The sequence below is a fragment of the Phreatobacter sp. genome, from assembly GCF_022843985.1.
Lineage (GTDB): Bacteria > Pseudomonadota > Alphaproteobacteria > Rhizobiales > Phreatobacteraceae > Phreatobacter.
This window is the reverse complement of sequence record NZ_JALHMP010000006.1, coordinates 111,244-166,248: the sequence shown is the minus strand read 5'-3', so window position 1 is coordinate 166,248 and position 55,005 is coordinate 111,244. Positions and strand designations below refer to the sequence as shown.

Genomic DNA, 55,005 nt, shown 5'->3' with positions numbered 1-55,005 from the left:
GGATCACGTCGATCCCGTTCACCCGCGTGGCGAGTTTGGCGTCGACGTCGAAGCCGTTGTGGGACAGCAGGACCACGACATCGGCGCCTTCGGCGCGCGCTTCGTCGACCTGTTTCTGGATATCCTCCTCGCGCAGGCCGAACTCCCATTTCGGGATCATCCAGCGGGGATTGGCGATCGGCGTGCGCGGAAAGGCCTGACCTATGACGGCGATCTTCGCGCCGCCCTTCTCGAAGGTCTTGCGCGGCTCGAACACCGCTTCCTGCCATTCGTTGTCGCGCACGTTCTGCGCCAGGAAGGCCGCCTTCGACTTTTCCGCGAGTTCCTTGACGCGGTCCTCGCCATAGGTGAACTCCCAGTGCGAGGTCATGGCCTCGACGCCGAGGGCGTTCATCACCTGGACCATGTCGTCGCCTCGGGTCTGCAGCGCTGTCCATGACCCCTGCCACGTGTCGCCGCCGTCGAGCAGGAGGACCTTGTCTGCCCCGCGCTCGGCCCGTATGGCCGAGATCAGCCGCGACACCCGGTCCATGCCTCCCATCCGGCCGTATGTGCGGGCCAGTGCGGTGAAGTCGTCAGAGGTGAGGGCATGGGCTTCGGCCGTTCCGCCGGCGATCTTGAAGAAGTCGCGGAAGGCCTGGTCGGTGAGGTGCGGCGGCTTGCCCTTGGCGGGGCCGACTCCGAGGTTGATCGACGGCTCGCGGAAATAGAGCGGCACCAGCTGGGCGTGGATATCGGTCACATGAAGGATCGTCACCTGACCGAGAGGCTCGAACCGGAGAATGTCCTGCTCCGACAGGCGCTGCTGGGCCGCGGCGCGACCGAGCGGGCCGAGACCCGAAGCCACCGCCAGGGCATGGGCAGCCGCCGTCGCATGCAGGAAGTGCCTGCGCGAGATCATGGGAATGTCCTGTCGCTTGAAGGAGGCTGCGCGGGCGCCGGCGGCGCCCGGCCCTTGCCTCAGCTCACGGTGATGCGGCTGGTCGCCGTATATTCCGAGCCGTCATCGTCCTTCCAGACCATCTTCAGCTCGCCGTTTTCCGACGGCCTGAAGAAGAAGGACTGGTAGGGATTGGCGGAGATCGCGGCATGCCAGTCGGCCTCGAAGACCGGCTTGCCGTTGAACGTCGCCGTGAAACGATTGATGATCTTGCGCGGGATCGGCTTGCCGTCCTGGCCGCGGCGCTGGCCGCTCTCCATCTCGTGAGAAATGAGCGTCTTCACCTCGACGGCATCGCCGGCCTTGATGTTGCCGGGCACGCGAACGCGGGGGGTGGGTCTCGTTGCCATGGTTCTATCCTCCCTCAGCCGCCGCAACCGCCGATGGTGACCTTCACCTCGGCCTTGGTGGTGAACAGCGATCCGTCCGACATCTCGGCGACCGCGACAATGTTCTGCGTCTGCGCCAGGCGCATGCGGGTGGAGGCCGAAGCCCGTCCCGAAAGCGGCGAGAAGCGGAAGGTGAAGACGCCGGGCAGGGGGTTGCCGTCAGCATAGACGTGCACGGCCTTGACGTAGTTCTGCTCGGTCATCGGGCTTTCGACGTCGACCGTGATGGGAACCACGAGGCCGTTCTCGGCGATCTGGGGAACGTCAAGCTTGACCCGGCCATCGGCGATGGTCTTGCCGTCATAGAGCTTCTTGATTTCCGCCTCGACCGCCTTGGCATCGGCCTTCGACAAGCGCGGCGCGATGACGGATGCTGCGGCGGCAAGGGCTGCCATATGCAGCACGCTGCGTCTCGTCCGATAGACGACTGGACCCGCCATGGGGACCTCCTTCGTGGTTTCCAACCTGCGCCGGCTCTCTTGCGGAACCGCTCGATCTTCTTCTTGACGCCGCAGGTCGCACCTGCAAGCTTCGACATATAGGAATATAGTTTTTCGTGAATGTAAAGCGCGAAAGACGAAGCCTTACGGATCGCCCCGCCAGAGGGCGGCCAGGGACGAAGCCGAAGGAGACAATCATGAATCGAATGGGGAGGTTAATCGCCCTTGTCGTGGCGGCTGCCACCTGCGCCGGTCTCATGGGAGCCATGGCGCAGACGCAGGACGAGAGCGAGCGGGAAATCGAACGCTACCGGGCCATGATCAACGATCCGATGGCCAATCCCGGATATCTGGCAGTGGACCGCGGCGAAGTTCTGTGGGCACAGGCGCGCGGCACCAAGGCGGTGTCACTGGAGGCCTGCGACCTTGGCGAGGGGCCCGGCAAGCTCGAGGGGGCCTATGCCAAGCTGCCGCGCTACTTTGCCGATGCGGATCGGGTCATGGACCTCGAACAACGGCTCTTATGGTGCATGGAGAAAATCCAGGGTCTCGACACGGCCGACGTAATTCGTCGCCGCTTTTCCGGTCCGGGACGGGCCTCCGACATGGAGGATCTGGTCGCTTTCATCGCCAACAAGTCAAATGGCACGCCGATCCAGCCGCAGAATGCCCATCCGCGTGAGCGGGAGATGACGGCGATGGGAGAGGCGCTGTTCTACCGGCGCGCCGGCGTCCTGGACTTCTCCTGCGCCACCTGCCACGCCGAGCCGGGCAAGCGGATCCGCCTGCAAGGCTTGCCGGATTTCTCGACGCCCGGCAAACAGGCACAGGAGACGATGGGGTCCTGGCCGACCTATCGCGTCTCGCAGAGCGCGCTCAGGACCATGCAGCACCGTCTTTGGGACTGCTTCCGCCAGCAGCGCTGGCCGGAGCCGGCCTATGCCTCGGACGGCCTGACGGCTCTCCAGATGTTCCTCAATGTCCAGGCGGCGGGCGGTGAGATCACCGTTCCCTCCATCAAGCGCTGATAGGAGGCCCCCAATGGTCTCGTTCTCATCGAAACTGATCCGCACACTGCTCGTTTGCGGTATCGCCCTGACCGTCACATCGGTCGACGCGCAGGATCGTCCGCCGGTCGATCCGGCCAAGGTCGATGCGCTGATCGACGGCATGTTCACCCGCGTCTCGCCGGAATGGCGGGCTCGGGCCGTGCTCGACGACACCCAGCGCACCTGCACCGACCGTCGCAACCAGGTTTCCGGCGCCGAGGCAGAGGCCATCCAGGCGCGCGAGCGCGCGAGCGTCGTGCTGCCGCCGGACGGCAACTTCCTCGGTGACTGGCGGAAGGGCTTCCAGGTCGCGAACAATGGCCGAGGCTTCCAGTTCTCCGATCCGGCAGGGACGGTTGCCGGTGGCAATTGCTATGCCTGCCACCAGATGAGCCCCAAGGAGGTCAGCTTCGGGACGCTCGGGCCCAGCCTCGCCGGTTACGGACGCGAGCGGAACTATGACCCGGAACTGATCCGCGACGCCTATATCAAGATCTTCAACGCCCAGGCGGCGGTGGCCTGTTCGAACATGCCCCGGTTCGGCTCTTCGAAGGTGTTGACCATCGAGCAGATTAAGGACGTCCTGGCCTATCTGTTCGACCGGCAGTCGCCGGTAAACCAGCCCTGATCGAGACCCGCTCATGCGCCTGTTCCACTGGCTCATCCTGTTGGCATCGCTTGCGGTCGGAACGGCTGCAAGTCCCGCTCGGTCGCTCGAACTGCTGATGTTCGAGCGGGCGGGATGCCCCTGGTGTGTCCGCTGGAACCGGGAGGTTGCTCCCGCCTATGAAGCGTCGGAAGAGGGGCGTCTGGCTCCTCTCCGCCGCATCAACATGGACCGGGGGCAGCCCGAGGGATTGGCACTCAAGTTGCCTGTCCACTACTCGCCCACTTTCGTCCTCATGCACGAGGGCCGCGAGATCGGGCGCTTGATCGGCTATATTGACGCGTCGACGTTCTGGGGCTTGTTGACCAAAATGGTTCGTGATCATCGCGAACGGGCCGGGTCCGCGGCGCCGTCGATGCCGGCGCAGGGAAGGCCAGGATGAACGAGACGATCGTCCCGAAATCGATCGAAGACGCATTGCGCGACGGCGAGGAATACTCCGTCGAACTCGAACAGCTCATGCGGAACGCGCGTGACGCCAGCGATTTTCTCAAGGCGCTCGCGCATGAGAGCCGGCTGCTGCTGCTTTGCCTGATCGCCGAGAAGGAACGCTCTGTCGGCGAACTTGAGACGATTCTGTCGCTGCGCCAGCCAACGGTGTCGCAGCAACTGGCCCGGTTGCGCTTCGACGGTTTCGTGACGACGCGGCGCGAGGGCACCTCAGTCTATTACAGCCTCGCCAATGAAAATGTTCGGCAGGTGATCCGCGTCGTCTACGATATCTTCTGCAACAGCGGCGCGAAGGCTGCGTTGTGCCGACCCGGAACACCGGGCGCACCCTAACGACAAGGGCGCCGTCGCCACGCGCCCGTGGGAGGATGGATGCAAGGACTTGCGGCCATCACCGTGGGGCTGACCGGTCTCGCCGTCGGCCTCGCCTGCGGCTTCACCGTCCAGCGGGCGAAACTCTGCACATTCGGAGCGGTCGAGGACGGGCTGGTTGGCGGCAACTGGCGGCGGCTGCGGGCTTTCGGTCTGTCACTCGCGCTCGCGATCCTTGGCGTGCAGGCGCTGGTCCTTGTTCTCGGCTTCGACCCGGGAACCACCACCTATGTACCCGCCCGCCTCGCGCTCGCCGGTACGCTGGCCGGCGCGATCCTGTTCGGGCTCGGCATGGCGCTGGTTGGCACCTGCGCCTTCGGCTCGCTGGTGCGCCTTGGGACGGGTGACCTGCGCAGCCTGGTGACACTGCTGATCTTCGCGGTCCTCGCCTATGCCGTGCTGCGCGGCATCCTCGCCGGCCTGCGCATCGGTACCATCGAGTCGGTGGCCATCTCCCTGCCTACGGGTGCAATCGGCTCCTATCCCGCACTCATCGATGGCTGGATCGGCCCGCCTGCGGGCCAGTTCCTCGGACCGCTGATCGTGATTGTCCTCATCGCAGCGGCGCTGGCCGACGCGCGCCTGCGCCGGTCGCCCCGCCTCCTCACCGCGTCCGTCACCCTCGGCCTCGGCGTCGTTGTCGGCTGGGCGGTGACCGGTCCCCTGGCCGACCCCTTCGCCGAGCAGATCCGGGTGCAGAGCCTGACATTCGTGGCGCCAGTGGCGCGCGCCCTGTTTGCCCTCGCTACAGGGGAGGGCCTCCTCCTCGACTTCGGCGTCATGAGCGTCTTCGGAGTCATCGTCGGCTCGGCGGCAGCGGCGATCCTGGCCCGCGAGTTCCGCTGGGAGGCTTTCGATGACCAGCGGGAAATGCGCCGTCACCTGACAGGTGCCGTTTGCATGGGCCTAGGCGGCGTGCTCGCCGGCGGCTGCACGATCGGCCAGGGCCTCACCGCCGGCTCGTTGCTGGCGGTTTCCTGGCCGGTGGCGGTGATCGGCATGGTTCTCGGCGCGCGGATCGGCATCGCAATCCTGCTCGAAGGATCGATGCTGGAATGGCTGAGGGCCCTCCTGCGCCGGTCCGACCGTCGCCGGTCCGCCGCCGAGTGATGCTCAGGCCGCGGGGATGAAGCGGTAGGCGGCGCCGCTCTGCTCGACCCGGCCGAGCCCGCCGCGCGGCAGATGGTAGGCCGCGAGCGGCAGTTTGTCCGACACGAGCTTGCCGAGGAGGCGGCGGCGGCTGGCTGCGGCTGTCGGTCCGTCCTGGTCGAAACCGGCCGTCCAGTCCGGCCGCGCGAAGGACAGGACAGGATGGGTGAGGGCATCGCCGACCACGACGAAGGGCTCTCCGCCGACCCTGACCTCGAAAGAGACATGGCCGGGCGTGTGCCCGGCTGTGTCGATCGCCGCGATGCCCGGAACGGGTTCGTCACCCGGCCGGAAGCGCTTGAGCTGCGGCTCGAGAGCCTTCAACACCCGCTGCGCACCGGCGGCGAAGGCGTGGCGATCCTCGGGCAGCCGCGAGAAGACCCCCGGATCGAACCAGAAGTCCCATTCCGCCTGGGCCAGATGGTAGACGGCATTGGGACAGGCCGGCGTGTCGAAATCGTCGAGTGCTCCCCAGAGATGGTCGGGATGGGCATGCGTGAACAGCACATGTTTGACCTTCGCGGGGTCGATGCCGGCGCTTTCCATCGAGTCGGGCAGTCGGCCGGTCGTCGGCAGGAAGTTCCGGCCGGCCCCCGAATCGAACATGACGAGATCCTCGCCATACGCGACAACCGGGACATTGAGCCCGTTGGTCACCTCGTCGGTGGGCAGGCCGGCCGCGGTCAGCAGGCTCGACACCTCGTCGCGCGGCGCGTCTCGTGCCAGGAGGCTTCCGGGGAGGGTGATGCTGCCGTCTGTGAGGATCGACAGTTCGGCACGCCCCATCCGAGCCTTGGCGATCTGTGCGTGGCCCGGCCGGGACGCAGCGATCAGCCCGGCCGTCGCGCCGAGCAGGGTTCGTCTTGTGAGCCGCATGTCCGTCCTCCCGTGTTCTTTGCCACAGGGTAGCGGATCACAGATGCATTCGCATATCGAAATATATGGGGGCTCGCGGGCGCAGGGTCGGATGGCGAGCCGGGCAGCAGCGGCCAAAGCCGCCGCATCTCGCGCACCATCCGAATGTCGCGATCCACCCTGGCGATCAGGGCTGAGCCCGTGGTCGCCAATGGCGACCACGCCGCGCTACATCACAGGGCGAGGCCAAGGCCGATCAGGTGGTCGGCACCGGCGCGCACCCGGGCCTTGTCGCGCACTTCGAGAATCAGCCGGGGATTGCTGGTGAGCCTTGCCAGTGTCCGGAACAGTTGCGGCCAGACGATCGTGCCCTCGCCGGGATTCCAGTGGCGGTCGGCATAGCCGTCCGAATCCTGCAGATGGACGTGGTTGAGCATGTCGCCGGCGGCGCTGACATAATAGTCGACGGGCGGTGCCCCGTTGCTCGTATGGGCGTAGTTGGCGTGGCCGGTGTCGATCGAGACGCGGACGGCGGGGCTGTCGAAGGAGCGGGCAAGGGCGACCCGGTCGGCGGGATCGCAGTCCTCGATGTTCTCGATGACCAGCACGACACCCATGTCCGCGGCACGGCGCACGGCTGCCGCAAGCGTGTCGTGGGTCCGCTCGACGACCTGCAGGCGGGCGCCCGGATTGTAGTCGAGATTGTTGTGGTCCCAGGTCGTGTAGGGCGAGTGGATGACCATCTGCGTCGCGCCGAGTGCCGCGCAGACGTCGAGGCCCTGGTCCATACGCCGGGCGACGAGCCGGCGCACGTCGGGATCGAGGCTGGCGATGCTGAAGCCCCAGAACGGCCCGTGGATGCCGAGGCGGCCCGTATGGCCGTCGAGCTCCTTCCGGATCGCCTCGGCGAGCGGTTTCCAGTCGCCGTTCAGCACCTCTGCCCAGAAAAAGTCCTGCAGTTCGAGGTCGCGCTGGCTTTCGATGATCCAGGAGCGGTGCTGGCGCAGGCCTTCGAGAGGCAGGGCGACGCCGAGAACGGGAAGAGACATGGCAGGGATCCGGTGGGAAGCGGCCGTCGGGCCGGGGACGCAAGTGGTCATGTCCCGCCTGCACGACAGGGCGATGACGGGACGTCACCGCTGCTTACGGCCGTGCCCTGCTGATGGCAATCCTGGGCCGGCTAAAAGATACTGTAGCCGCCGTCGATGACCAGGGTCTGGCCGGTCATATAGGCGGAGGAACGACTCATCAGAAAGACCGCCATACCGCCGAAATCGGCCGGTGTGCCGAAACGGCGAACGGGAATGCGCGGCGCGACGGCCTTGACGAATTTCTCGTCAGCCAAGGCTTTCGCCGTCATGTCGGTCTCGATCCAGCCCGGCAGGATGGTGTTAGCGGTAATGCCGTGGCGCGCCAGTTCCACGGCGATGGCGCGAACGAAGGCGTTCAGGGCCCCCTTCGACGCTCCGTAATGCTCGTTGTAGGCGGCACCTTCGATGGAAGCGACCGAGGAGGTCGCGACGAGACGGCCGAAGGGATCCCCCGCCTTGGCGCGCTCGACCATGTGGCGGGCGGCAAGCTGGAAACAATGGGCGACGCCCTCGACATTGGCAGTCATGACGGTCCGCCAGTCCCCCATGTCGCGGTCGATGAAGGGGCCCTTGGTCGGGCCGGTGATGCCGGCATTGGCGAAGAGGCCGTCGACCCGACCGAATTCCGCGAGGGTTGCGGCGAAGGCCTCTTCCACCGCCGACCTGTCGGCAACGTCGCAGATTCTGGCGGAGACCAGACCGCCCGTCGCCTTCAGGCGGGTGACTGCCGCCGCGTTCTTGTCGGCGTTGCGTCCCCAGATGGAAACCGCGCAGCCGGAGCCGGCCAGTGCCTCGGCCATGCCCAGCCCGATGCCGCCATTGCCGCCGGTGACGATGGCGACGCGGCCTGAGAGATCGAAAAGGGCAGCCATGGGTGCTTCCTCCCGGACCGTGAACCGTCCCCATCGGGCGCGCCTGCCGGAGGGCCCGTCAATTCGGCCGAGCGGAAGAGGCCCGTTGCCTCGTCACCGCGCCGCGAAGGCCGCGGGATCGCGGCGGCGCATGAACCAGAGGACCGCCGTCGCGGCGGCCACCATCCAGACCTTCCCGAGGACGAGGCCTGGCAGCAGGCTCACCGAGCCGAAGGCGAGCCAGAGGAAGAGCGTCGAGTCGATGACCGTGCCGACGAGGCTCGAGGCCCAGACGGCGGCGATGAGCCGCTTTCTGGCCAGCGGCGTGTAGATCGCGGTATCGGCGAGTTCGGAGAACAGAAAGGCGGCGGCCGAGGCGAGGGCGAGGGCCGGCGACGCCACCGTCCAGGACAGGGCGGCGCCGGCGACGATGCCGCCGAGCGACCAGAGGAGGCCGAGCCGGCGCTGGACGAGATCGCGCAGCACCAATGCCAAGCCGATCATCAACACGCCGCTGGGCGCCATCAGGCCGAAGCCGACGGGGATGAGGCAGGGGCCGTTGGGAACGCAGACGGTGCCAACGTTGCCGATGAGCCAGTTGGCCGCCGGAATCGTGGCGATGAAAGCAGGGAGGGCGAGATAACCGAGCATGACCGTAGGCAATCTGGTGGGGAAAGGCGCCTCCTTAACGCCGCGCCGGCCAAAGGTCACCCCTTCATCTGCCGCAGCACGCGGCTTTGCGCCGCGGGACAGTGACCGCACGCGGCAAATGGCCTAAACGGACGCCATGAGCGTTTCGACACCTTCCGTCGCCGCCGCCGAGGCCCGCCGCGGGCTGCGCCGCCGGCTGGACGATTTCGCGGCCACGCTGACCAGCGCGATCCAGCGCCTGTTCCGCCCGGTCCGTCCGCATGCCTCGCCGTCCCTGCGGGTCTTCCAGAGCGGTGCCGAAAGGTTCTGCGCGGGATTGGTTGCCTTGGCCTTGATCCTCGCCGGCATGGCCTATCTCGACCCGGTATTCCAGGGCGTTCGCGCCTATACGTCCGGCGCCGCCGCCGGGGTCTGGGAGGTCGTCACCGATATGGGGAAGTCCAGCTGGGTGCTGATCCCCAGCGGTGTGCTGGTCCTCGTGATCTTCGCCGCCGTCACGCCGGTGCGAGGCTTCGCCGACAAGGTCATGCTCGCCCTGGCGGCGCGCCTCGCCTTCGTCTTCATCGCCGTCGGCGGTTCGGGTCTCATCATCACCATCGTGAAGCGCATCATTGCCCGCGGGCGGCCGCGCTATTTCGAGGAATTCGGCGCGCTGCACTTCCAGTTCCCGAGCTGGCAGTCGTCCTTCGCGAGCTTTCCGTCAGGCCATTCGCAGACGGCCTTCGCCATCGCGCTCGCCTTCGCGGCGCTGTTTCCGCGCTGGCGCAACGGATTCATCGCCGCGGCGGTCATCATCGCCTTCAGCCGTGTGGCAGTGGACGCCCATTATTTCACCGACATCGTCGTCGGCTCGCTGTGGGGCGCGTGGTTCACGGTGATGACGCGCGAGTGGTTCGCGCGACGCGCGCTGGTGTTCACGCCGGGGCCCGAGCGCAGGCCCTTCCCGATGCCGGCCCGGCGGGTCCGGCAGGCGCTTGGCCGGATCGCCAGGCGCCTGCGCGGCTGACGTCAGCCGACCGCCTTGATCCGTTCGAATCCGGCTGCGAGATCGGCCTGAAGGTCGGCGACATCCTCGAGGCCGATCTGGAAGCGCAACGCCGGTCCGCCGGGGTTCCAGGTGGTTGCCGTCCGGTAGGGGGCGCAGTCGAACGGCACGACCAGGCTCTCGTAGCCGCCCCAGGAATAGCCCATGCCGAACAGTTCAAGGCCGTCGAGGAAGGCGCCGAGCTGCTGCTCGGAGAGCGGATGCAGGATGACCGAGAAGAGCCCCGAGGCGCCCTTGAAGTCGCGTTTCCAGATGGCGTGGCCGGGATGGGAGGGGAAGGCGGGATGCAGCACCGTCTTGACCTCGGGACGCTCCGCCAGCCAGGTGGCCATGGCCATGCCCTGGCGGTTGGCCTCGTCGAGGCGCAGCTTCATGGTGCGCAGGCCGCGCAGGGCGAGGAAACAGTCCTCCGGTCCGGCCCCGATGGCGGTGAGGTCGAAGGTCTCCTTCAGGGCCGGCCAGGCGCGCTCATTGGCCGTTACCAGGCCCATGAGAATATCGGAGTGACCGCCGAGATATTTCGTCCCCGCCTCGATGGCGATGTCGACGCCGCGCTCGTGCGGCGGAAAATAGAGCGGCGTCGCCCAGGTATTGTCCATGACGACGAGGGCGTCCTTCGCATGGGCGACCGCGGCGATGGCGGGAATGTCCTGCATCTCGAAGGACTGCGACCCCGGCGCCTCGGTGAAGACGACAGTGGTGTTCGGCCGCATCAGCGCGCCGATGCCGCCACCGATCAGCGGGTCATAGTAGGTGGTCTCGACGCCGAAGCGTTTCAGCACGCCCTCGGCATATTGCCGGGTCGGGCGGTAGACGGAGTCGGTGACCAGCATGTGGTCGCCCGCCTTCAGGCAGGATTGCAGCGCGACGGCGATGGCGGCGAGGCCTGAGGGGACCAGCACGGTTCCGGCGGCCCCGGACAGGTCGGTCCAGGCCTCCTCGAGAGCGCGAGTCGTCGGTGTCCCTTTGGTGCCATACACATATTTCTGGCGCCGCGACTTCAGCTCTTCGTAAGTGGGGTAGAGGACCGTCGAGCCGCGATAAATCGGCGTGTTGACGAAGCCGAATTGCTCGGCCGGCTTGCGACCGCCCAGCACGAGCCGCGTGCGCTCCGCCAGGCGCTTGGGATCGGAAGGGCCAGCCATATCTGCCTCGAATTGTTGGGAAAGTGGGCGTTTTGAAAGAGTCTGTCCCGGAGTTGGGAGCGGCATTTCCACGGCGAAATGGGCGTCCGTCAAGCCCTTGACCCCGCCCACGAGATGGCCTGTGATGCAGAAATGCGGTGTCTTCGGGGTCAACGTCCCCGACGACGGTGCCTTTTGGGTGCCCGCAAAGGACAACAAATCGACCACATTCAGAGTGGGAAAGGCTGCCACCATGAAACGTATCGTCTCCACCCTTGCGCTTGGAGCAGCACTGGGCTTCAGCGCCACGGCCGCCCTGGCCCAGGCGCCCTCGACGCTTCGCAACATCCAGAACAAGGGCTTCGTGCAGTGCGGCGTCAGCCAGGGCCTCGCCGGTTTCTCCCAGCCAGACAGCGCCGGCAACTGGACCGGGCTCGACGTCGATTTCTGCCGTGCCCTCGCCGCGGCCATCTTCAACGATCCCTCGAAGGTTCGCTTCTCGCCGCTCTCGGCCAAAGACCGCTTCACCGCCCTTCAGTCGGGCGAAGTGGATGTTCTCTCGCGCAACTCGACCTGGACGATCCAGCGAGACACGTCGCTCGGATTGAACTTTGCCGGCATCAACTATTACGACGGCCAAGGCTTCCTGGTCCGCAAGTCGCTCAACGTGAAGAGCGCCCGCGAACTCTCCGGCGCCTCGGTCTGCGTGCAGACCGGCACCACCACGGAACTGAACGTCGCCGACTTCTTCCGCGCTAACAATCTGAAGTACGAGCCGGTGGTCTTCGCCACCGCAGACGAGACGATCAAGGCCTACGATTCCGGACGTTGCGACGTCTTCACGACCGATGCGTCGGGCCTCTATGCCGAGCGCGTCAAGCTCGCTAAGCCGGATGACCACGTGGTCCTGCCCGAGATCATCTCGAAAGAGCCGCTGGGTCCGGTGGTCCGCCACGGCGATGATCAGTGGTTCGACCTCGTGAAGTGGACCCATTTCGCCATGATCACGGCGGAGGAACTCAACATCACCAAGGCCAATCTCGATCAGATGTTGCAGTCGACCAATCCCGAGATCCGCCGCGTACTTGGCGTCGAGGGCAATTTTGGCGAGGCTCTTGGCCTCAGCCGTGACTGGGTCGTCCGCATCGTGCGTCATGTCGGCAACTATGCCGAGATTTTCGACCGCAATGTCGGCCCCTCGACCCGCCTCGGCATCTCGCGCGGCCTCAACGCCCTGTGGACCAAAGGGGGCCTCCAGTACGCGCCGCCTATCCGCTGAGCGCGCTTAAAAAAACGGCGCCTAGCGACTAGACACGATCATCGTCCCGGGTCCACGATCCGGGACGGTCCTCCGGCGAAGACAACCGCTTTCCACTGAGAAGGCACTCGCCGGGCCAGAGCAGGGGATGGCGAACATGACGGACGGCACATTGCCGGCTCGCGCGACCGATGCGCCCAAAGTGGCGTTTTTCAACGATCCCAAGACGCGAAGCCTGATCTTCCAGGGGCTCGCGCTCGCTCTGCTGGTCTTCGTCATTTTCACCGCGGTCACCAATGCCGTGACCAACCTGCGCAACCAGAATATTGCCGGCGGTTTCGGCTTTCTCGATCAGACCGCCGGTTTCGGTATCTCGCAGACGCCGATCCCCTGGTCGGAATCGATGTCTTACGGGCGGGCCTTCCTGATCGGCCTGCTGAACACGCTCCTGGTGGCGATCGTCGGCATCTTCTTTGCGACCCTGCTCGGCTTCGTCGTCGGCGTCGCCCGGCTTTCGCCGAACTGGGTGATCTCGAAGATCGCCTATTGGTATGTCGAGGTGATCCGCAACCTGCCGCTGCTGTTCCAGATTCTGTTCTGGTACCTTGCGGTGCTTGCCTCGATGCCGACACCGCGCAATTCGCACTCGCTTTTCGGCCTGTTTTTCGCCAACCAGCGCGGCATTACCGTGCCACGCCCGATCTTCGAAACCGGTTCCGGCTCTATCGGGATCGCCCTCGTCATCGGCATTGTCGCGGCTTTCGCGGTGCGGTCCTGGGCCTTCAAGCGGCAGGCGGCTACGGGGCAGCAATTCCCGGTCGCGGCGAGCATGGCTGGTCTGATCCTCGGATTGCCGATCCTCGCCTATGTCGTCGCCGGCATGCCGGTATCCTTCGACTATGCCCAACAGGGACGCTTCAATCTGACCGGCGGCATGACGCTGATCCCGGAATTCGTCGCCCTGACGCTGGCGCTGGTGGCCTATACCGCCGCCTTCATCGGCGAGATCGTGCGCGCCGGAATCCAGGCGGTGAGCTATGGCCAGACCGAAGCTGGCCGCTCGCTGGGCCTTCCCGAGGGCCGCATCCTCAATCTCGTCGTCGTGCCGCAGGCGCTGCGGGTGATCATTCCCCCGCTCACCAGCCAATATCTGAACCTTGCAAAGAACTCGTCGCTGGCCGTCGGCATCGGCTATCCCGACATGGTTTCCGTCGGCGGCACGATCCTCAACCAGACCGGTCAGGCGATCGAGATCATCGCCATGTGGATGGGCTGCTACCTGACGATCTCGATCGTCACCTCCATCTTCATGAACTGGTACAACCAGCGCATCGCGCTGGTGGAACGGTGAGGGCGCAGCCATGACCACGTCCTTCACGCGCTCCGACCTGCTTCTGCCGCTGCCGCCGCCGGCGAGCCTCGTCGGTCCCTGGGGTTGGGCGCGCGCCAACCTGTTCTCCAGCCCGTTGCAGGCCCTGCTGACACTGGTCGGCGGCTATATCGCGGTTTTGGCGATCTGGACCTTCGTCGATTTCACCGTTATCCGCGCCGTCTGGACCGGTGCCGACCGCGATGCGTGTCTGGACGACAAGGTCGGGCGTTCCGTCGGCGCCTGCTGGCCCTTCGTCTGGGCCAAATTCGGCCAGTTCATGTACGGGTTTTACCCCGTGGAGGAGCGCTGGCGGGTCAATCTGACCTACGGCGCTGCGATCGCCCTGCTGGTTCCGCTGCTCATCCCGTCGGTACCGCAGAAGCCGCTGAACGCCGTCCTCTTCTTTGGCGCCTTCCCGATCCTGGCGTTCAACCTCCTTTATGGTGGTTCCATCATCAATCCTTGGCTCAGCGTCGGCGGCTGGCTGGCAATCCTTGGCGGCCTTGCGCTCGTCGCCGGCTATCTGATGAGCCGTGTCGAGGGCCCCCCCAATGTCGTGTTCCTTCAATGGGGCGGTGCTGCGATCGCCGTCGGCACCCTCCTTCTGCTGCTGGTGCGCACCGGCCTTTTCGCAGATCCCGCGCTCCCGATCGTCGAGACGCGGCAATGGGGCGGGCTGCTTGTCACCCTGGTGGTGGCGACCACTGGCATCGTCGCCGCACTGCCGATCGGCGTCGCCCTGGCGCTCGGCCGACGCTCGAAGATGCCGATCATTCGCTTGCTGTCGGTGGCGGTGATCGAACTGGTGCGCGGCGTGCCGCTGATCACAGTGCTGTTCTTCGCCACCTATATGCTGCCGCTCTTCCTGGAGCGCTCGCCCGACGCCATGGTACGCGTGCTGGTCGGCGTCTCGGTCTTCTCCGGGGCCTATATGGCCGAGACCATCCGCGGTGGCCTGCAGGCCATTCCGAAGGGCCAGTTCGAGGGGGCCATGGCCCTCGGGCTGAACTATCCGCGCATGATGAGCCTGATCGTCATGCCACAGGCGCTGAAGCTGGTGATCCCGGGGATCGTCAACGCCTTCATCGGCCTGTTCAAGGACACCACGCTGGTGTCCATCGTGGCGATCTTCGACCTGCTCGGCGGCATCAGGGCCGGCTTCACCGACCCGCAATGGGCCAGCCCTGTGACACTTTATACCGGCTTCGCTTTCGCGGGGATCATCTACTTTGCTTTCTGCTATTTCATGTCCCGCTACTCGATCTTCGTCGAGAACCGCCTCAACACCGGACGCCGCCGCTAAGAACGGCCCACCGTCAAACTGGATCCTAGGAGTTCTGAATGGCCAGTGCTTCCGTCGCGAAGATGCCGACCACGACCAACGAAATCGCCGTCTCCATTACCGGTATGCACAAGTGGTACGGCGAGTTCCACGTCCTGAAGGACATCAACCTCACCGTGCAGCGCGGTGAGCGCATCGTCATCTGCGGGCCCTCGGGCTCGGGCAAGTCGACCATGATCCGGTGCATCAACCGGCTGGAGGAACACCAGCAGGGCACCATTGTCGTTGACGGTATCGAATTGACCAACGACCTGAAGAAGATCGACGAGATCCGCCGCGAGGTCGGCATGGTGTTCCAGCACTTCAACCTCTTTCCGCACCTGACCATCCTCGAGAACTGCACGCTGGCGCCGATCTGGGTCAAGAAGATGCCCAAGAAGGATGCCGAGGAAGTGGCCATGCACTATCTCAAGCGCGTGCGCATTCCCGAGCAGGCGCTGAAATATCCCGGCCAGCTTTCGGGTGGCCAGCAGCAGCGCGTTGCCATCGCCCGCGCGCTCTGCATGAGCCCGAAGATCATGCTGTTCGACGAGCCGACCTCCGCCCTTGACCCGGAAATGGTCAAGGAGGTGCTGGACACGATGGTAGGCCTCGCCGAGGAGGGCATGACCATGCTCTGCGTCACCCACGAAATGGGTTTTGCCCGGCAGGTCGCGAACCGGGTGATCTTCATGGATTACGGGCAGATCATCGAGATGAACGAGCCGGCGCCGTTCTTCTCCAACCCGCAGCATGAACGCACCAAGCTCTTCCTCAGCCAGATCCTGCACTGAGGTGAAGGTATGACCCGATGGAGAAGGGCGCCATACGGCGCCCTTTTTTCGCGGGGTGTCGATTGCAGAAGTGGCTGGCCGGGTCAGGCCGGCCCGGTCGCCACCGGGCAGTCGTCGCGGGCGCCCCATTCGGCCCAGGAGCCGTCATAGAGCCCCGCCGGCTGCTTGCCGACCGCATCGATCGCCAGCCAGAGGATGGCTGCCGAGACGCCCGAACCGCAGGTGGTGATGACGGGCCGATCGAGATCGACCCCGTTCTGCGCGAAGACCTCGCGGATGCGCTCCTGCGAAACGAGGCGGCCGTTTTCGAGGAGGCCGGCGAAAGGCACGTTGAGGCTGCCCGGCATGTGGCCGGACTTCAGGCCGGCGCGCGGCTCCGGCGTCTCGCCGCGGAAGCGGTCGGCCGGGCGAGCGTCCACCACCTGGACCTTGCCGCTCGCCAGCGCCTTCTTGACGTCGCCGAGATCGGCGACGGCGCCGTGGTTCTGCCGGGCGGTGAGGTGGCGCGCCTCGCGTGGGCGGGCCGGTCCAGCTTCCAGGGCCCGGCCCTCCGCAACCCATTTCGGCAGGCCGCCGTCGAGAATGAAAACCCGCTCCACGCCGAAATTGCGGAACATCCACCAGACCCGCGGGGCGGAGAACAGGCCAAGACCGTCATAGATCAGCACAGATTTGCCGTCACCGATGCCGAGCTTGCGGCAGGCTGCGGAGAAGACCGTAGCCGGGGGCATCATGTGCGGCAGATCCGACTCGGCGTTCTTCACCGCGTCGATATCGAAACGCTGGGCGCCCGGAATATGCCCCGCCAGGAACTCTGCCTCCGCGTCGCGCTTCATGGTCGAGAGATAGTAGGACGCGTCGAGGATCACGAGGTCGGGAAAGTCGATATGGTTGGCGAGCCAATCGGTGGATCGCAGCCAGGACGAAGGAAGGGTGCTCACAGGGGTCGTCTCCTCATGCGAACACGACGCGCACGCGCCGGTTCAGCTTGCCCTTTTTTTCGATGGCCGAAACCGCCATCCGCCCGATCTCGCCAGTGCGGCGCACATGGGTGCCGCCGCAGGGCTGGAGATCGAGGCCGGCGATCTCGACCAGCCGCACCTTGCCAGAGCCCATCGGGGGCTTCACGGCCATGGTCTTGACCAGCCCGGAATTGGCTTCGAGTTCGGCATCGGTGATCCACCGGTCGGTCACGGCGGCATCCTGTCCGATCAGTTCGTTGAGCTTCTCAGTCAGGGTGTCGCGGTCGAGCCCGGATTCGGGGATGTCGAAATCGAGCCGGCTCTCTTCGGCGCCGATCGATCCGCCCGTTACCGGATAGGGCAGAACGACCGAGAGGAGATGCAGGCCCGTATGCATCCGCATGCGGGCGTGGCGCGTCGGCCAGTCGATCCGCGCCACGAGGCGCGTTCCCACGGCCGGAGGTGTCGCTCCGGGTGCGATGACGTGGATGATATCGCCCTTGGTGTCGCCGTAGACGGTTGTGGTGACGTCCAGCGCCGTCCCCGCGACCAGCAGCGAGCCATTGTCGCCAGGCTGGCCGCCGCCGGTCGGATAGAAGACGGTGCGGTCGAGTTCGACACCGAAGGCGCCGTTCTTTTCGGTGATGGCGGTGACTACCGCCTCGCACTCGGCGATGTAGGCATCGTCACGAAAAAGGAACTCAGTGGGCATCAGGTCACCGGCAGGAGGTCGACGAGGGGCAGGGCCGGCTGTTCGAGCAGCGCGGGAACGGCGAGCCCCTTGCTGCGCAGGAAGGTGGGGTCGTAGATCTTCGACGCATAGCGGAAGCCATAGTCGCAGAGAATGGTCACAATCGTGTGGCCGGGACCCATGTGGCGGGCAAGACGGATGGCCCCGGCCACATTGACGCCCGAGGAGGGGCCGACGCACAGGCCCTCGTGCTCGAGCAGGTCGAACATGACGGGGATCGCTTCGGTGTCGGGGATCTGGAAAGCGACGTCCACGGGAGCCCCGGCAATATTGGCCGTCACGCGGCCCTGGCCGATCCCCTCGCTGATGGAGGAGCCGCTGGATTTCAGTTCGCCGCTGGTGAACCAGGAGTACATCGCCGCGCCCATCGGATCGGCGCAGCCGATCGTCACGGCCGATGATCGGTCCTTCAGGGCCATGGCAGTGCCGGCGAGCGTACCGCCCGATCCGATGGCGCAGATGAAGCCGTCGATCCGGCCCCCCGTATCGCGCCAGATTTCCGGCCCGGTGGTTTCGACATGGGCCAGGCGGTTCGCGACATTGTCGAACTGGTTGGCCCAGAAGGCGCCGTCGGCATTCTCCCGCGCCAGCCGTTCGGCGACCCGTGCCGAAACCTTCACGAAATTGTTCGGATCGGCATAGGGCACCGCGGGGACCTCGATGAGACGCGCGCCAAGCTGGCGCAGGGTGTCCTTCTTCTCCTTCGACTGGGTCTCCGGAATAACGATGACACAGGCGAGCCCCAGGGCCCGGCCAACCATGGCGAGGCCGATGCCGGTATTGCCCGCCGTCCCTTCGACGATGGTGCCGCCAGAGCGTACCAAGCCCTTGTTCATGGCGTCGCGAACGAGATAGAGCGCCGCCCGATCCTTGACGGACTGTCCGGGGTTCATGAACTCGGCCTTGCCGAGGATGGTGCAGCCAGTCGCCTCGCTCGCCCGCGCGAGGCGGATGAGCGGCGTGTTGCCGATAGCGTCGACGACATTGGCTGCAAAGGACATGCGCAGGCTCCGCTCCCGGCGGGGACGCTATCCGAGCGCCGCCTGCCGCTCAACCCCGCGCCTGGTCGCCCGGGCGCCGGCCAGGCTCAGTCGCGGCGATAGACCATCTGCTTGACGTCGATGCCGCCGGTCCGGAAACCGGCCTCGCAATAGCAGAGGTAATAGAGCCACATCCGGCGAAAGCGCTCGTCGAAACCGAGCGGAACGAGGCCCGTCCACGCCGTGGTGAAGCTGCCGGCCCAGGCGTTGAGGGTGCGGGCGTAGTCCTGTCCGAAGCCCAGTTCGCTTTCGATTTTCAGGCCGCTCCGCCGGGGCAGGTCGCGCATGTGGGTCGGCGTCGGCAGCATGCCGCCCGGAAAGATATAGGCCCGGATGAAGTCGATCTCGCGGACATAGTCGCTGAAATAGGCCTCGTCGATGGTAATCACCTGCAGCCCGGCGCGGCCACCCGGCCGCAGGCAGCCCGCGACCTTGTCGAAATAGGTCTGCCAGTATTCCTTGCCGACCGCCTCGAACATCTCGATCGAGGCGACGGCATCGTAGCGACCGCGCTCGTCGCGGTAATCCTGCAGCTTGATGGTAACGCGGTCGGCGAGGCCGGCTTCCGCCATCCGCCGCGTCGCATGCGTGAACTGCTCCTCCGACAGGGTTAGGCCAGTGACATGCGCGCCAAACTCGCGGGCTGCGACCTCGGCAAACCCGCCCCAGCCACAGCCGATTTCGAGGACGTGATCGCCTGGCTTGAGCACGAGGTCGCGCGCAAGACGGCGATATTTGGCGAGTTGGGCCTCGTGCAGCGTCTCGTCGCCGCGTTCGAAAAGCGCCGATGAATAGGTCAGGGAGGGGTCAAGCCATTCCCGGTAGAAGGCATTGCCGAGGTCGTAATGGGCCGCAATGTTGCGCTTGGCCTGGGTGCGGGTGTTGCGGTTGCGCCAGTGCCGGTAGCGCTGGAGCACACGCGCGACCGGATTGAAGCGGGTGAGGTTGCGGACCGCCTCCATGTTGAAGGCGAAGAAGTGAAGGAATCCCGAGAGGTCAGGCGTGTCCCACTCGCCGCGGATATAGGCCTCGGCGAAGCCGACATCCCCGTCCAGGATGAGCCGGCGCGCGAATTTCAGGTCGTGCACGACCATCTCGGCGCTCGGTCCGGCGTCCGCGCCGCGGAAGAGCAGCCGCCGCCCGTCTGGCAGGCGCAGCGTCAGCTGGCCGTAGCGAATCTTCAGGGGATAGCCGAGAGCCAGGCGCATCAGCGAGGGCAAACCCGCCGTGGCGCGGCGCAGGCTCTCCTTGGTAACCTCGATGGTTTCGGCGAAACGGGCGGAGGGCCGGCTGGTCATGCTCATCGGGACGACGCTCTTCCGTTCATTCGGAATGTTTCGAGGGCGCAGGACACCGGCGATCTCGCGGACCGTTCCACACCAAGCGGACAAGCCGCTTGGTCGATCCGCACGGGAGGTCGATCTCTGGCGTCATTGCTAGACTAGGCAATTTCTTCAATCCTTCAATGCCGCTGGGGTTCCCATGTCGGGAATGCGGAAGGGGCAGGGGGAAAGTCCAGGACAAGGCGCTCATGCGGCGGAGGGGTCGCGGATTTCGGCCAGGGCATCGAGGGCCCGCCGGCGCGCCGCGTCGTGATCAACCACCGGGTGCGGATAGGTTTCGCCGAGGCGGATCCCGGCCTTTGCGAGGACGGGCTCAGGCGCCTCCCAAGGTGCATGGATCGCATCCTTCGGCAATGCGGCGAGTTCGGGCACCCAGCGCCGGACGTAGTTGCCGTGCGGATCGAATTTCTGACCCTGAAGCATCGGGTTGAAGATGCGGAAATAGGGCGCCGCGTCGGCGCCCGAACCGGCGACCCATTGCCAGCTCGCGGGATTGTTGGCGACGTCGGCGTCGACCAAAGTGTCCCAGAACCAGCGTTCGCCGGCGCGCCAGTCGATGAGCAGGTGCTTTACCAGAAAAGAGGCGACGACCATGCGGACCCGGTTGTGCATCCAGCCGGTCTGCCAGAGCTGGCGCATGCCGGCATCGACCAAAGGGTAGCCGGTGCGGCCGCGCCGCCAGGCCGCCAGAGCCGCCGCGTCGTCCCGCCACGGAAACCCGTCGAAACGTGGCTGGAAATTGGTCTCGGCGAGGTCCGGAAAGTGGAAGAGAAGATGATAGGCGAATTCCCGCCAGCCAATCTCCGCGAGGAATTTCGTCAGGTCCCGGCTGCCGTCGAGGCCTGCCGCCATATGGGCCTGGCGCCAGATCTGCACCGGGGAGATCTCGCCGAAGCGCAGATGCGGTGACAGCCGCGAGGTGGACGGCCGGTCCGGTCGGTCACGGGCCTCGGCATAGCCCCCGAGCGCCCCAACAAGGAAGGCGGCGAGGGCGGTCTGGGCGCCGGCCTCGCCGGGCGTCCAGGCCTCGGGAAAGCCGCTGGCCCAGTTGGGCTTCGTCGGCTCCAGGTCCCAGGATGCCAGATCTTCGCTCGCCAGGCCGCCGTTGAACGGAGCGAGGGCGGTCGGCCTGCGCAAGGGCTCACGGATGTCGCCCAGGCGTTGATGCGCACGCCAGAAGGGCGAGAACACCTTCATCGGATCTCCCGCGCCGGATTTTACCTCCCAGGGCTCGCGCAGAAGATTTCCCGGCAGGCTCGCCACCGCGATGCCGCGCGCGGCGAGTTCCGCCTTCAGCGCCGTGTCGACGGCGATGCCGCCGGCATCGTAGCGCCGGTTCCAAAACACCGTCCTTGCGCCGCTGGCCGCGATCACGGCGGCCATGACCTCCGAAGCGGCTCCCGATCGCAGAATGAGGCGCTGGCCCATGCTCCGCAGGGCTTCGTCGAGGGCGCGCAGGCTGCCGGCCAGCCACCAGCGTGCGGCGGCCCCGAGGGGGCGCTGCCGTTGGCCAGGATCCTCGCGGATGTAGAGACAGATCACCGGTGCGCCTGAAGCCGCCGCCCGCGCGAGCGCCGGATGGTCCGCCAGACGGAGGTCATCCCGAAACCAGACGATGGCAGGAGCTTGCGACATGAACGCCTTACGGGTGCCCGGCGCAGCCGGTTCACCAGCGGGATGGTGAATTCGTCAGGGTCTCAGATCCGCGAACTCGTCCGGTAAAACGGCTCGTGGCGTGCGGGATCGATATAGTCGGCATAGAAGCGCCTCACATGGGGCAGCAGCGCCTTGGAGAGCACCCGGCGCTCGACCTCGTCGTCGGCCAGCGCCTTGGCGAGATCGTCGTGCAGAGCCTTCAAGGCCGCATCGCGGTCGACGCGGGTGAAGCGGCCATCGGTATAGATGATCTCGCCGTCGCACATGACCGTCCGTATTGCCGCGGGCTTGGCACGCTGGACCAGCGCGTCGATGACCGGCGTTTCCGCATCGAGATAGGGGTAGGCGACAGCATTCCAGTCGTAGAGGACGAGATCTGCGGCCTTGCCGACCTCGAGCGCGCCGATGGTGGCGCCATAGGGCGTCGTGGCGGCACCGCCTGTCGTGGCCATGCGCAGGACCTGCGGGACGGTCGGCACCTCGGTCTCGTCCATGCCGGGCACCCGGTGGGTCCGCAGAACCATGCGCAGTTCCTGCAGCATGTCGCGGTCGTCGTTGATGCCTGCTTCGTCGATGCCGATGGCGGTACGGATGCCGCGCGCCTCGAACGCGTTGAGTGCTGCGACGCCTGACCGCAGGCGGAAATTCGACGAGCAGTTATGGCAAATGCAGGCGCCGGCCGCGGCGACGCGGTCGAGATCGCTTTCGCTGAGCCACACGCCATGGCCGATGGTCAGGCGCTCGTTGACGAGGCCAAACCGGTCGATGTGTTCGAGGGCCGTGCCGCCGCTCCGGCGGCGCGCATATTCCTTCTGATAGGCGGTCTCGACCAGATGCATGTGCAGCGGGGCTGCATGTTTAGCCCCCATGTCGGCCAGCGCCGCGAGGGCCCTGTCCGAGCACCAGTGCAGATTGGCGGGGGCAAGCTGGATGCGGACGCGGCGCTTGCCGGCGTGGCGGGCGAGCAACGTCTCGAACAGCCCCATGACCTCGTCGAGGCTGGTGCGGAACCGGTCGAAATAGCGCTTCATCGGATCGCGCAGGGGCGCCGGCAGGGAGGCGACAAGCTCATCGTCGGCCCGGTAAACGAGCCGGTTCTGGTCTCGCACCGAATAGCAGTAGGACAGGCGCATGCCGATGTCCTCATAGGCACGGATCACCTCAGAGCACTTGGCGTCGACCTCGGGGAGGGTGCCCGGCAAGAGGCTCTGGATGTGCTGAACAGTGGTGACGCCCGAGCCGACCATCTCGAAAGCGGAATAGAGCGTGTCGAGGTAGAGATCGAGATTGCGGATCACCATCCGCGTGATGAACCACAGTTCCAGCGGCATATCGGGCGAGCCGAGCTGGACCGGAGTGAGACCGACATGGTGATGGGCGTTGACGAAGCCTGGCAGCATGACCTCCGTCCCGGTGCCAACCACCGCGACGGTGGGATGGCGGGCCTGAAGCGCGTCGAACCGGTCCACGGCGACAATGACGCCGTCCTCCTGGAGCACGGCGCCGTCGTCCATCCCATGGCAGGCGAAGCGGTGGGCGACACCCGTGATCAGGCTGCGGCTGCGGATGATGGATGTGGTCATGGTGATTCCTGTCGCACACGGGCGGCGGCAGGCGACCATCCCCGATCGCGCCGCGCAAGACTGCCGCTGCGGCCGTAAGTCTCACCACACGCCGGACGGGGCCTTGGCCGGACACAAAAAACCTCCGGGGCGCATGGGCGCTCCGGAGGTTTTTGAATTGGCTCCCCGGGCCGGATTCGAACCAGCGACCAACCGGTTAACAGCCGGTTGCTCTACCACTGAGCTACCGAGGATCACGTGCTCGTCGTGAGAGCGGCGCGAATAACACAGGTGCTTCGTCATTGCCAAGGGCCAATCGTCGCCGGGTATCATTTTGATCGGCCTTGCCATTGATCCGCCGGCTTGCCGGGGCCATCACTGCCGAGATGGAAACCGTCACCACGCCCGATCGCCAAACCATCCGTCCCGATGCAGCCCGTCCGCCGGTCTCGGCCGTGGTCTTTGGTCGGCGCTTCCGGTTGCCGCGCACGCGTCTGCGACGGCAGGTACTCGGCTGGTCTTTCATCGCCGGCGGGATGTTCAGTTTCCTTCCCATCCTCGGCGCCTGGATGTTCCCCGTCGGTTTCGTGATTCTCTCCGTCGACAGCGCCCGCATGCGCCGCTCGCGGCGACGGCTGACAATCAAAATCGGTCGCCGCTGGCCGCGGGTGAACGCGGCGTTGCGTCCCGCAAAGAGCTGAGTGGACGTGACGAGAAGGGGGTGGAGGCCTCGCCCGGAATCGAACCGGGGTGCAAGGATTTGCAGTCCTCTGCGTAACCACTCCGCCACGAGGCCATCCCGTCATCACCGGCCAAGCCGATGCGGAGTAGTTTCGCTCTAGCATGGGGGCAGGGGGCTCGCAACAACCCAGGGCCGAAGTCAGGCGCCTTGCGTTTCTGGCTGTACCACCGGTAAACACGACCCGACGAGACGGCCTGCCGGCATCGTGGCGGTGTGGCGATCGAGGGATTGAGCCCATGATGGATTTTGCCAGGGCGCGCCGCACCATGGTCGACACCCAGATCCGGGTCAATGATGTGACAGACAGCCGCATCGTCGATGCGCTGATGGCCGTTCCGCGGGAGAACTTCGTCCCCGACGCGCTGCGCCCGCTCGCCTATCTGGACGACGACCTCGCCGTGAAGGGCGAGACTGGAAGCCGCACGGCGCGCTATCTGGTGGAGCCGATGGTTCTGGCGCGCATGATCCAGGCGGCAGAGATCGGTCCGGCCGACAGGGTCCTCGATGTGGGCGCAGCCACCGGCTATTCCAGCGCAGTCCTGGGGCGGATCGCCGGTTCGGTCGTCGCGCTGGAGGAGGACGGCGACCTGGTTGCGCAGGCCCGCCAGGCGCTTGGCGGCGAATCGCAGGTCGTGGTCGTCGAGGCAGGGCTCGGTGCGGGGGCGCCGGATCGCGCCCCGTTCGACGTCATTCTCCTGCAGGGTGCCGCCGAACTGGTCCCGCAGAGCCTCCTCGCGCAACTGGCCGAGGGCGGTCGCCTCGTGGCGATCGTTGGCACGGGACGGGCTGCGAAATGCTTGGTTCATGTCAGGATCGGGCAGGAGTTCAGCATCAGGCCGGCTTTTGACGCCGCGATTCCCCTGCTGCCGGGCTTTGCGGCGCCGCGCGGTTTCGTCTTCTGACATCGCGACAGGTGTTGCCGACTTGTCCCACCGGGACAGTGAAGCGTGGACTAGACCGCCTGAAGGGGTTTCCTCAGCCCGCGGTTTTCATTAACCCTTGGGTCCATAGCCCGGAGGTCATGGCGGATCGCTCCGGGTTGGCGCCAAATAGCAGGTGTTGTCCATGACCGGAGCCACGATGTTTCGTGCGCGCTCCGCGACGGTAGTGTCCGTTGCGCTCGCTTCCATTGTCTTTGCCGCTCCGGCCGTACGGGCCCAGTCCATCGAGCACACGCTCGTCCAGGCCTATCGCAACAATCCCGACCTGAATGCTGCCCGTGCAGGCGTGAGGGTGGCGAATGAAGGCGTTCCCGCGGCGCTTTCGGGCTATCGCCCCTCCGTGAATGCGACGATCACCGCCGCCGGGCAGTATACCGAATCGAGCGTCGGCCCTTCGGCCTATCTCGGAACGGGTCCGGGGTCGGCGCGCACCGTCCGGTCACTGCCCCGGGCGGCGACTCTGTCGGTCACCCAGCCGCTGTTCGACGGGAACCGCACCACCAATTCGGTTCGACAGGCCGACCAGAACGTTCTGGCGGCGCGCGAAACCCTGCGGAACACCGAACAGACTGTCCTCCTCGCCTCGGCCACTGCCCATATGAACGTCCTGCGCGAGCAGGCGGTCCTCGACCTGCGGCGCCGCAATGTCGAGGTTCTGCGTGAACAGCTGCGCGCCACCCGTGACCGATTCAATGTCGGCGAAGTGACGCGCACCGACGTGGCGCTGGCGGAATCGGCGCTGCAGGCGGCTATTGCGGTTGCCACCGGCGCTGAAGCCGATCTCGCCAATGCGCGTTCCGTCTACATGCAGCAGGTGGGCGTCCAGCCGGCCCGTCTCACGCCGGCCCGTACGATCGAACGGCTGCTGCCGCGCAATCTCGATGCCGCCGTCATCGCCGGTCAGAGTGAGCATCCGGCCATTCGCGGCGCCCGCCACGGCGCGGATGCGCAGTTGCTGCAGGTCCGGATCGCCGAGTCGGCCCTCTACCCGACGCTCGGCCTGTCGGCGAGCCTGACCCGCGCCGCGGAGCAGTCCGCCTCCAGCGGCCAGTCGCTGTCGGCGGCCGTCGGCATGACTCTGACCATTCCGATCTTTGCGAATGGAGGCCGGGACTACGCGGCCATCCGGGCGGCCAAGGAGACCTATGGTCAGCGCCGCATCCAGATCGAGACGGCGGCGGCGAGCGTCCGGCAGGCTGTCACCCAGTCCTGGGCCGCGCTCGAAGCATCGCGCGCGCAGATCCAGGCGGCCGAGGTGCAGGTGCGGTCGCAGGACATCGCCGTCAATGGAATCCGCGAGGAATACAAGGTCGGCCAGCGCACCATCATCGACGTTCTGAACGCCACCCAGACCCTGACGGAAGCCCGTGTCGCGCTGGTCCGTGCCCAGCGTGACCGGGTCGTTCTGTCCTATTCGGTCCTTGCCGCCATGGGTCGGCTCAACGGCAGCCGGCTGGCGCTGCGCACCGAGATCTTCGATCCCACCACCCATTACAATCAGGTCCGCGACCAGTGGATCGGCGTTCGCACGCCGGACGGTCGCTGATCCGGCCTGTGGCCGCGCCGACTTTGGCTGTGGATCGGCGAGCCGCGCGTTGGCTACAGATGCTGCGGCGGTGCATAGTCGTCGGTGTTGATTCGGAAGCGATTCGGCCTTTGGGCCATTTTTTGCCCTTCGCTTCTGATGCGTGCGACGGTTGAGGTGGGCGGGGATGTCACAGGCGGCCAAGGCGAACGAACCGTCGATGGAGGAAATCCTGGCGTCGATCCGCCGGATCATCGCTGACGACGAGCCTGCCAAGGCGCCGGCTGCCAAGGCTGCGCCGCCACCCCCGCCCCCGGCGCCCGAACCGGCGGCCGAGGAAGCACCGAAGTCCCAGGACGACATCGACGCGCTGCTCGCCGGATTCGATGCCATGGACGAGGAGCCGGAACCCCCGCCGCCGCCTCCCCCGGCCCCGCCGAAGGCGGCGCCGCCGGAGCCCGACATTTTCGAGCTGAGCAAGGCTGACGCTGTTCCCGAGCGCATGGGCATCATCAAGCCGATCTCCCAGCGGGCCGACCTCGACTTCATCGATTCCCCGCCGGCCCCGGAGCGCTACGCTCCGCCGCCTCCCATGGCGGCATCGGCGCTGCTCTCGGCCGAGGCCAACGCCGCCGTCGGCGCCGCTTTCGGTTCCCTGGCGAGTTCCATGATGGTTGGTGGAAACCGCACCATCGAGGATCTGCTGCGTGACATGCTGCGCCCGATGCTGAAGACCTGGCTCGATGACAACCTGCCGCAACTCGTCGAAAGGCTGGTGCGGGCCGAGATCGAGCGCGTGTCGCGCGGTCCCGGTCGCTGACCGGGCTCAAGCCTTCTGCAAGGACTGCAGCCGCGCGCGGAAAACCAGCGCCATGACCGGCGTCAGCGCCGCCGCGATCAGGAAGATCGGCTCGGGGCCAAAACGGTCGAACATCACGCTGGTGCAGAGGACGCCGAGCGTCTGACCGGCGAAGAAGCAGAAGGCGAAGGTGGCGATGGACGCGCCGCGGGCGTCCGGATTGATCTGTGTCGCCATGATCTGCAGCGCGTTGTGAAACAGCGCGAAGGCGGCGCCGCACAGTACGATCGCCACACCCACGAGCCAGAGCCATGGCGAGAGCGCGATGACCACGAAGCTCAGGCTGAAAGCTCCACCCGCCAGGACGAGGAGGCTCGCCTGGGAGAACCGCGCCAGCAGCATCGGCGCAAAGGACGAATAGGCGACGGCGCCGACAGCCGACAGCGCCGTCATGATGCCGATGACCGTGAAGCTCACGTCGAACTTGTCGTGAAGATGGGCGCCGACGAAGGTGAAGGCACCGATATAGAGCACCGCTTCCACCGTCACCGTCGCCAGCACGAGCCGGCCGAGCGGGCTGCGGACGCTAGCGAGGATCTGGCGGAAGGAGCCGGCGAGGCCGCCGCTGGGTACCGCTGTGCGGCGCGACAGGACCGGATTGCTGCGCAACTGGATGGTGAGCGTCAGACCGGCGGCGATCATGAAGCCCCCCACCATGACGAAGGCCGCCGGCCAGCCGAAGGCATCGGCGAGCAGGCCGCCCACGGCCTGGCCGCTGATGGCGCCAGAGCTCATGAAAATCATGTAGCGGGCCAGCACCGCCTGTCTCTGGGCCAGCGGTATCGTGTCGCCGATGAAGGCCAGGCAGTTGGGAATGATGGCAGCGCCCGTCAGGCCCGCCAGGAATCGAAACAGGGCGATCTGCTCCAGCGAGGTTGCGAAGGCGCAGGCGAGGGTGAAAAGCCCGCAGAGCGTGGCCCCGAGGGCGATCATGCGCACCTTGCCATAGCGGTCGCCGAGCGGGCCGGTGACCAACTGGAAGCCGCCATAGGCGAGGCCGTAGGCGGTGACGACGATGGCCGCGGCGCCGGGCGTGGTCTGGAAGGCGTCGGCCAGCTTCGGCAGCAGCGGATCGCAGAAGCGCAGGCCCGCCGAGGAGGCGAAGGAGGCTGACCCCAGGAGGAACAGGGCCCGCCACGGCACGGCATCGGGAGGCGGCACATCGGCGGCGTGCTGGGTCATCGACAGCCTATGTGCCCTGTTTCCGCAATGCGGCAAGTGACGGCTTCGCATGGCAGAAATGTTGACTTCTCGGTCCGGGCGCGGCTTTGGTGCGCTCCCATCGCTGGAACGCCGCCGGACCGTCATGCTCGAGAAGACCTATTCACCCAAGGATATCGAGGCCCGTATCGCGGCCGCATGGGACAAGGCCGAGGCCTTCAGGGCCGGGAGGCCCGACCGCGCGGGCGCCGAAACCTATGCGATCATGATCCCGCCGCCGAACGTCACGGGCTCGCTGCATATGGGCCACGCCCTGAACAACACGCTGCAGGACGTGCTGTGCCGCTACGAGCGCATGCGCGGCAAGGACGTGCTGTGGCAGCCAGGGACGGACCATGCCGGCATCGCGACCCAGCTCGTGGTGTCGCGCCAACTCGCCGAGAAGCAGATCCACATGCGCGATCTCGGCCGCGAGAAGTTCATCGAGAAGGTCTGGGAATGGAAGGCCGAGAGCGGCGGCACGATCGTCAACCAGTTGAAGCGTCTCGGTGCCTCCTGCGACTGGTCGCGCGAGCGTTTCACCATGGGCGTGCATGGCGAGGCTTCCGATCAGATGGTCCGCGCCGTCACCAAGGTCTTCGTCGACCTGCACAAGGCGGGGCTGATCTATCGTGACAATCGTCTGGTGAACTGGGACCCGGAATTCCGTTCGGCCATCTCGGACCTCGAGGTCGATTCCCTCGAGGTGAAGGGCCACCTCTGGCATTTCCAATATCCGCTCAAGGACGACCCGACCCAGTTCATCACGGTGGCAACGACACGGCCCGAGACCATGCTCGGCGACACGGCGGTCGCCGTTCATCCCGATGACGAGCGCTATCGGCATCTCATCGGCAAGACGGTGGTGCTGCCGCTGGTCGGCCGGCAAATCCCCATCGTCGGTGATACCTATTCCGATCCTGAGAAGGGATCGGGTGCGGTGAAGATCACGCCCGCTCACGACTTCAACGACTTCGAGGTCGGCAAGCGGCACGACCTGCCGCTCATCAACATCTTCGATGCCTCGGCGGTGGTGAACGAGAACGCTCCCGAGGCCTATCGCGGCCTGCCGCGTTTCGAGGCGCGCAAGAAGGTGGTGGCGGACCTTGAGGCGCTCGGGCTGGTCGCGAAGATCGAGCCGCATACCCATATGGTTCCGCATGCCCAGCGCGGCGGCGCCGTGGTCGAGCCCTGGCTGACCGAGCAGTGGTATGTCGACGCCGCAACGCTCGCAAAGCCGGCTCTCGAGGCAGTGCGCCGGGGCGAGACGCGCTTCGTGCCGGAGCGTTTCGCCGGCGATTACTTCCGCTGGCTTGAGAACATCCAGCCGTGGTGCATCTCGCGGCAGCTCTGGTGGGGCCACCAGATTCCCGCCTGGTATGCCGAGGATGGCGCGGTCTTCGTGGCCTCCACCGAAGCGGAGGCCCAGGCTCAGGCGGACGCGCATTTCGGCCGGGCAGGGGTGGCGCTGACCCGCGACCCCGATGTGCTTGATACCTGGTTCTCGTCCGGACTGTGGCCCTTCTCGACACTGGGCTGGCCCGACGGGACGCCGGAACTGAGGCGTTTCTATCCGGGTTCGACCCTCGTCACCGGCTTCGACATCATCTTCTTCTGGGTGGCCCGCATGATGATGCTGGGTCTCCATTTCATGGGGGACAAGCCCTTCTCTGATGTGGTCATCCACGGCCTCGTGCGTGACGACAAGGGTCGCAAGATGTCGAAAACGCTCGGCAATGTGGTCGATCCTCTCGGCCTCATCGACGAGTTCGGCGCCGATGCGCTGCGTTTTGCACTGGTGGCCCAGGCCAGCCAGGGGTCCGATGTCAAGTTCGCGCGTTCGCGCGTCGAGGGCTACCGCAACTTTGCGACCAAGCTCTGGAATGCCGCACGTTTTGCCGAGATGAACGAATGCCAGCGCGTGGCAGGCTTCGACCCTGCCGCCGTGAAGACGACGCTGGCCAAATGGATCGTCGGGGAGACCGCGAAGGCGGTGGCCGAGACCGAGGCGGCGATCCAGGCCTATCGGTACAATGAAGCCGCTGGCGCCACCTACCGTTTCGTCTGGAACATCTTCTGCGACTGGTTCCTCGAATTCGCCAAGCCGGTCTTCACCGGCAGCGACGAGGCCGCCAAGGCCGAGGTGCGGGCCGCCACCGCCTGGACCCTCGATCAGATCCTGACGCTGCTGCACCCGTTCATGCCCTTCATCACCGAGGAATTGTGGGCCTTGACGGGGGAGACGGGCCCCGCGCGCGCGGACGTCCTGGCACTCAGCCCCTGGCCGCAGCTCGACGGGCTCGCCGACGAGGCGGCGGAGGCGGAAATCGGCTGGCTGGTCGATGCGATCACCGCCATCCGCTCCGTCCGCGCCGAGATGAATATCGCGCCGGGCACACAGGTGCCACTGGTCCTGCTGTCGCCGTCGGAGAAGACACAATCTCTCTCAGCGCGTTATGGTGATCTTCTCAACCGTCTTGCGAGGTTGTCCGGCATCACGGCCGCCGCCGAGGCCCCGCAGGGCTCCGTGCAGATCGTCGTGCGCGGCGAGACCCTCGCCCTGCCGATGGCCGGACTGATCGACGTCGCTGCCGAGCGCGCCCGCCTTGCCAAGGCGCTGAAGGAGGCGGAGAGCGACATCGTGCGCTGCGATGCGAAGCTCACCAATGCCAATTTCATGGCGCGGGCCGCCGAAGACGTGGTGGCCGAACAGCACGAGAAGCGCGCCGAGGCGGCGGAGCGGCGCAAGAGCGTCGAGGCCGCGTTGCAGAGACTTGCAGCGCTCGGCTGAACTCGCGACAGGGCGGCTCTTTCGCCTGGTGTCGCATCGGACAGATCGGCGTGCACAGCACGCCGGCCTTTTTCGTGTCCTTTTGGCAACAGACTGGAACGGCTCGCATCGGCGCGATCCGTTCACCATGTTTTGCCGCAATCCCGCCACAGGCCGAAGCGCAAAAAATTAGCGGTAAATGTCCCGTTCCCGCTTTGGCGTGGAACCTTCCCATGGCCGCCGCGTCAATGACCCCTGCATTTCGTTTTCAGTGTTCGCCCAGCGTCCCGTCCACTCAATTTCATGCGGGAGTTGTGCGATGAGCGGCCCCACTTTCGACAAGTCCAAGCTGCCCAGCCGGCACGTGACGGAGGGCCCATCGCGGGCGCCGCACCGGTCCTATCTCTATGCGATGGGGCTGACGACCAAGCAGATCCACCAGCCCTTCGTCGGCGTCGCCACCTGCTGGAACGAGGCGGCACCCTGCAACATTGCCCTGATGCGTCAGGCGCAGGCGGTCAAGAAGGGCGTTGAATCCGCCCAGGGTACGCCGCGGGAATTCTGCACCATCACCGTCACCGATGGCATCGCCATGGGCCATGCCGGGATGAAGTCATCGCTGCCATCCCGCGAGATCATCGCGGACTCGGTCGAACTGTCGATGCGTGGCCATGCCTATGATGCCCTGGTCGGCCTTGCCGGCTGCGACAAGTCGCTGCCCGGTATGATGATGGCCATGGTGCGCCTCAACGTGCCCTCGATCTTCATCTACGGCGGTTCGATCCTGCCGGGTACATTCCGGGGCCGTCAGGTGACGGTCCAGGACCTGTTCGAGGCAGTCGGCCAGCATTCGGTCGGAGCCATGTCCGACGCCGATCTCGACGAGCTGGAGCGGGTGGGTGCCCCTTCGGCTGGCGCCTGCGGCGCCCAGTTCACGGCCAACACCATGGCGACCGTGTCGGAAGCCATCGGCCTGGCCTTGCCCTATTCGGCCGGCGCGCCGGCGCCCTACGACATTCGCGACGCCTTCTGCTACGCGGCGGGCGAGAAGGTCATGGAACTCATTGCCCGGCGGATCCGGCCGCGCGACATCGTTACCCGCAAGGCGCTGGAAAATGCCGCGACTGTTGTCGCCGCGTCGGGCGGCTCCACCAATGCGGCCCTTCATCTGCCGGCCATGGCGCATGAATGCGGCATCAAGTTCGATCTTTTCGATGTCGCCGAGATCTTCAAGAAGACGCCCTATATCGCCGACCTGAAGCCGGGCGGGAAATATGTCGCCAAGGATCTGTTCGAGGCCGGCGGCATTCCGCTGCTGATGAAGGCGCTGCTCGACGGCGGCTATCTGCACGGTGACTGCATGACCGTGACCGGCCGGACCATGGCCGAGAACCTGGCTTCGGTGAAGTGGAACCCTGACCAGGATGTCGTCTATCCGACGACGAAGCCCATCACCAAGACCGGCGGCGTTGTCGGCCTCAGGGGCAACCTGGCGCCGGACGGGGCGATCGTGAAGGTCGCCGGCATGAAGAAGCTGAAGTTCAAGGGGCCGGCGCGCTGCTTCGACCGCGAGGAAGAGTGCTTCAAGGCGGTGACCGACCGCACCATCCGCGAAGGTGAGGTCATCGTCATTCGCTATGAGGGCCCGAAGGGTGGACCGGGCATGCGCGAGATGCTCGCGACCACAGCCGCGCTTTACGGCCAGGGCATGGGCGACAAGGTCGCGCTCATCACCGATGGCCGTTTCTCGGGTGCGACGCGCGGCTTCTGCATCGGCCATGTCGGGCCTGAGGCGCAGGTCGGCGGCCCTATCGCGCTGCTGCGCGACGGCGACATGATCGAAATCGATGCCGTCAAGGGAACGCTCAAAGTTCGCCTTACGGCCGCCGAAATGCGGGCGCGTAAGAAGGAATGGACCGGTCCGAAACCGACGGAATACGGCTCGGGCGCCATCTGGAAATTTGCCCAGCAGGTCGGACCTGCGGTTGACGGCGCGGTGACCCACCCGGGCGGCGTCGGGGAAAAGCACGTCTATGCGGATATCTGATCGTCTCAGCGTGCATGTCGTCCTGGTGGCGACGGTCATGGCGGCGGCTCTGCCGACGGGCGGCGCGTGGGCGTTCGACGGCCAGCCTGCAGGCGATGCCCGCTCCGCTCTCGACGCCTTCCGCGCCTATGGCCGGGCCCTGCGCGATGGCCGGACCGCCGAGGCCGTAACGGCGCTGCAATATGCCGCGAGCGGCGGCCATGCGGCCTCCGCCTGGCGCCTCGGCCGGATGTATATGGAAGGAGAGGGTGTCGCCCGGTCCGACCTGAAGGCATTCGAGACCTTCCGCCAGATCACCATGACGCGGCGCGAGGAGGGACCGAACTCCCCCGATGCGCGGTTCATCTCCTCCGCTTTCGTTGCCATGGGCAATTATCTGGTCGAAGGCATCCCCAACACCTATGTCCGGCCCGATCCGGGCAAGGCCGTCGAACTCTATTTTTACGCCGCCTCCACCTACGGCGATGCCGATGGCCAGTTCCGCCTCGGGCGCATGCTGCTCGAGGGCAAGGGCGCCCCTCGCGATCCGCGTCAGGCCGCCCGCTGGCTGCAACTCGCAGCCCAGAAGAGCCATCACCAGGCACAGGCGGTCCTCGGTCACATGCTGTTCACCGGCCGCGATGTGCCGCGGGCCGCGCCGCGCGGACTGATGTTCCTGACGCTCGCCAAGGAATCGGCGAGCGAGAACGAGCCGTGGATCAGCGAAATGTACGAGGAGGCCATGCGGCAGGCCTCCGACGACGAGCGCAGTGTGGCGCTGCGCATGGTCGAGTCCTGGATCAAGACCGTCCGGCGGTGACGGAGGCCCGGCGATGACCGAGGTCTCCTCGCCTCCATTCACGCCGCGGTCCATCGATCATCCGCGAGAAGAACTCGGCCTCTTTCCGCTTCTGCGCACCATGGTGCGTAACCCGCTGGAGACGTGGCCGCAGCCGCTCTTCACCGAGCCACTGTTCTGGCAGCGCTTTGCCGGTCGGCCGCTGCTCTTTGTGATGGATCCCGCCCTCATCGACGAGGTTCTGGTCGCCAAGGCTCAGGTTTTCCCCAAGGCGCCGATTATCCGCCGCACCATCGGCCCTGCCGTCGGCAACGACTCGATCTTCACCGCGGAGGGGGCCCATTGGCGCTGGCAGCGCCGCGCCGCTGCACCGCCGTTCCGCCATGCGACGATCCTCGGTTTCGTTCCTGCCTTTGGCGAGGCGGCCGCGCGAGCCGCCTCGGTGTTCACGGACAGGGCCGGCGAAACGGTCGACATTGCCGAACTGATGATGGCGACGACGTTCGACGTCATTGTCGAAACCATGCTGTCGGGTGCGGCCAGCTTCGACACCCGGCGGTTCGGTGCAGAGATTTCACATTATTTCGATTCGGTCGGCTGGATCGCCGCGCTATCCATTCTTCGGGCGCCGTCCTGGGTTCCCTATCCCGGCAAGCGGCGAGCCCGGGCCGGCAATCTGTTCCTGAGGCAGGAAATGGTGAGGGTCATCGCCGCGCGCCGGGCGCGGCCCGGCATGACGCCGGACCTTCTCGATTTTCTCATTGCCGCCGCGGATCCCGAGACGGGCAGGGCGATGACGGACGAAGAACTCGCCGACAATCTCCTCACCTTCGTGGTGGCCGGCCACGAGACGACCGCCCTGGCGCTCACCTGGGCGCTGTGGCTCATCGGCAATGCGCCTGAGGTCGAGGCTCGTCTTCTGGCCGAGATCGCGGAGGTCGTGGGCGATGGGCCTGTCGAGGCCAGCCATGTCGACCGGCTGGTCTATGCCAAACAGGTGGTGCAGGAGGCCATGCGCCTCTACCCTCCGGCGCCGCTCATCCCGCGCATCGCCGCCGCAGACGTCACGATCGGCGGCGAAAGGGTGGCAGTCGGCACGCCGGTCTATGTGCCGGTCTATGCCGTCCACCGCCACCAGATGATCTGGGAGCTGCCCCAGGCTTTCGATCCCGAGCGATTCGCTCCAGAGCGCGCCCGCGCCTTGCATCGCGGCGCCTTTCTCCCATTCGGCGCTGGTCCCCGCATCTGTATTGGCGCTGCCTTCGCCCTGGCGGAAGCCGTGGTGATCCTCGCAACGCTGATGCGCGCGATCCGTTTCATCCCGATCGGCGGCCACCACCCTTTGCCGACCATCCGCCTGACGTTGAGACCTGACGGCGGCATGCCCATGCGGGTGGAACGGCGTCAGACGCCGATCTCGCACCAGACCGGCACGTGATCGCTTGGCTTCTCCCAGCCGCGCACGTGGCTGTCGATGCCGGCCGTAAGCAGCCTGTCGGTGGCCTGCGGCGACAGCATCAGGTGGTCGATGCGGATGCCGTTGTTCCGCGGCCAGGCTCCGGCCTGGTAATCCCAGAACGAGTAAAGGCCGGCGGAATCGTCGCACGCCCTGAGCGCGTCGGTGAAGCCGAGCGCCGCCAACTGGCGGAACCTGCTCCGACTTTCCGGCTGGAACAGCGCATCGCCGATCCAGTCCTTCGGGTTCTTGGCGTCGTCCGGCATGGGAATGACATTGTAGTCACCACAGAGCAGGAACGGCTCCTCCAGCGCCAGGCGGTCCCGCGCATGGCGGATCAGCCGGTCCATCCAGGCAAGCTTGTAGGTGAACTTCTCCGTGCCGACCGGATTGCCGTTGGGCAGGTACAGGCTGGCGACGCGGACGGCGCCCGACGGCGTCGACACCACCGCTTCGAGATAGCGCGCTTGTTCGTCGGCCTCGTCGCCCGGCAGGCGGGGCGTCACGTCCTCCAGCGGCAGCTTGGAGAGGATGGCGACGCCGTTATAGGTCTTCTGCCCGTGCACAGCGACATTGTAGCCGGCGCTTTCAAAGGCCTCCCGCGGGAAGGCTTCATCGACACATTTCAGCTCCTGCAGGCAGACGATGTCGGGATCGCGCGCCTTCAGCCAGGCGAGCGTGTTCTCGACCCTGATCTTGACGGAATTGACGTTCCACGTGGCGACGATCATGACGGGTCCTGCGATTCTTGCCAGGGGCAGTGTAGCGCCAGCTTGGGATGCGGTCGCCCCTGCCACGACAGCCGCCGACAGGAGACGGGATCATGTGGATCGACAGTGAAGAGGGGCTGAGGGCTCTCTACGGGCCGGCCAGCGAGGCCGCGCTCACCAAGGAGGTGCCCGCGCTGACCCCCGAATATCGCGCTCTGGTCGAAGCATCGCCCTTCTGCGTCCTCGCCACCGCCGGGCCCGAGGGGCTCGATGCGACGCCGCGCGGCGATCCGCCGGGCTTTATCCGTGTTGTCGACGCCACGACCTTGCTCATCCCTGACCGCCGCGGCAACAACCGCATCGACAGTCTGCTGAACATCGTGCGGGATCCCCGTGTCGCACTGCTGATCCTCGTACCGGGCGTCGCCGAGACCCTGCGCATCAATGGGCATGGCCGCATCACCACCGATCCGGCACTGCTGGAGCCAGCGGCCATGGACGGCAAGGTGCCGCTCACGGGCCTCGTCATCACCGTGACGAGTGTCTATTTCCAGTGCGCCAAGGCGTTGGTCCGCTCGCGGCTTTGGGATCCGGCGGCGCAGCGCGCCCGGTCGGAACTGCCGACCCCTGGCCAGATGCTCAAGGGCGCGGGGGCAGCCTTCGACGTCGAAGCCTACGACAAGGCGCTGCCGACACGGCTTGCGGCGACGCTCTACTGATCAGACGGTGAAACTGGTGCCGCAGCCGCAGCTGGCTGTGGCATTGGGGTTCTGCAGCTTGAAGGCCGAGCCGATCAGGTCGTCGACCCAGTCGAGCTGTGTACCCGCCAGGTAGGGCAGGGAGATCTCGTCCACCAGCACCGTCGCGCCGTCCTTGACGATGGCGAAATCGTCGGCGTTGCGGGTGGTGGTGAAGTCGAACTTGTACTGGAATCCCGAGCAGCCGCCACCCTCGACCGAAATGCGCAGCATGGATCCCGGCGGTTCGCTCACCATGATCTTGGCGATACGGGCTGCGGCCCGGTCGGTGACCGTCACCGCGGGGGCGAGGGTGTCGACATCGGTGGTCATGAGCTTGTCTCCCCGGTTCAAGGCCGGAAACACAGGAAAGGACAGCCTCCCGCCTTGCGGCAGAGCCTTCTCATAGGTATGTGCGCCCGTGGCCCTGGTCAATCGTCCCGGAGCCTTTGTGCGGAAACTGTTGGCCGGCCTTCAGTCCGGTGAGGCGGAACGTCCGGGGATCTGCATGGCTGTGGCGAGCTATTTCTATCCGCCTCTCGCGCCCTATGCCTGCGATTCCCGCACCTCCCGGGGTCGGCTGGTCGCCGAGCCCCCGTCGCCGACCCGGACGGAGTTCCACCGCGACCGCGACCGTATCGTCCACGCCACCGCGTTCCGGCGGCTGAAGCACAAGACCCAGGTCTTCGTCTCGCCCGAAGGCGACCATTACCGTACCCGGCTGACCCATACGATCGAGGTGGCGCAGATCGCCCGCTCGCTGGCGCGCGCGCTCGGGCTGGACGAGGACCTGGCCGAGACCCTGGCGCTCGCCCATGACCTCGGCCACACGCCTTTCGGGCATACGGGCGAGGATGCGCTCGATGAGGTGATGCGGCCCTATGGCGGCTTTGACCACAATGCCCAGTCGCTCCGCATCGTGACCCGTCTCGAGCGCCGCTATGCCGGCTTCGACGGCCTGAATCTCAGCTGGGAGACGCTCGAGGGGCTCGTCAAGCACAACGGCCCGCTGCTTGCCGCCGACGGCACGCCCACGGAACGCTACCGTGACCGCGGCATTCCCGTTGCCATCCTTGAATATGATGCGCTTCAGCCACTCGACCTCGCCACCCATGCCAGCGCCGAGGCCCAGGCGGCGGCCATCGCCGACGACATCGCCTATGACGCCGCGGACATCGACGACGGGCTGCGGGCCGGGCTCTTCACCCTTGACGATCTCGGCGACGCCGTGCCGCTGGCGCGGCAGTTCCTCGACGAGATCCGCGCGCGCCATCCGGCGCTGGAGAAGCCGCGGGAGATCAACGAACTGACGCGGCGGGTGATCACGCGTCTGGTGGAGGACGTCATCGCCGAGGCGACGCGCGCCATCGGCGAGGTTGCCCCGGAGAGTGCCGAAGACATCCGTCGCTGCGGCCGCACCCTGGTGCAGTTTTCGGCGCCCATCCGCACCTATGACGAAGGGATCAAGGCTTTCCTCTTCGCCAATGTCTATCGCCACCCGCGGGTCGTGCCGATCCGCCGCGATGCTGCCGGCGTGGTGCGCGACCTGTTCGCCGCCTATTTCGAGCATCCGAGTGCCATGCCCCCGCAATGGTCTGCCGGCGTGGCACTGCTCGACGAGGCGCGCCGCGCGCGCCGTGCCGCCGACTATATCGCGGGGATGACCGACCGATACGCACTTGACGAACACCGCCGCCTGTTTGCCCAGACCCCCGATCTGCGCTAGAGGCGACCGCTTCTGGTCAGGTATCGGCATGAACATCTTCGCTCTTTTCACCCAGCACGTGCGCACGGCCGTCGCCAGCCTCGCCTCCGAGGGCATCGTCCTGTCGGAGGCCGCCCTCGACCGGATCGTGGTGGAGGCGCCGCGTGATCCGACCCATGGCGATCTCGCCACCAATGCCGCCATGGTTCTGTCGAAGGAGGCGGGCCTGAAGCCGCGCGACCTGGCGGAGAAGATCGCCACGCGACTCGCCGCGGTCGCCGACGTCGCCCGCGTTGACATTGCCGGCCCGGGCTTCATCAACCTGACGGTCAAGGCATCGGTCTGGCCGCGCGTGCTCAAGTCGGCCGTCGAGACAGGCGAGGCTTTCGGACGCGCGACCCTCGGCAAGGGCACCAAAGTCAATGTCGAATATGTCTCGGCCAACCCGACCGGCCCGATGCATGTCGGCCATTGCCGCGGCGCCGTGTTCGGCGACGCGCTGGCCAATCTGCTCGACGCCGCCGGTTTTGACGTCACCCGCGAATATTACATCAACGATGCCGGCGCGCAGGTGCAGATCCTCGGTCGCTCGGCCCATCTGCGCTATCGCGAGGCCCTCGGCGAGACCATCAGCATCCCCGAAGGCCTCTATCCCGGCGACTATCTGAAGCCTGTCGGAGAGGCGCTGAAGGCGCGCCACGGCGACCGCCTGATGCATGTTCCCGAGGCCGAATGGCTGCCCATCTGCCGGGACGCGGCGATCGCCGCCATGATGGACGAGATCCGTGGCGACCTTGCCGCCCTCAATGTCCGTCATGCCGTGTTCTTCTCCGAGCGTTCACTGCAAGTCCCGGTGGACAAGGTGCGCGCCGCCATCGAGAGCCTGCGGGCCGACGGGCAGATCTACGAGGGCGTGCTGGAGCGGCCCAAGGGTGCGGATGACGACGAGTGGGAAGAGCGCGAGCAGACGCTGTTTCGCTCGACCGCCTTCGGCGACGACGTCGACCGTCCGCTGATGAAGTCGGACGGGACCTATACCTATTTCGCTTCCGACATCGCCTATCACAAGGACAAGGCCGATCGCGGCTTCCTTGAACAGATCGACGTCTGGGGCGCCGACCATGGCGGCTATGTCAAGCGGATGCAGGCGGCGCTGAAAGCAATCAGCGGCGGGCGCGCCGCCCTGGACGTCAAGCTGGTTCAACTCGTTCGGCTGTTCCGCGACGGCGAGCCGGTGCGCATGTCGAAGCGTTCGGGCGATTTCGTCACGCTGCGGGAGGTGGTCGACGAGGTCGGACGGGATGCCGTCCGATTCATGATGCTTTACCGCAAGAACGACGCCACGCTGGACTTCGACCTTGCCAAGGTGAGGGAGCAGTCCAAGGACAACCCGGTCTTCTACGTCCAGTACGCCCATGCGCGCGGCCGCTCGATCCTGCGCAACGCAATGGCCGCGATGGCCGATCTCGATCTTTCTGCACCGGCGCTGGCCGCGGCGCCGCTCTACCGGCTGGACGACCCTGGCGAACTCGCCATCGTCCAGCGCCTCGCGCAGTATCCGCGGCTGATCGAAGCCGCAGCCCAGGCCCATGAGCCACACCGCGTCGCATTTTACCTTTACGAGCTTGCGTCCGACCTCCATTCCCAGTGGAATCGAGGGAAAGATTCGCCGCATTTACGCTTCATTATGGAAAATGATCGACAAATAACGACGGCGCGCCTTGCGCTGGTCCAGGGTATCGTGACCGTTCTCAGATCGGGACTCGCGATCCTCGGCGTCGAGGCTGTCGAAGAAATGCGTTGATCGCGCCGCGCGTAGTCGTTTGCGGCGCCCACCGATGGCGGGGCCCATGGCCAACGAGAACAGTGTGCGTAGCTATCGCGATTACGATTCTTACGACCGCGAGGCTCGCGAGTCCGGGCCGGCCCTGTCTGATCAGCCTGTCAGCGATCCGTTGGCGGATCTCGCGCGGATCATCGGGCAGGACGACGGCTATGCCGACCTGCTGAAGACGGTGGCCCGCACACGGGATACGGTGGCCGATCCTGACTTTGGCGCGTCCGACGTCGCCGATGGCGAGATTGCCATTCCCGCTATGCCGCTGCGTGCGCCTGCTTCGGACGCGCCGGGCATCGACTGGGAAGACCTTGAGGCGGAGCTCGCCAAGCACCGGGAGGCCGCTGCCGTCACCGGATACGACGATGGCGCGGCCATTGACGCATTGCGCGGTTCGCACGAGGCATGGCCGGGCGAGGCTGCAGCAGCAGATGATCTCGAGCGGCGGCTCGCCGCGGAGTTCGAGCGCTCCTTCGGCGAAGGGGAACGCCTTCGCGACGCCAATATGGGGGGCTATGTGGCTGCCGGCGCCGCTGGTTTGGCCGGAGCAGCAGGTGCTGCCTATGCCATGCGGGGCCATCAGCGTCGCGATGCCGACGTCTATGCGCCACCGCAGGCGGCCTCCGCGGCCGTCGCCGACGATGTCTATGCCTATCCCGATGATGCGCCGCCGCGCCGGCGCCGTGCCGGTGTCACCGCCGTTGCCACGGTCCTTGCACTTGCGTTGATCGGTAGCGGGGGCGTCTACGCTTATCGCGGCATGGTGGGTTCCGGTTCCCCGGTCGGAGAGGCCCGCGTCGTGCGCGCCGATACCGCCCCGGTGCGCATTGCTGCGCCGCAGGCGCAGGAGGCGAAACCCGCGGCGGTTCGCACTGACGGTGCCGAGCGCGTCCTGACGCGCGAGGAGCGCCCTGTCAGCGTGCGCGAACAGGCCGCCCAGGTTCAGGATCCGCCGACGCCAGCGCGCGTCATTCCGCTCTTTCCGGCACCTGCGGCCTCTTCCGGCGCTGTCACCGATCCCGGGCAGCCCGTCGTGCGCCATGTCAATGCTATCCCGGTTGCCGCACCAGCCGCCGCGCCGTCGGCGGCCGCTCCGATCCAGGCGCGCGTTGCCGAAGAACCGCGCCGGGTACGAACGGTTCAGGTCGGACCTGACGGCACCATCATGACGCCGAGCGCGCCGCCGCCGCGGCCTGTCGCCCCCGTCGCGCCGCAGCAGGCCCTGTCCGTGGTTCCGGCTGCGGCTCCCGCGCTCGCGGACGCCGACTCCCGTTCCTCGCCGGTGCCGGCACCGCGTCCGGTGCAGACGGTGCGCGTTGCACGGGCCGAGCCGGCCGCCACGACCTCGGTCGAGCCCAGCCGCGCACCTGCCCGCCAGACGAACCAGGTGCAGCCCCTCGATCTCGGACCGCAGCGGACGGCTTCGGTCTCCACCGGCTCCACCTCCGGCGGCGGGACCTTCGTGCAGATCTCATCGCACCAGTCGGAGCAGGAGGCCCGTTCGGCCTTCACGTCGGCAGTCCGGCGCTTTCCGATGCTGCAGGGTCAGACGCCGAATGTCCGCACCGCGGAAATTCCTGGTCGCGGCACCTGGCATCGACTCCGGGTCGGTCCGTTCTCCCGCGACGAGGCCCAGGGGCTCTGTCAGCGGCTGAAGGCTGCCGGCGGATCCTGCGTCCTCAACTGATCGCCGCCGCAAGGCCATGGCCCAGAAGGCTCTGATCCTCGGCTGTGCCGGCACCGTCCTTTCGGTGGATGAGGCGGCCTTCTTTCGCGACATTGATCCCTGGGGCCTGATCCTGTTCCGGCGAAATTGCGCCGAGCCTGATCAGATCCGCCGCCTTGTCGGTGATTTTCGCGCCGCCGTCGGGCGCGCCGACGCGCCTGTCCTGATCGATCAGGAAGGCGGGAGAGTGCAACGGCTCTCGCCGCCGTTCTGGCCCAAATATCCGCCGGCGCGGATCTTTGCCGGTCTTGCCGCCAATGATCCGCTGCTCGGCCGGGCCATGGCGCGGCTCGCCGGGCGGCTGATGGCCCATGATCTCCTCAGCCTCGGCATCACTGTCGACTGCGCCCCCGTGCTCGACGTGCCGGTGGCGGGTGCCCATGATGTCATCGGTGACAGGGCCTTTTCGCTGGTTCCGGCCGAGGTTGCAGCGCTGGGGCGCGCCATGGCCGAGGGCCTGCTCGCCGGCGGCGTCCTGCCGGTGGTCAAGCATATTCCAGGTCACGGCAGGGCAGGGGCCGACAGCCACGCCGCGCTCCCCGTCGTCGATGCGCCGCGCGAGGCGCTGGACGATGACTTCCTGCCGTTCAGGACCCTGACCGACATGCCGCTCGCGATGACGGCCCATGTGGTCTACACCGCGATCGATCCGCGCCGTCCGGCGACAACGTCGCGGCGGGTGATGCAATCCGTCATCCGTGGTGCCATCGGCTATGACGGTCTCGTTATCACCGATGACCTGTCGATGAACGCGCTCGAAGGGACGCTTCGCGCGCGCGCGCGCCATTCCTATGCGGCGGGATGCGACGTCGTTCTCCACTGCAACGGCAAGCTTGACGAGATGATGGCAGTGGCCAGCGAGGCGCGCGGGCTCGCCGGCCGGGCCCGCCGACGGGCCGAGGCCGCCCTTGGCCGCATCCGGCACCTGCCGGAACCGCTGGATCAGGTCGAGGCGCTCGCACTGTTCCAGGACATGTTGGCGCGCCAACAGACGGAACCATCGTCCTCAGGCTTTGCCGCCGGCCATGCGCTGAGCGTATGATCGGTCCATGCGGACCGGCCTGGTCCCGCGGATCGGAATTCCCATGGCCCGCACGACCATCCCCTTCAGCAGCAATGTGCTGCCCTTCGAGACGCCGGTCGATCGCGGCACCGCCGAGCCGGCCTTCGTGGTCGATCTCGATGGATTCGAGGGCCCGCTGGACATGCTGCTGGCGCTTGCCCGCACCCAGAAGGTGGATCTGGCGAAGATTTCCATCCTGGCCCTGGCCGACCAGTATCTTGGTTTCATCGAGGAGGCGCGGAAACTGCGGCTGGAACTCGCCGCCGACTACCTCGTCATGGCTGCCTGGCTCGCCTATCTGAAGTCCCGCCTGCTGATCCCTGAGCCCGCCAAGGGTGACGAACCCTCAGGGCCGGAACTGGCGGAGGTGCTGGCCTTCCGGCTCCAGCGCCTGCAGGCCATGCGCGATGCCGCGGGACGGCTGATGACCCGGCACCGGCTCGGCCGAGACGTCTTCGGGCGTGGCGAACCCGAACCGATCGTCGCCCTGGCCGGGCGCCGCTGGGAAGCCAGTCTCTATGATCTCCTGACCGCCTATGCGCAGCAGCGCGAGAAGTCGGCGCTCTCCCACGTGACCATGGAGCACCGCTCCGTATTGTCGCTGGCCGAGGCGCGCGAAATTCTCGAGCGGCTGGTCGGCGCCGCGACCGACTGGACCGCGCTCGACACGTTCCTCATCGACTACCTCGTCAGCGACGCCAAGCGAGCAACTGTCCTGGCCTCCAGCTTTGCCTCCACCCTGGAACTGGTTCGCGAAGGCGTGCTCGAACTGCACCAGGACCGACCACTCGGCCCACTCTTCATGCGAAAGCGCAGGGGAGAGCCGGCTTCCAACCCGCCGGAGACATGATAGAAGCCGCGCATGGTCGATGAGCGCAACATGGACGATCCGGCTCAACTGCGGCTCGGCGCGCCGGTCGGCATGGCCGACGGTCCGGTCGATCAATTGCGGATCGTCGAGGCATTGCTCTTTGCCGCAGCCCAGCCGCTTGACGAGGCCGCCCTTGCCGAGCGCCTGCCGCGCGGCGCCGACCTGCGTTCGCTCCTCATCACCCTCCAGGCGTTCTACGCACCGCGGGGCGTCAATCTCGTGAAGGTCGCGGGCAAGTGGGCCTTCCGCACGGCGGAGGATCTCAGCTTCCTTCTCCACCGGGAGACGACGGAGGAGCGCAAGCTGTCACGCGCGGCCCTCGAGACTCTCGCGATTGTCGCCTATCACCAGCCCGTGACCCGGGCGGAGATCGAGGAAATCCGTGGCGTCACCGTGGCCAAGGGGACGATCGACCTGCTGATGGAAACGGGCTGGCTGCGCATCCGCGGGCGCCGCAAGGTTCCCGGTCGCCCTGTCACTTTCGGCACGACGCCGGCCTTTCTCGACCATTTCGGCCTCGAAGCGATCGGCGATCTCCCCGGCCTCGACGACCTGAAGGCGGCCGGTATGCTGGACGGACGGCTGCCGCCCGGTTTCCGCATTCCCATCCCCAATGACGACCTCACGCTGCGTGACGACGAGGAGCCGGACGACGGCGGTGAACTCGACCTCGGGCTGACGCCGCTGTCTGAGCGGGGGGCGCCGTGAACCGCACATTGATGGATACGGTGTCGGGCTGGGGACGGCGCGGCACGGCCGGGACGTCGATCGCCTCGTCGCTCACGTTCGAGGATGTCGTCCATGGCTATGGGTCGGTGCGGGCGCTCGCTGGCATATCGCTTGTTGTCGCTCCGGGAGAGGTGCTCTGCCTGCTCGGTCCCTCCGGCTGCGGCAAGACGACACTCCTGCGGATCGCTTCGGGGATCGAGCGGCCGTTGGCCGGGCGCGTGCTGATCGATCGCCGGGAGGTTGCTGGCCGGTCGACGTTCTTGCCGCCCGAGCGGCGCGGCATTGGCCTTGTCTTCCAGGATTTCGCCTTGTTCCCGCACCTCAGCAATCTCGCCAACGTGATGTTCGGCCTCAAAGCGCTGCCGAAGGCGGATGCGGAGCGTGCGGCCCGCCTTGCACTCAGCCGCGTCGGTCTCGCCGATCATGCGCTCGACTATCCCCATACGCTCTCGGGTGGCGAACAGCAGCGCGTAGCCCTGGCGCGAGCGATCGCGCCCCGGCCGAGCATCCTGTTGATGGACGAGCCCTTTTCGGGACTCGACAGCCGCCTGCGCGATGCGATCCGCGACGAAACCCTCGCCGTGATGCGCGAGACCCGCGCGACTTGCATCGTCGTGACCCATGATCCGGAAGAAGCCATGCGGATGGCGGATCGGATCGTGCTTCTGCGCGAGGGGCGGATTGCCCAGATCGGTGCGCCCCGCGACCTCTACCAGGCGCCCGCCGATCTCGACACGGCGCGGTTCTTCTCTGACGTCAACGAGGTGCCCGGCATCGTGAAGGGCGGACGTCTGATCACGCCGGTGGGCTATTTTGCCGCGCCCGGCCTCGCCGACGGCTCCCAGGCGGTGGCGGCTATCCGTCCGCAATCGATCTTGCCGAAGCCAGCCGGCATGTGCGTGCCGGGACGGCTGATCTCGCGGCGATTCCTCGGAGAAGTCGAGCTTTTGGAGATCGTTGTGCAGGGAGTGGACGCTCCGCTGAAGGCGCGGGTGCGTTCCGCCGAGGGGCTGATCCCGGGTCGCGATGTCGGTGTTGACGTTACCGCGTCCGAGGTTCTTGTTTTTGCCGCACCCGCCGCATAGTTTCCCAATCCAACGGTCGTTCCAGGGCCGCATGAAACAATCGCTTCGGCAGATCCGCCTCGGGACGCCGGAACCAAACGGTCAAGGAGTAGGTCATGGGTACGTTTAGCGCCTGGCACTGGATTGTCGTTGCCATCGTGGTGCTGCTGCTGTTCGGCCGCGGCAAGATCTCGGAATTCATGGGCGATGCCGCCAAGGGCATCAAGGCCTTCAAGAAGGGCCTGTCCGAGGAGGACAAGCCGGAGACGCCGCCGGCACCTCCCGCATCGACCATCGATCATCAGCCGGCGCCGGCCCCTGCCGCGGCTCCTCCCGTTGCGCCCGCGCCCGCTGCCACCGCGTCCGAGCAGGCACCCGCCACGGCTCCCAAGGTCGGCTGAGGCGCCAGGTCTTCGCGGCGCCGGGCCCGCTTACCTCCTAGGCCCGCGCATGCGTGTGGACGGTGAATTGCCATGTTCGATCTGAGCTGGGGCGAAATTGCACTGATTGGCATTGTCGCGCTGATCGTCATCGGCCCGAAAGAGCTGCCCGGAGTCCTACGGGGCATGGGGCAGGCTCTGGCCAAGCTGCGGCGCATGGCTTCGGACTTCCAGTACCAGTTCAACCAGGCCCTTCAGGAGGCCGAGGTCGACAAGGTGAAGTCCTCGATCAACAGCGTGACCGACGCCGTCAATTCCACGCCCACGGCAACGTTCAACCCGATCGACTACGCCCGCGACCAGATCAAGTCCGCTGTGGACGATATCAAGGGGCAGCCGGCTCCCGGGACCGTCGGCCCGCCGGCGCCTGATCCGCTCGCCCAAGCGGTTCCGGCGCCACCGACCTACACCGCGGATCCGGCTGCCATCCAGAACGCTTTCAAGCCGGCACCTATCGAGCCGCCAACGGCTTTCACATCGCCTGTATCGACGCCGGCTCTCGGCGCGGCTCCGGTCGATCCGCCATCGGGCTTCATGGCCGCAATGCCGTCTCCCTCAGCCGCGCCCGTCAGTGAGCAGCCGGCATCGACGGCTCCTGCGGCGCCTGCCGGGCAAGGCGTCAGTGCGTCGCCGGCCGACAACGTCACCGAGACGGCCAAGCGCCCCGGAGAGACCAAGGCATGACGTCCGCTCCTGCCCACGAGGACAAGCTGAAGGCGGATGAGGATGCCATCGAGGCGTCGAAAGCCCCGTTGATGGAGCATCTGATCGAATTGCGGTCGCGCCTGATCAAGGCGATGGCCGGTTTCCTGGTCTGCTTCATCTTCTCCTTCGCCTTCTCCAAGCAGATCTTCCAGATTCTCGTGCTGCCCTATGAGTGGGCCGCCGACTATCTGAGCATTCCGCGTGCGGAAGTGCGCCTGATCTACACGGCGCCGCTCGAATATTTCTTCACGCAGTTGAAGATCGGCATGTTCGGCGGTGCTTTCCTCGCCTTTCCGATCATCGCTATCCAGCTGTATAAGTTTGTCGCGCCGGGGCTCTACACCCACGAGAAGGCCGCGTTTCGCCCCTATCTGATCTGGACACCCGTCTGCTTCTTCGCCGGTGGCATCTTCGTCCTCGTCTTCGTGATGCGGGCCCTGATGCTGTTCTCGCTCGGCATGCAGCAGGCCCCGAGCGATACGGCGACGGCAATCCAGTATCTGGGTCGTGTCGAGGATTACCTCAGCCTGATCATGACGCTGATCTTCGCCTTCGGCATCTCCTTCCAGTTGCCAGTCATCATTGCGTTGCTCGGTCAGATCGGCGTCGTCGATAGCGATTTCCTGCGCGGCAAGCGACGCTACTTCATCGTGATCGCCTTCGTCCTCGCCGCCGTCCTCACGCCGCCTGACGTCATCAGCCAATTGTCGCTGGCCATTCCGCTCATCGGGCTCTACGAGGTCGGCATCCTCATCGTTGCCCGTATGGAAAAGAAGCGGGCGGCTGAAAAGCGGGAAAACGACGGTGACGGCGACGGCGAGGCCACGGCTCCCGCTTCCTGACGGAGCGGGCTTACCGGGCGCCGCTCTTGTGCCTTTCGGCGCGACGCGATGCGGGAACCTTGCGGGGAGAATCTATGTCGATCGTCGACAGCATCCGGACCACCGTTCTTGTTCCGGTTCATCGTGAAGGCTATCCCTTCATTGCCATCGCAGGTGTCGGCACTCTGTTGCTGCTGTGGTGGGGCGCCTGGCTGGCCTGGCCGATGCTGGTCCTGACGGTCTGGGTGATCTTTTTCTTTCGTGATCCCGTCCGGGTGACGCCTTCCCGCGATGGGCTCGTCATATCGCCGGCTGACGGACGCATCTCGCTGATCTCCCGGGTGACGCCGCCGGTCGAGCTCGGCCTCGGCACCAGTCCGATGCTTCGCGTCTCGATCTTCATGTCGGTCTTCGACTGCCATGTGAACCGCGCGCCGATCGGCGGAACCATCGAGAAGATGGCCTATCGACCGGGCAAGTTCGTCAATGCCGATCTCGACAAGGCCTCCGAGGACAACGAGCGCAACGGCCTTGTCATCCGCAACAGCTACGGTGCCTTCGGCGTCGTGCAGATTGCCGGGCTGATCGCGCGCCGTATTGTCTGGTGGGTCGGCGAGGGTCAGCCGCTCGCCGCTGGGGAGCGTTTCGGCATGATTCGCTTCGGTTCGCGGGTTGATGTCTATTTCCCGGAGGGGGCCCAGCCGCTCGTCGCAGAGGGTCAGCGCGCCGTCGCCGGTGAGACCGTGCTGGCCGACATGGCGTCGGATGAACCGCAGCGCACCGTCCGGATCGGCTGACTCGCCCTCCAATTCAGGCTAGGTTCGAGCCATGTCTTCGCTTTTTCAGCCCTTCACGCCGGATCGCAACGAACCGCCCCGGCGGCGGTTCCGGCCGGTGCCGATGCGCCTTCTTATCCCAAACCTCATCACGCTCCTGGCGCTCTGCGCTGGGCTGAGCGCGATCCGGATGGCCCTGGAGGGCAAGTTCGACATTGCCGTCTATCTCGTCCTGCTGGCGGCGATACTGGATTCGATGGACGGGCGCATCGCCAGGCTGCTGAAGGGGACGTCCAAGTTCGGTGCTGAACTGGACAGCTTGGCGGATTTCGTCAGCTTCGGCGCCGGGCCAGCCCTCATCCTCTACCTCTGGGGCATGAACAATGCGGGACCGATCGGCTGGATCGCCGTCCTCGTCTTTTCAATCTGCGGCGCCCTGAGGCTCGCGCGGTTCAACGTTCAGGTCGATGACCCGAACCAGCCCGCCTGGATGGGGAATTTCTTCACGGGCGTTCCCATCCCGGCCGGCGCGGTTCTGCTGCTGCTGCCGATTTACCTGGAGCGCAGCGGCCTGCCGAACCTCCTCAGCCCGCCTCTCGTGACCACTGCCTATACGGTCGTCATCGCCCTGCTCATGGTGTCGAAAGTGCCGGTGTTTTCTGGTAAAAAAATCGGTGCGCGCGTGCCGCGAGAAAGCGTTCTGCCGATCTTAGTCGCCGCGATAGCCTTCGTTGCGCTGCTCTTCAGCTATCCATGGGAAGTGCTGGCGGTCGGCTCGCTCGCCTATCTGGTCTCGCTGCCGATCGTGGCCTTGCAGGCCCGCAAGATGGCGATGGAGGAAGCCAAGACCACACCCGCGCCCGCGGTCGAAACGGATTCGCCCGCACCCTGAGGGGGATCTTCAGCCGCGACGCCAGTTGGCGATCGCGGCGACCCGCTCGCAAAGGGCAGTTTCGGGAAAACGTTTGCGCAGGATCGCGAAAGCCTCCGCATCCGACAGGTCCCCGCGGCGTCCGAGACTGGCGATCATCGGATCGATGTCGTCGGCGCGGCGGCCGGGTTCTGCGGCTAGGGGCGGAAGATTCTGCATCAAGGTCGTCTCCAGGTCTCTCCCACCCGAAAAGCAGCGACGCTTTTCGTCAGGAAACCAGTCCACACGCGATTCGATGCACGGTACTTGTTCATTGTTCCCGGCGAAGGTTAATACGCGGTAACCGGCGGCAGGTTCCCGGCGCGATCATGCGGGTGCCGCTTGATTCTTGCAGGCCTTCCTTTTGGCCGTGCCTTGTCCGGTTCTGCACAATTTCTGTGCTTGCGACGCCAGGGAGCGGTGACCAAAATCGCGCTTCGCGAGGACCATTTGCAGATGCTGGCGAATGTCGCCGATACGTCGACTTCAGGACAATTCGCCTGGCGTTCCGCCGGTGCGCGAATGCAGCGGACCTATGGTGCCGGCCGTCTCGCACTTGGCGTGCGTGATGGGCGCACGGCGATCCGCGAATGCTACCAGGAGGCCGGCCTGCGTATCCGGATGCCACGGGTCGAACCTGGCGGGGCGCTCGAGGCGGTGGTGATCAACACTGCGGGCGGCATTACCGGTGGCGATCGTTTCGTGCTCGATATTGCGGCCGGCCCCGCCACACGCGCCGTGGTCACGTCGCAGGCCGCCGAGAAGGTCTACCGCTCCTCCGGCGGCATCGGTCGCTTTAACACCACGATCACAGTCGCCGCGGGCGCCGACCTCGCCTGGTTGCCGCAGGAGGCCATCCTTTTCGACGGCTCGGCCCTGGAGCGAAGTCTGACCGTTGACATGGATGCAGGCGCGACCGTTCTGGCGCTCGAAAGCGTCGTTTTCGGGCGGCTGGCCCGCGGTGAACGCGTTGAAAAAGCCTATCTCTTCGATCGCTGGCGCATCAGGCGCGGCGGCCGGCTCGTCTATGCGGAGGGCCTCAGGTTCGAAGGCGGCGTTGCGCAGGCCCTGACGGGCAGGGCCTGCGGGGCAGGGGCGGTGGCGGCCGCGAGCCTCATCCTCGTCGCGCCGGATGCCGAGCAACGGGTCGAGGCGGTGCGGCTTCTGCTGGAGCAGGTTCATGTGCAGGGTGTCGAGGCTGGTGTTAGCGCCTTTGACGGTCTCCTGTCGCTGCGCCTGCTGGCGGCAGATCCATTTGCGCTCCGCACCGCTCTGGTGAACATTCTGGTGCTGCTGCGCGGGCCGGTCCCGCGCGTGTGGTCCTGCTGAGGAAGGCCGATGAATCTCTCGCCGCGTGAAAAGGACAAGCTCCTGGTCTCCATGGCCGCCATGGTCGCGCGACGGCGTCTGGAACGCGGCGTGAAGCTGAACTATCCGGAAGCCATTGCCCTGATTACCGACTATGTCGTCGAAGGGGCCCGCGACGGGCGCGCCGTCGCCGACCTGATGGAAGCGGGAGCCCATGTCATCTCGCGTGATCAGGTCATGGATGGCATCGCCGAGATGATCCATGACATCCAGGTCGAAGCGACCTTTCCGGACGGCACCAAGTTGGTCACCGTCCACGACCCCATCCGCTGACCCAGTACAGGCCCGATACCATGCGCTCCCTCCGCCTCGTCCTTCCCGCTGCCGCGCTTGTCGCCATGGCCTCCGCCGCCGAGGCCCATACAGGGGCAGGGCACGGCCATGCCTTCACCTCAGGTTTCGCCCATCCGCTCGGCGGCATGGATCATCTCCTCGCTATGGTGGCGGTCGGTCTGTGGGCGGGCCTCGCCGGGGGGCGGGCCCTGTGGCTCTGGCCGGCGAGCTTCGTCGCCGCGATGGTCCTCGGCGGTGTCCTCGGCATGGCTGGCATCCCCATGCCCCTGGTCGAACAGGGGATCGTCGCATCAGTGGTGGTCATCGGCCTTGCGGCGGCGCTCGCTCTCAGCCCCAACCTCGCGGTGGGCTGTGCACTTGCGGCGCTTGCGGGCCTGTTGCACGGCCACGCCCATGGCACAGAGGTCCCCGCGGATGCATCGGGTCTCGCCTATGCGAGTGGCTTCGCCATGGCGACGGTGCTGCTGCATGCCTGCGGCATCGCCGTCACGGTTCTCGCCGCCCGGTTCAGCATGCCGCTGGCAGCGCGCGCGGCCGGCGGTTTGACGGCGGTGGCGGGCGTGGTTCTCGCCGCCCGCTTCTTCTGATCCAACGTCACAGGGAGCGTCGCATGCTGGAACTGCGCCCGAACTGCGAATGCTGCGACCGGGACCTTGCTCCCGATGCCCCGGACGCGTTGATCTGCACGTTCGAATGTACGTTCTGCGCCGAATGTGCCGGGGATCTCCTCAAGGGTGTCTGCCCGAATTGCGGCGGCGATCTCGTCCGTCGACCGATCCGGCCGACGGCCAAGCTGGCACGCTTTCCCGCCTCGACGAAGCGGGTCTTGAAGGCTGAGGGCTGTCAGGGAGTTGCACGATGAAACCCGGCGAGATCATTCCGGCCGAAGGCACGATCGAGCTCAACCAGGGTCTGAACAGCATCGTGCTGACCGTGTCCAATACGGGTGACCGCCCGGTCCAGGTCGGCTCGCACTACCATTTCTACGAGACCAATCCCGGCCTTGCCTTTGACCGCGAACAGGCGCGGGGCATGCGGCTCGACATCCCGCCCGGAACGGCCGTTCGCTTCGAGCCCGGCCAGACGCGTGAGGTGACGCTTGTACCCTATCGCGGATCCCGAACCGTCTATGGCTTCCGCCAGACGGTCATGGGCAAGCTCTGAGCGCAATCCGAGGAGAATTCCATGCCCTACAGGATGACGCGCGGCGCCTATGCCGACATGTTCGGGCCGACCGTGGGCGACAAGGTGCGGCTCGCCGACACCGAGCTCTTCGTCGCGGTCGAGAAGGATTTCACCACCTATGGCGAGGAGGTGAAGTTCGGCGGCGGCAAGGTGATCCGCGATGGGATGGGCCAGAGCCAGGTGACCAACCGGGCAGGGGCGGTCGACACGGTCATCACCAATGTCCTGATCATCGACCACTGGGGCATCGTGAAGGCCGATGTCGGCCTGAAGGAGGGCCGCATCGCCGCCATCGGCAAGGCGGGCAATCCCGACGTGCAACCTGACGTGAACATCATCATCGGCCCCGGCACCGAGGCGATCGGCGGCGAGGGCAAGATCCTCACCGCCGGCGGCATCGACAGCCATATCCACTTCATCTGCCCGCAGCAGATCGACGACGCGCTGATGAGCGGGCTCACCACCATGCTTGGCGGCGGCACGGGACCGGCCTCCGGCACGACCGCGACGACCTGCACTCCGGGACCCTGGCACATCACCCGCATGCTGCAGGCGGCGGAAGCCTTTCCGATGAACCTCGCCTTTGCGGGCAAGGGCAATGCGGCGCTTCCCGATGCCCTGGTCGAGCAGATCGAGGCGGGGGCCTGCGCGCTGAAGCTGCACGAGGACTGGGGCACGACGCCCGCTGCGATCGACAATTGCCTATCGGTTGCCGACGACCACGACATCCAGGTGATGATCCACACGGACACGCTGAACGAGAGCGGTTTCGTCGACGACACGATCGCGGCGCTGAAGGGCCGCACCATCCACGCCTTCCATACGGAAGGCGCGGGCGGCGGTCATGCGCCCGATATCATCAAGGTCGCCATGGTGGAAAACGTGCTGCCGTCCTCGACCAATCCGACCATGCCCTACACCGTGAACACGATCGAAGAACATCTCGACATGCTCATGGTCTGCCACCACCTGTCGCCCTCGATTCCCGAGGACGTCGCCTTCGCCGAGAGCCGCATCCGCAAGGAGACCATCGCCGCGGAGGACATCCTCCACGACATGGGCGCGCTGTCCATCATGGCGTCCGACAGCCAGGCCATGGGGCGCATCGGCGAGGTGATCATCCGCACCTTCCAGACGGCCCACAAGATGAAGGTCCAGCGCGGCAGCCTCCCCGAGGATGTCGGCACTGGCGCCGACAATTTCCGGGTGAAGCGCTATATCGCCAAGGTGACGATCAATCCCGCCATTGCCCACGGGTTGTCGAAGCATATCGGCTCGGTGGAGGTCGGCAAGCTCGCCGATCTCTGCCTGTGGGAGCCGAAGTTCTTCGGCGTGAAGCCGGCCCTGGTCATCAAGTGCGGCACCATCGCCGCCGCGCCGATGGGCGACCCCAACGCCTCCATCCCGACGCCGCAGCCGATGCACTACCGACCGATGTTCGGTGCCTTCGGCAAGGCGATGACGGCCTCTTCGGTCACCTTCGTCTCCAAGGCGGCCTATGAGCGCGGCGTGCACGAGAAGCTCGGCCTCGAGCGGATCGTGCTGCCGGTGGAGAATGTGCGCGGCGGCATTTCCAAGAAGAGCCTCATCCATAACGGCGCGACGCCGCATATCGAGGTTCATCCCGAGACCTACGAGGTGCGCGCGGACGGGGAGCTGCTGACGTGTGAACCGGCGAAGGAGCTGCCGATGGCGCAGCGCTATTTCCTGTTCTGACGTTCGCCAGCGGGCCCTATTTCGGCTATTGCCTCCATCGAGGCTCGGCTGTCGCCTCGCAGGACGCTTTCCGGTTCTGCAAGGCGTCCAGGACAAGAGACACACCATGATCCGCGCTACCCAGGTCCTCACGCCCCGTTCCTTCGCCGAGGCTGCCGTCATCGACCGTGTCGTGCTCGACTATGACGACCGCCACCGGCGGCGGCTCGTGCTGGAGGGCGTCGAAGGCACGGCTTTTCTGCTCGACCTCGCCGAGGCGGTGCCGCTCGTCTCCGATTGCGGATTGCAGCTCGAGGACGGCCGTGTCGTCCTCGTTGTGGCCGCCGCCGAGCCGCTGGTCGAGATCCGCACGACCAATCCGAACCACATGGTTCGTGTTGCCTGGCACCTCGGCAACCGCCATCTGCCAACCCAGATCATGGGCACGCGGCTGAGGATCCGCCGCGACCATGTGATCGAGGACATGGTCCGCGGCCTCGGAGCGAAGGTCGTGCCGATCGAGGCGCCCTTCGATCCCGAAGGCGGCGCCTATGGCCATGGCACGGTGACAGGACATGACCACGGGCACTCACACGGTCATTCGCATAAGCACGATCACGGCCATTCCCACGATCACGGACACGGCCATCACCACGGGCATTCGCATACGCACGCCCATGCGCATGACCCGAAGCCGCGGGATGTGCTCGCCGTCAAGACCGCCGGCCATGTGCACGACGAGTCCTGCGGCTGCGGGCACGACCACGCCCATGACCACCATGGGCATGCCCATGGCCAAGACCACAAACATGGGTGAGTCTCCCGCCGCCCCCGCGGCCCTCTATCGCCTGCTCGCCTGGATGTCGCCGGCCTATCCGGTCGGTGCCTTCAGCTATTCGCATGGCATCGAATGGGCGGT

Annotated in this window: 57 protein-coding genes and 2 tRNA genes (2 of these 59 cut by a window edge); 39 read left to right on the top strand and 20 right to left on the bottom strand. The window is 66.2% G+C overall.

Features of this window, described 5'->3' with window-relative positions:
• The 3 genes in view from soxB to soxY are tightly spaced (at most 59 nt apart) and all read right to left on the bottom strand, a layout consistent with a single transcriptional unit that may run on beyond the window.
• Window positions 1-901, bottom strand: partial view of a thiosulfohydrolase SoxB gene (soxB, locus tag Q0C57_RS06340; protein ID WP_296573682.1) — the 5' portion only. 797 nt of this gene lie to the left of the window's left edge; only the first 901 of its 1,698 coding nucleotides appear in the window; its start codon is at window positions 899-901; its stop codon lies off the left edge, out of view.
• Window positions 902-960: 59 nt separating this feature from the next.
• Window positions 961-1,290 (bottom strand): thiosulfate oxidation carrier complex protein SoxZ, encoded by a 330-nt coding sequence (gene soxZ, locus Q0C57_RS06335; RefSeq protein WP_296573679.1) that lies wholly within the window; start codon window positions 1,288-1,290, stop codon window positions 961-963.
• A 14-nt stretch (window positions 1,291-1,304) separates the two neighbouring features.
• Window positions 1,305-1,769 (bottom strand): thiosulfate oxidation carrier protein SoxY, encoded by a 465-nt coding sequence (gene soxY / locus Q0C57_RS06330; protein WP_296573676.1) that lies wholly within the window; start codon window positions 1,767-1,769, stop codon window positions 1,305-1,307.
• A gap of 257 nt (window positions 1,770-2,026) precedes the next feature.
• Between soxY and soxA the strand changes: the two genes are divergently transcribed.
• The 5 genes from soxA to Q0C57_RS06305 are packed head-to-tail and all read left to right on the top strand — an operon-like array spanning window position 2,027 to window position 5,417.
• The gene (gene soxA, locus Q0C57_RS06325; RefSeq protein ID WP_296573773.1) at window positions 2,027-2,797 is read left to right on the top strand and encodes a sulfur oxidation c-type cytochrome SoxA; all 771 of its coding nucleotides are present in this window, start codon (window positions 2,027-2,029) and stop codon (window positions 2,795-2,797) included.
• Between the two features lie 13 nt (window positions 2,798-2,810).
• Window positions 2,811-3,446: a sulfur oxidation c-type cytochrome SoxX gene (gene soxX / locus Q0C57_RS06320; RefSeq protein ID WP_296573672.1), complete on the top strand. Its 636-nt coding sequence runs from the start codon at window positions 2,811-2,813 to the stop codon at window positions 3,444-3,446.
• Between the two features lie 13 nt (window positions 3,447-3,459).
• Complete coding sequence (locus Q0C57_RS06315; protein WP_296573669.1) at window positions 3,460-3,867, top strand: hypothetical protein; 408 nt, start codon at window positions 3,460-3,462, stop codon at window positions 3,865-3,867.
• Window positions 3,864-4,268: a metalloregulator ArsR/SmtB family transcription factor gene (locus tag Q0C57_RS06310; protein WP_296573666.1), complete on the top strand. Its 405-nt coding sequence runs from the start codon at window positions 3,864-3,866 to the stop codon at window positions 4,266-4,268. The genes Q0C57_RS06315 and Q0C57_RS06310 overlap by 4 nt, the downstream gene beginning before the upstream one ends.
• A gap of 39 nt (window positions 4,269-4,307) precedes the next feature.
• Window positions 4,308-5,417: a YeeE/YedE family protein gene (locus tag Q0C57_RS06305; protein WP_296573664.1), complete on the top strand. Its 1,110-nt coding sequence runs from the start codon at window positions 4,308-4,310 to the stop codon at window positions 5,415-5,417.
• A 3-nt stretch (window positions 5,418-5,420) separates the two neighbouring features.
• Here the strand turns inward: Q0C57_RS06305 and Q0C57_RS06300 are convergent, their stop codons facing one another.
• From Q0C57_RS06300 to Q0C57_RS06285, 4 genes are all read right to left on the bottom strand, one after another.
• Window positions 5,421-6,332 (bottom strand): MBL fold metallo-hydrolase, encoded by a 912-nt coding sequence (locus tag Q0C57_RS06300; protein ID WP_296573661.1) that lies wholly within the window; start codon window positions 6,330-6,332, stop codon window positions 5,421-5,423.
• 212 nt (window positions 6,333-6,544) lie between these two features.
• A complete protein-coding gene (locus Q0C57_RS06295; protein WP_296573658.1) occupies window positions 6,545-7,360 on the bottom strand; it encodes a sugar phosphate isomerase/epimerase in 816 nt (271 codons plus the stop codon).
• Between the two features lie 131 nt (window positions 7,361-7,491).
• Window positions 7,492-8,274, bottom strand: coding sequence for an SDR family NAD(P)-dependent oxidoreductase (locus tag Q0C57_RS06290; protein WP_296573654.1), 783 nt, complete (start codon window positions 8,272-8,274; stop codon window positions 7,492-7,494).
• Window positions 8,275-8,367: 93 nt separating this feature from the next.
• Window positions 8,368-8,904 carry a VUT family protein gene (locus Q0C57_RS06285; RefSeq protein ID WP_296573650.1) on the bottom strand — a complete coding sequence of 179 codons (537 nt, stop codon included), beginning with the start codon at window positions 8,902-8,904 and terminating at the stop codon, window positions 8,368-8,370.
• A 136-nt stretch (window positions 8,905-9,040) separates the two neighbouring features.
• Here Q0C57_RS06285 and Q0C57_RS06280 point away from each other — a divergent pair, with 136 nt between their 5' ends.
• On the top strand, window positions 9,041-9,910 hold the full coding sequence (locus Q0C57_RS06280) for a phosphatase PAP2 family protein (RefSeq protein ID WP_296573648.1): 870 nt from the start codon (window positions 9,041-9,043) through the stop codon (window positions 9,908-9,910).
• 2 nt (window positions 9,911-9,912) lie between these two features.
• Here Q0C57_RS06280 and metC read toward each other — a convergent pair whose 3' ends face one another.
• The gene (metC, locus tag Q0C57_RS06275) at window positions 9,913-11,094 is read right to left on the bottom strand and encodes a cystathionine beta-lyase (RefSeq protein ID WP_296573646.1); all 1,182 of its coding nucleotides are present in this window, start codon (window positions 11,092-11,094) and stop codon (window positions 9,913-9,915) included.
• Window positions 11,095-11,326: 232 nt separating this feature from the next.
• Here metC and Q0C57_RS06270 point away from each other — a divergent pair, with 232 nt between their 5' ends.
• From Q0C57_RS06270 to Q0C57_RS06255, 4 genes are all read left to right on the top strand, one after another.
• Window positions 11,327-12,352: an amino acid ABC transporter substrate-binding protein gene (locus tag Q0C57_RS06270; protein ID WP_296573644.1), complete on the top strand. Its 1,026-nt coding sequence runs from the start codon at window positions 11,327-11,329 to the stop codon at window positions 12,350-12,352.
• Between the two features lie 127 nt (window positions 12,353-12,479).
• On the top strand, window positions 12,480-13,682 hold the full coding sequence (locus Q0C57_RS06265; protein WP_296573639.1) for an amino acid ABC transporter permease: 1,203 nt from the start codon (window positions 12,480-12,482) through the stop codon (window positions 13,680-13,682).
• Between the two features lie 10 nt (window positions 13,683-13,692).
• The gene (locus Q0C57_RS06260; RefSeq protein ID WP_296573636.1) at window positions 13,693-15,006 is read left to right on the top strand and encodes an amino acid ABC transporter permease; all 1,314 of its coding nucleotides are present in this window, start codon (window positions 13,693-13,695) and stop codon (window positions 15,004-15,006) included.
• A gap of 38 nt (window positions 15,007-15,044) precedes the next feature.
• Window positions 15,045-15,818, top strand: a complete 774-nt coding sequence (locus Q0C57_RS06255) for an amino acid ABC transporter ATP-binding protein (RefSeq protein WP_296573633.1) — start codon at window positions 15,045-15,047, stop codon at window positions 15,816-15,818.
• An 83-nt stretch (window positions 15,819-15,901) separates the two neighbouring features.
• Here Q0C57_RS06255 and sseA read toward each other — a convergent pair whose 3' ends face one another.
• The 7 genes from sseA to Q0C57_RS06220 form a co-directional block, all read right to left on the bottom strand.
• A complete protein-coding gene (sseA, locus tag Q0C57_RS06250) occupies window positions 15,902-16,759 on the bottom strand; it encodes a 3-mercaptopyruvate sulfurtransferase (RefSeq protein ID WP_296573631.1) in 858 nt (285 codons plus the stop codon).
• A gap of 13 nt (window positions 16,760-16,772) precedes the next feature.
• The gene (locus tag Q0C57_RS06245) at window positions 16,773-17,492 is read right to left on the bottom strand and encodes an alanyl-tRNA editing protein (RefSeq protein ID WP_296573628.1); all 720 of its coding nucleotides are present in this window, start codon (window positions 17,490-17,492) and stop codon (window positions 16,773-16,775) included.
• Window positions 17,492-18,532, bottom strand: a complete 1,041-nt coding sequence (locus Q0C57_RS06240) for a cysteine synthase A (protein ID WP_296573625.1) — start codon at window positions 18,530-18,532, stop codon at window positions 17,492-17,494. Before Q0C57_RS06240 ends, Q0C57_RS06245 begins: the two co-directional genes overlap by 1 nt.
• Window positions 18,533-18,618: 86 nt before the next feature.
• Window positions 18,619-19,875 carry a cyclopropane-fatty-acyl-phospholipid synthase family protein gene (locus Q0C57_RS06235; protein WP_296573622.1) on the bottom strand — a complete coding sequence of 419 codons (1,257 nt, stop codon included), beginning with the start codon at window positions 19,873-19,875 and terminating at the stop codon, window positions 18,619-18,621.
• Window positions 19,876-20,100: 225 nt separating this feature from the next.
• Window positions 20,101-21,549 carry a deoxyribodipyrimidine photo-lyase gene (locus Q0C57_RS06230; RefSeq protein WP_296573618.1) on the bottom strand — a complete coding sequence of 483 codons (1,449 nt, stop codon included), beginning with the start codon at window positions 21,547-21,549 and terminating at the stop codon, window positions 20,101-20,103.
• A gap of 62 nt (window positions 21,550-21,611) precedes the next feature.
• The gene (locus tag Q0C57_RS06225; RefSeq protein WP_296573615.1) at window positions 21,612-23,153 is read right to left on the bottom strand and encodes an amidohydrolase family protein; all 1,542 of its coding nucleotides are present in this window, start codon (window positions 23,151-23,153) and stop codon (window positions 21,612-21,614) included.
• A 158-nt stretch (window positions 23,154-23,311) separates the two neighbouring features.
• A tRNA-Asn gene (locus tag Q0C57_RS06220) sits at window positions 23,312-23,386 on the bottom strand.
• 90 nt (window positions 23,387-23,476) lie between these two features.
• On the opposite strand from Q0C57_RS06220, the gene Q0C57_RS06215 reads away from it, so the two are divergent.
• Complete coding sequence (locus Q0C57_RS06215) at window positions 23,477-23,833, top strand: hypothetical protein (RefSeq protein ID WP_296573612.1); 357 nt, start codon at window positions 23,477-23,479, stop codon at window positions 23,831-23,833.
• A gap of 21 nt (window positions 23,834-23,854) precedes the next feature.
• Here the strand turns inward: Q0C57_RS06215 and Q0C57_RS06210 are convergent.
• Window positions 23,855-23,928 (bottom strand) — tRNA-Cys (locus Q0C57_RS06210).
• 182 nt (window positions 23,929-24,110) lie between these two features.
• Between Q0C57_RS06210 and Q0C57_RS06205 the strand changes: the two genes are divergently transcribed.
• From Q0C57_RS06205 to Q0C57_RS06195, 3 genes are all read left to right on the top strand, one after another.
• On the top strand, window positions 24,111-24,776 hold the full coding sequence (locus tag Q0C57_RS06205) for a protein-L-isoaspartate O-methyltransferase (protein WP_296573611.1): 666 nt from the start codon (window positions 24,111-24,113) through the stop codon (window positions 24,774-24,776).
• A 163-nt stretch (window positions 24,777-24,939) separates the two neighbouring features.
• Complete coding sequence (locus tag Q0C57_RS06200) at window positions 24,940-26,361, top strand: TolC family outer membrane protein (RefSeq protein WP_296573608.1); 1,422 nt, start codon at window positions 24,940-24,942, stop codon at window positions 26,359-26,361.
• Between the two features lie 166 nt (window positions 26,362-26,527).
• A complete protein-coding gene (locus Q0C57_RS06195; RefSeq protein ID WP_296573606.1) occupies window positions 26,528-27,160 on the top strand; it encodes a PopZ family protein in 633 nt (210 codons plus the stop codon).
• A 6-nt stretch (window positions 27,161-27,166) separates the two neighbouring features.
• Here the strand turns inward: Q0C57_RS06195 and Q0C57_RS06190 are convergent, their stop codons facing one another.
• Complete coding sequence (locus Q0C57_RS06190) at window positions 27,167-28,381, bottom strand: MFS transporter (protein WP_296573605.1); 1,215 nt, start codon at window positions 28,379-28,381, stop codon at window positions 27,167-27,169.
• 124 nt (window positions 28,382-28,505) lie between these two features.
• Between Q0C57_RS06190 and Q0C57_RS06185 the strand changes: the two genes are divergently transcribed.
• The 4 genes from Q0C57_RS06185 (at window position 28,506) to Q0C57_RS06170 (ending at window position 35,432) form a co-directional block, all read left to right on the top strand.
• Window positions 28,506-31,190 carry a valine--tRNA ligase gene (locus Q0C57_RS06185; RefSeq protein WP_296573603.1) on the top strand — a complete coding sequence of 895 codons (2,685 nt, stop codon included), beginning with the start codon at window positions 28,506-28,508 and terminating at the stop codon, window positions 31,188-31,190.
• A 298-nt stretch (window positions 31,191-31,488) separates the two neighbouring features.
• Complete coding sequence (ilvD, locus tag Q0C57_RS06180; RefSeq protein WP_296573600.1) at window positions 31,489-33,216, top strand: dihydroxy-acid dehydratase; 1,728 nt, start codon at window positions 31,489-31,491, stop codon at window positions 33,214-33,216.
• A 10-nt stretch (window positions 33,217-33,226) separates the two neighbouring features.
• Entirely contained in the window at window positions 33,227-34,015 is a 789-nt protein-coding gene (locus Q0C57_RS06175; protein ID WP_296573597.1) for a tetratricopeptide repeat protein, read from the top strand.
• A gap of 13 nt (window positions 34,016-34,028) precedes the next feature.
• Window positions 34,029-35,432 carry a cytochrome P450 gene (locus Q0C57_RS06170; RefSeq protein ID WP_296573594.1) on the top strand — a complete coding sequence of 468 codons (1,404 nt, stop codon included), beginning with the start codon at window positions 34,029-34,031 and terminating at the stop codon, window positions 35,430-35,432.
• Here the strand turns inward: Q0C57_RS06170 and xth are convergent.
• The gene (gene xth, locus Q0C57_RS06165; protein WP_296573593.1) at window positions 35,399-36,181 is read right to left on the bottom strand and encodes an exodeoxyribonuclease III; all 783 of its coding nucleotides are present in this window, start codon (window positions 36,179-36,181) and stop codon (window positions 35,399-35,401) included. The genes Q0C57_RS06170 and xth overlap by 34 nt on opposite strands.
• Window positions 36,182-36,270: 89 nt before the next feature.
• Between xth and Q0C57_RS06160 the strand changes: the two genes are divergently transcribed.
• Window positions 36,271-36,879, top strand: a complete 609-nt coding sequence (locus Q0C57_RS06160; protein ID WP_296573771.1) for a pyridoxamine 5'-phosphate oxidase family protein — start codon at window positions 36,271-36,273, stop codon at window positions 36,877-36,879.
• On the opposite strand, the gene erpA is transcribed toward Q0C57_RS06160, so the two are convergent.
• On the bottom strand, window positions 36,880-37,230 hold the full coding sequence (erpA, locus tag Q0C57_RS06155) for an iron-sulfur cluster insertion protein ErpA (RefSeq protein ID WP_296573590.1): 351 nt from the start codon (window positions 37,228-37,230) through the stop codon (window positions 36,880-36,882). It abuts the gene before it with no gap.
• A 175-nt stretch (window positions 37,231-37,405) separates the two neighbouring features.
• Here erpA and Q0C57_RS06150 point away from each other — a divergent pair, with 175 nt between their 5' ends.
• The 12 genes from Q0C57_RS06150 to pssA all read left to right on the top strand — a co-directional run bounded on the left by Q0C57_RS06150 (window position 37,406) and on the right by pssA (window position 49,526).
• Window positions 37,406-38,623 (top strand): deoxyguanosinetriphosphate triphosphohydrolase, encoded by a 1,218-nt coding sequence (locus Q0C57_RS06150; RefSeq protein WP_296573588.1) that lies wholly within the window; start codon window positions 37,406-37,408, stop codon window positions 38,621-38,623.
• 28 nt (window positions 38,624-38,651) lie between these two features.
• Complete coding sequence (argS, locus tag Q0C57_RS06145; RefSeq protein ID WP_296573583.1) at window positions 38,652-40,406, top strand: arginine--tRNA ligase; 1,755 nt, start codon at window positions 38,652-38,654, stop codon at window positions 40,404-40,406.
• A gap of 64 nt (window positions 40,407-40,470) precedes the next feature.
• Window positions 40,471-42,126, top strand: coding sequence for an SPOR domain-containing protein (locus Q0C57_RS06140; protein WP_296573580.1), 1,656 nt, complete (start codon window positions 40,471-40,473; stop codon window positions 42,124-42,126).
• A gap of 16 nt (window positions 42,127-42,142) precedes the next feature.
• Complete coding sequence (gene nagZ, locus Q0C57_RS06135) at window positions 42,143-43,207, top strand: beta-N-acetylhexosaminidase (RefSeq protein WP_296573577.1); 1,065 nt, start codon at window positions 42,143-42,145, stop codon at window positions 43,205-43,207.
• Between the two features lie 43 nt (window positions 43,208-43,250).
• Entirely contained in the window at window positions 43,251-44,078 is an 828-nt protein-coding gene (locus Q0C57_RS06130) for a ScpA family protein (RefSeq protein ID WP_296573575.1), read from the top strand.
• A 12-nt stretch (window positions 44,079-44,090) separates the two neighbouring features.
• Window positions 44,091-44,807: an SMC-Scp complex subunit ScpB gene (scpB, locus tag Q0C57_RS06125; protein ID WP_296573573.1), complete on the top strand. Its 717-nt coding sequence runs from the start codon at window positions 44,091-44,093 to the stop codon at window positions 44,805-44,807.
• A gap of 11 nt (window positions 44,808-44,818) precedes the next feature.
• Window positions 44,819-45,913, top strand: a complete 1,095-nt coding sequence (locus tag Q0C57_RS06120; RefSeq protein WP_296573768.1) for an ABC transporter ATP-binding protein — start codon at window positions 44,819-44,821, stop codon at window positions 45,911-45,913.
• Window positions 45,914-46,008: 95 nt separating this feature from the next.
• A complete protein-coding gene (locus Q0C57_RS06115) occupies window positions 46,009-46,293 on the top strand; it encodes a twin-arginine translocase TatA/TatE family subunit (RefSeq protein WP_296573567.1) in 285 nt (94 codons plus the stop codon).
• A gap of 72 nt (window positions 46,294-46,365) precedes the next feature.
• Complete coding sequence (tatB, locus tag Q0C57_RS06110; RefSeq protein WP_296573564.1) at window positions 46,366-47,016, top strand: Sec-independent protein translocase protein TatB; 651 nt, start codon at window positions 46,366-46,368, stop codon at window positions 47,014-47,016.
• Entirely contained in the window at window positions 47,013-47,879 is an 867-nt protein-coding gene (gene tatC, locus Q0C57_RS06105; RefSeq protein WP_296573560.1) for a twin-arginine translocase subunit TatC, read from the top strand. The genes tatB and tatC overlap by 4 nt, the downstream gene beginning before the upstream one ends.
• A gap of 59 nt (window positions 47,880-47,938) precedes the next feature.
• Complete coding sequence (locus Q0C57_RS06100; protein WP_296573557.1) at window positions 47,939-48,655, top strand: phosphatidylserine decarboxylase; 717 nt, start codon at window positions 47,939-47,941, stop codon at window positions 48,653-48,655.
• 31 nt (window positions 48,656-48,686) lie between these two features.
• A complete protein-coding gene (gene pssA / locus Q0C57_RS06095; RefSeq protein ID WP_296573555.1) occupies window positions 48,687-49,526 on the top strand; it encodes a CDP-diacylglycerol--serine O-phosphatidyltransferase in 840 nt (279 codons plus the stop codon).
• 9 nt (window positions 49,527-49,535) lie between these two features.
• Here pssA and Q0C57_RS06090 read toward each other — a convergent pair whose 3' ends face one another.
• Entirely contained in the window at window positions 49,536-49,664 is a 129-nt protein-coding gene (locus tag Q0C57_RS06090) for a hypothetical protein (protein ID WP_296573553.1), read from the bottom strand.
• A gap of 222 nt (window positions 49,665-49,886) precedes the next feature.
• On the opposite strand from Q0C57_RS06090, the gene Q0C57_RS06085 reads away from it, so the two are divergent.
• The 8 genes from Q0C57_RS06085 to Q0C57_RS06050 all read left to right on the top strand — a co-directional run.
• Complete coding sequence (locus tag Q0C57_RS06085) at window positions 49,887-50,873, top strand: urease accessory protein UreD (RefSeq protein ID WP_296573550.1); 987 nt, start codon at window positions 49,887-49,889, stop codon at window positions 50,871-50,873.
• Between the two features lie 9 nt (window positions 50,874-50,882).
• A complete protein-coding gene (locus Q0C57_RS06080) occupies window positions 50,883-51,185 on the top strand; it encodes an urease subunit gamma (RefSeq protein ID WP_296573547.1) in 303 nt (100 codons plus the stop codon).
• 20 nt (window positions 51,186-51,205) lie between these two features.
• Window positions 51,206-51,793, top strand: coding sequence for a HupE/UreJ family protein (locus Q0C57_RS06075; RefSeq protein ID WP_296573545.1), 588 nt, complete (start codon window positions 51,206-51,208; stop codon window positions 51,791-51,793).
• Between the two features lie 23 nt (window positions 51,794-51,816).
• Window positions 51,817-52,068 (top strand): DUF1272 domain-containing protein, encoded by a 252-nt coding sequence (locus tag Q0C57_RS06070; RefSeq protein WP_296573542.1) that lies wholly within the window; start codon window positions 51,817-51,819, stop codon window positions 52,066-52,068.
• Window positions 52,065-52,370 carry an urease subunit beta gene (locus Q0C57_RS06065; RefSeq protein WP_296573539.1) on the top strand — a complete coding sequence of 102 codons (306 nt, stop codon included), beginning with the start codon at window positions 52,065-52,067 and terminating at the stop codon, window positions 52,368-52,370. Before Q0C57_RS06070 ends, Q0C57_RS06065 begins: the two co-directional genes overlap by 4 nt.
• A 21-nt stretch (window positions 52,371-52,391) precedes the next feature.
• Window positions 52,392-54,107 (top strand): urease subunit alpha, encoded by a 1,716-nt coding sequence (gene ureC / locus Q0C57_RS06060; RefSeq protein WP_296573536.1) that lies wholly within the window; start codon window positions 52,392-52,394, stop codon window positions 54,105-54,107.
• 106 nt (window positions 54,108-54,213) lie between these two features.
• Entirely contained in the window at window positions 54,214-54,903 is a 690-nt protein-coding gene (locus Q0C57_RS06055; protein WP_296573534.1) for an urease accessory protein UreE, read from the top strand.
• A protein-coding gene (locus Q0C57_RS06050; RefSeq protein WP_296573531.1) for an urease accessory protein UreF crosses the window boundary here: on the top strand, window positions 54,896-55,005 show its start. It continues 586 nt past the right edge of the window; the window shows 110 of its 696 coding nt (coding positions 1-110); its start codon is at window positions 54,896-54,898; its stop codon lies off the right edge, out of view. Before Q0C57_RS06055 ends, Q0C57_RS06050 begins: the two co-directional genes overlap by 8 nt.

Bases quoted from the DNA above. Each gene is read 5' to 3' on its own strand.
- soxZ (WP_296573679.1), bottom strand. From the start codon at position 1,290: ATGGCAACGAGACCCACCCCCCGCGTTCGCGTGCCCGGCAACATCAAG.
- soxY (WP_296573676.1), bottom strand. From the start codon at position 1,769: ATGGCGGGTCCAGTCGTCTATCGGACGAGACGCAGCGTGCTGCATATG.
- soxA (WP_296573773.1), top strand. From the start codon at position 2,027: ATGGGAGCCATGGCGCAGACGCAGGACGAGAGCGAGCGGGAAATCGAA.
- soxX (WP_296573672.1), top strand. From the start codon at position 2,811: ATGGTCTCGTTCTCATCGAAACTGATCCGCACACTGCTCGTTTGCGGT.
- Q0C57_RS06315 (WP_296573669.1), top strand. From the start codon at position 3,460: ATGCGCCTGTTCCACTGGCTCATCCTGTTGGCATCGCTTGCGGTCGGA.
- Q0C57_RS06310 (WP_296573666.1), top strand. From the start codon at position 3,864: ATGAACGAGACGATCGTCCCGAAATCGATCGAAGACGCATTGCGCGAC.
- Q0C57_RS06305 (WP_296573664.1), top strand. From the start codon at position 4,308: ATGCAAGGACTTGCGGCCATCACCGTGGGGCTGACCGGTCTCGCCGTC.
- Q0C57_RS06300 (WP_296573661.1), bottom strand. From the start codon at position 6,332: ATGCGGCTCACAAGACGAACCCTGCTCGGCGCGACGGCCGGGCTGATC.
- Q0C57_RS06295 (WP_296573658.1), bottom strand. From the start codon at position 7,360: ATGTCTCTTCCCGTTCTCGGCGTCGCCCTGCCTCTCGAAGGCCTGCGC.
- Q0C57_RS06290 (WP_296573654.1), bottom strand. From the start codon at position 8,274: ATGGCTGCCCTTTTCGATCTCTCAGGCCGCGTCGCCATCGTCACCGGC.
- Q0C57_RS06285 (WP_296573650.1), bottom strand. From the start codon at position 8,904: ATGCTCGGTTATCTCGCCCTCCCTGCTTTCATCGCCACGATTCCGGCG.
- Q0C57_RS06280 (WP_296573648.1), top strand. From the start codon at position 9,041: ATGAGCGTTTCGACACCTTCCGTCGCCGCCGCCGAGGCCCGCCGCGGG.
- metC (WP_296573646.1), bottom strand. From the start codon at position 11,094: ATGGCTGGCCCTTCCGATCCCAAGCGCCTGGCGGAGCGCACGCGGCTC.
- Q0C57_RS06270 (WP_296573644.1), top strand. From the start codon at position 11,327: ATGAAACGTATCGTCTCCACCCTTGCGCTTGGAGCAGCACTGGGCTTC.
- Q0C57_RS06265 (WP_296573639.1), top strand. From the start codon at position 12,480: ATGGCGAACATGACGGACGGCACATTGCCGGCTCGCGCGACCGATGCG.
- Q0C57_RS06260 (WP_296573636.1), top strand. From the start codon at position 13,693: ATGACCACGTCCTTCACGCGCTCCGACCTGCTTCTGCCGCTGCCGCCG.
- Q0C57_RS06255 (WP_296573633.1), top strand. From the start codon at position 15,045: ATGGCCAGTGCTTCCGTCGCGAAGATGCCGACCACGACCAACGAAATC.
- Q0C57_RS06245 (WP_296573628.1), bottom strand. From the start codon at position 17,492: ATGCCCACTGAGTTCCTTTTTCGTGACGATGCCTACATCGCCGAGTGC.
- Q0C57_RS06240 (WP_296573625.1), bottom strand. From the start codon at position 18,532: ATGTCCTTTGCAGCCAATGTCGTCGACGCTATCGGCAACACGCCGCTC.
- Q0C57_RS06235 (WP_296573622.1), bottom strand. From the start codon at position 19,875: ATGAGCATGACCAGCCGGCCCTCCGCCCGTTTCGCCGAAACCATCGAG.
- Q0C57_RS06230 (WP_296573618.1), bottom strand. From the start codon at position 21,549: ATGTCGCAAGCTCCTGCCATCGTCTGGTTTCGGGATGACCTCCGTCTG.
- Q0C57_RS06225 (WP_296573615.1), bottom strand. From the start codon at position 23,153: ATGACCACATCCATCATCCGCAGCCGCAGCCTGATCACGGGTGTCGCC.
- Q0C57_RS06205 (WP_296573611.1), top strand. From the start codon at position 24,111: ATGATGGATTTTGCCAGGGCGCGCCGCACCATGGTCGACACCCAGATC.
- Q0C57_RS06200 (WP_296573608.1), top strand. From the start codon at position 24,940: ATGACCGGAGCCACGATGTTTCGTGCGCGCTCCGCGACGGTAGTGTCC.
- Q0C57_RS06195 (WP_296573606.1), top strand. From the start codon at position 26,528: ATGTCACAGGCGGCCAAGGCGAACGAACCGTCGATGGAGGAAATCCTG.
- Q0C57_RS06190 (WP_296573605.1), bottom strand. From the start codon at position 28,381: ATGACCCAGCACGCCGCCGATGTGCCGCCTCCCGATGCCGTGCCGTGG.
- Q0C57_RS06185 (WP_296573603.1), top strand. From the start codon at position 28,506: ATGCTCGAGAAGACCTATTCACCCAAGGATATCGAGGCCCGTATCGCG.
- ilvD (WP_296573600.1), top strand. From the start codon at position 31,489: ATGAGCGGCCCCACTTTCGACAAGTCCAAGCTGCCCAGCCGGCACGTG.
- Q0C57_RS06170 (WP_296573594.1), top strand. From the start codon at position 34,029: ATGACCGAGGTCTCCTCGCCTCCATTCACGCCGCGGTCCATCGATCAT.
- xth (WP_296573593.1), bottom strand. From the start codon at position 36,181: ATGATCGTCGCCACGTGGAACGTCAATTCCGTCAAGATCAGGGTCGAG.
- erpA (WP_296573590.1), bottom strand. From the start codon at position 37,230: ATGACCACCGATGTCGACACCCTCGCCCCCGCGGTGACGGTCACCGAC.
- Q0C57_RS06150 (WP_296573588.1), top strand. From the start codon at position 37,406: ATGGCTGTGGCGAGCTATTTCTATCCGCCTCTCGCGCCCTATGCCTGC.
- argS (WP_296573583.1), top strand. From the start codon at position 38,652: ATGAACATCTTCGCTCTTTTCACCCAGCACGTGCGCACGGCCGTCGCC.
- nagZ (WP_296573577.1), top strand. From the start codon at position 42,143: ATGGCCCAGAAGGCTCTGATCCTCGGCTGTGCCGGCACCGTCCTTTCG.
- Q0C57_RS06130 (WP_296573575.1), top strand. From the start codon at position 43,251: ATGGCCCGCACGACCATCCCCTTCAGCAGCAATGTGCTGCCCTTCGAG.
- scpB (WP_296573573.1), top strand. From the start codon at position 44,091: ATGGTCGATGAGCGCAACATGGACGATCCGGCTCAACTGCGGCTCGGC.
- Q0C57_RS06120 (WP_296573768.1), top strand. From the start codon at position 44,819: ATGGATACGGTGTCGGGCTGGGGACGGCGCGGCACGGCCGGGACGTCG.
- Q0C57_RS06115 (WP_296573567.1), top strand. From the start codon at position 46,009: ATGGGTACGTTTAGCGCCTGGCACTGGATTGTCGTTGCCATCGTGGTG.
- tatB (WP_296573564.1), top strand. From the start codon at position 46,366: ATGTTCGATCTGAGCTGGGGCGAAATTGCACTGATTGGCATTGTCGCG.
- tatC (WP_296573560.1), top strand. From the start codon at position 47,013: ATGACGTCCGCTCCTGCCCACGAGGACAAGCTGAAGGCGGATGAGGAT.
- pssA (WP_296573555.1), top strand. From the start codon at position 48,687: ATGTCTTCGCTTTTTCAGCCCTTCACGCCGGATCGCAACGAACCGCCC.
- Q0C57_RS06090 (WP_296573553.1), bottom strand. From the start codon at position 49,664: ATGATCGCCAGTCTCGGACGCCGCGGGGACCTGTCGGATGCGGAGGCT.
- Q0C57_RS06080 (WP_296573547.1), top strand. From the start codon at position 50,883: ATGAATCTCTCGCCGCGTGAAAAGGACAAGCTCCTGGTCTCCATGGCC.
- Q0C57_RS06075 (WP_296573545.1), top strand. From the start codon at position 51,206: ATGCGCTCCCTCCGCCTCGTCCTTCCCGCTGCCGCGCTTGTCGCCATG.
- Q0C57_RS06070 (WP_296573542.1), top strand. From the start codon at position 51,817: ATGCTGGAACTGCGCCCGAACTGCGAATGCTGCGACCGGGACCTTGCT.
- Q0C57_RS06065 (WP_296573539.1), top strand. From the start codon at position 52,065: ATGAAACCCGGCGAGATCATTCCGGCCGAAGGCACGATCGAGCTCAAC.
- ureC (WP_296573536.1), top strand. From the start codon at position 52,392: ATGCCCTACAGGATGACGCGCGGCGCCTATGCCGACATGTTCGGGCCG.
- Q0C57_RS06055 (WP_296573534.1), top strand. From the start codon at position 54,214: ATGATCCGCGCTACCCAGGTCCTCACGCCCCGTTCCTTCGCCGAGGCT.